Source organism: Acetobacteraceae bacterium, from assembly GCA_004843345.1.
GTDB lineage: Bacteria > Pseudomonadota > Alphaproteobacteria > Acetobacterales > Acetobacteraceae.
On sequence record CP039460.1, the window covers coordinates 288,358 to 345,297 of the forward strand.

The window sequence follows — 56,940 nt, forward strand, 5'->3', positions numbered from 1 at the left end:
CATACTCAGTCTGCTTAACTGTTCCGTTGACGACTTCACCGATACGGTCTTTAAACTCATCATACTGACGCTGACGCTCAAATTCACGAACACGTTGAATAATCACCTGCTTTGCGGTCTGGGCAGCAATACGGTCAAATTCAATTGGCGGCAGCGGATCAACAATAAATTCCCCAGCCTTAATCTCCGGACGGAATTTTTGAGCTTCGACAAGCGGAATCTGCGTCTCTTCCCGATCAACGGTCTCAACCACTTCTGTATAACGGCTTAAACGGACTTCACCCGTCTTACGGTCAATGTGGGCACGAATATCTTTATCATGGCCGTATTTAGCACGCCCTGCTTTTTGAATGGCCTGCTCCATCGCATCAAGAACCTGATCCCGGTCAATACTCTTTTCCCGGCAAACAGCGTCCGCTACCAACAATAATTCTGGACGAAATACTGAACTCTCCGTCACCATTTACCTCTCCCACTTCAAAAATATTTTGAAAAACCTTTTCAAAAATCAACTATACGCAAAAAACTTATCAAAGACTAATGCCGAAGACCTGGCGCAACTTTGCCACGCCCTCCCTTCTCCTTGTGCCCTGTACTTCCAAGAAGCTCATCATTGAGCACAAGCTTTGCCTTGCGAATATTATCAAAAGGAAGAAAGACTTTTTCCCCTTCCTCCAAACGAAGAACGACGCCATCTTCTTTAACTTCATCACCACGTCCTGTAAAACGCTTCTGCCCCTCCATCGGCATAGAAAGCTCCACTTTTGCAAGAAAGCCTTCATAGCGTTTCCAATCTTTTGGACGTGTCAATGGCCGATCAATTCCAGGAGAAGACACCTCAAGCATCCAAGCTCCTGGCAGAGGATCATCAACGTCTAAAATTGCACCAACAGCGTGATTGATCTGCGTGCAGTCACTCACTGTAACGCAAGAGCCATCTTCGCGTTCTGCCATAATTTGGACAATCGGCGGTGTCTGCGTTTGAACATTGACACGGATAAGGTCAAACCCCATTTCCTGCAGTGCAGGAGAAATCTTAGAGGCAATTCGCTCTTCTAAGCTTTCGGGCACTACAGGCGCAGTCAAAAAATCATCTGATGTATGTGTCATTTAAATAAAAAAGGCGACCTAAAATTGGTCACCATCCTAATAAGATTAAGAATTGTGTTAGTCTTAACAGACATAATAAGATTTACATCTTTACGCAAGGGAAAGAACTTGCCTAAATTGTTTTTTGCTTCTCTATAATCATTAAGAGAAACGCATGTATCCCCTCAAAAACAAGCTAAAAGCTTTTTATTTCCATCTGATTTAAAAACTTCTTTTCTTTGACTGTTCAAAAAAAATAATTATACACTTTAATTCTTATGCTCAAATCATCGACAAATTCCCATCTTAGCCGTGCCATGCCTCTCATTATCTTGGCTTGCCTTGGGTTACTGCTTCTGCAAGTCATTTTAATTTTTGTCGTTTTTGCGCCTTATTGCCAAAAAATTTTAATTCAAATCTATCTTCTTCTTTCTTGGGCACGCCCTAGCTATCTTCCTTTCTCTGCTCTTTTTCTTTCCATGGCAATTTGGGGAGCTATTTTTGATCTTTGGGCATCGCATCTTTCACAAAAAGGCCTTTTTCTACGCAATGGTTTTATAACCAGCATTCTCAGAAAATTCACAAATCGAGAAAAACTTGATGAAATGCTCTCTTACCAGCAAAGAGAAGCCCGTTTGGATGCCGTAGAATTCTCAGCCATTCTGCGTGCAAAAATTATTGGGCAAGATAATGTCTGCGATACGCTTTCTCATCAGCTACGGCGCCGATTAACCCTACGCTCTCCTAAACGCCCGATTGCTGTTTTTCTTTTTGCTGGCCCGAAAGGAACGGGGAAAAAGTCCTTAGCGGCACAACTCTCTGCACAAACCCTTCGCCCCCTCTTCCAGTTTGATTTGAGCCAAATCTCTGGAGAACAAACCACAAATCTTCTCTTTAACTCCCACCATCTTGACGGATTAGCGGCTTTCCTACTGAATAATCAAAATGCAATTGTCCTTCTTAATGAAATCCAAAATGTGCCTTCAGATATTTTAAAGCGTTTCTTAACAGCTTGGAATGAAGGTTATCTCCTTGACAATGCAACTGGGAATAAAATTTTACTCAATGACGCTCTCTTTATCCTTACGGCGAATCTTGAGCCCTCAAATCAAAACCAAGAAATGCAAACGCTTGAACAAGCAGGGCTGCCTCCTGAGTTACTTGCACGCACCGATAGCGTCTTTACCTTCAGGCCTCTAGATCCTCAAACCCTTGCACAAATAACTGCACTGGAAGTTGAAAAATTAATTGCAAGCTATGGGCTTCAAGTCGAAAAAGAAAGCGTTGATCCAGAACTTATTTTTCAAACCCTTTCAAAAGAACCCCATTTTGATAACACTTCAAGCCCTCGGGATTTGGCACGTTTAGTAGAGGATATGATTGGCGAGAGCCTCATTCTTGCACGCCAAACAGGCGCACGCAAAATCAGATTGGAACAAGGCACAGAGGGTATCATTGCAACAGCTTCTTTTAGAGGTGATTTTTGAAATTATCTGACTATTCCCATAATCTTTGGAAGCGTGCCCCTCTATGGCGTTGGAGCCTTATTGGAAGCGTCTCTTTTCTTTTGATGACAACCATTTTTCCGTCTGAAGGATTGCAAAAACTTCTTCCTTTTCTCAAAGGCCATTATCCAACAGAAGAAAAAACGGATCAGACCAACAATCCCTCTCCTGCTGGACCTCAAGCCTTTTCTTTTCATATTTCGCCACTAAATAGCGACAAAACCGTTTTCGGAAAAATAACCATTGCGGGGCGTGACTTCCCATTGCCTCAAGGCGCTTGGCATCCTATTTTAGCTGCCTCTTCTCAAAATGACCTTTCGCTGACCTCTTTCTTGAGAGAAAAAGACGGAAAAGTAACTGGATTTTTAACGATCCTTTCAACCCTTCGCCCCATTCCTTCCTTTATGATTCCACATATCGAGGAAGTTAAAGAAAAATGTCACGATGACCGTATAGCCGCACATTGGAACGCACCAAGTTACCATGATACGAAAATAAATTGCGCCTTTCTTGAACCCGTTTCCCCTATGAATGACCGTTCTATCATGAATGATCCTTTCTTAGATGCAAGCCTCTCAAGAATTGTCAATGACCTCGCCTTTGAGCTTCCTTCTATTATGATTTCCAGAGAATGGCTGAAGCTTAAAAAAATCCCAGGAAGAGGCCGAGTTTTTGAAAATGTTGAATTTTGGGAGGTGCCTGCCTCTAATCAGATCAGCCCGCAATCTATGGGATGGAATCAGTTTTTTACAAAACTCTCACAAGAACTTCCTGCTTGGGCAAAGCGTTTAAGTGATGCCTTTGACGCAGATCTAACCGACCTTCCAGAAAACACTACGGAAGGGAATGCTCCAAATAAAACGCCAGCAGAAAAGCTCCCCCCTCAACCGCCTGCTCTTTCAACAAAACAACAAGCAGTTCAGGCATAAAAAAAGGCGCTTTAAAAGCGCCTTTTTTTAAAGTTTTAATGATGGCCTCCCCCTTGAACCATCGCTTTGCCAATACGTCGCTCTGCATAATTAGCAAGCCGAACAAAAGGAAGCCCCAACAACAAATAAGCAATTGCCACCATAAGACCAGGACCAATATAATCATAATAAGTGGCAGAAAGGCGGACATAAACTTGTGTTAAATCTGTTAGCGTAATCACTGAGACAAGAGAGCTGTCTTTCAAAAGCGAAATAAAATCATTCACCATAACTGGCAAAACGCTACGAAAAGCCTGTGGCGTAATCACATATCTCAATGCCTGAAAGCGGGTTAAATTGAGAGCCTGTGCCGCTTCCATTTGCCCTTTTGGAACACTCGCCAAGCCAGCACGGTAATTCTCAGCCTCATAAGCGGCATAATTCAAACCTAACGCCCCAACACCTGCCCAAAAAGGACTCAATGTAATCCCGCCAGCTGGCAAAGCATAAAAAATGAATAAAATTTGAATTAAAAGCGGTGTTCCACGAACAGTCTCAATATAAAGAACCGCTAAACCCCGTAAAATAGGATGCCCATATTGCCGTGTTAAAGCCAACAAAACACCGAACGAAACCGCAATCACCATTCCTAAAACAGAAACCGCCACTGTCATAACAGCCCCGCGGCCAATCGCAGGAAGAAATGTTAAATCTCTTAACAAAATAGATTTAAAGCTTGTTCCTGTCATCGCATCCATCTCACGATGATAGTCATCCCAAGCATCTGGTGCTTGTGTGGTTTCAGAATGGTCTCCACTATATGCCGCCATCGTTGGTGTCCAAAGATTCCAACGGGCTAAAATACGGTGTAAATCGCCATTCTGCATCACTTTCGTAAGCGCATTGTTCAATTCATTACGAAGTTTCGGATTATTCTTCGCAATCGCTATGCCGTAGCTCACTTTTCCAAAAGAAGCATCCGAAATCAAAAGACCAGAGGTCAAATAATAACGTGCAATGGGCTCATCGATCAGGATAGCATCTAAACGGCGGCTTCTTAAATCTGCGAAAAGATCCGTTTCCTCATCATATCCTAAAAAGGTTCCTCCAGCCGTCTCAATCATGCGTGCCGCTGGCGTATTCTTAATAGAACCAACCTTCAATCCCTCCAAAGCATCTAAGGAGGTGATATGCTGACGCGCCTCATTTTCTTTACGAACAATCAGTTTTTCTGCCGTAATATAATAAGGACGCGTAAATAAAACAGCTTTCTCATGTTCTGGCGTAATCTCCAGCCCGTCAATCACAGCCTGATAAAGATTTCTGGAGAGGCCTGGAATCAAACCATCCCAACCATTTTGAACGAAAGTGGACTTCACGCCCATTTGCTCACTCATTTTTGCCATTAGCTCATATTCAAAGCCAATAATATGATTCGTATCTAATGGATCATGAAAAACATAAGGCACATTCGCCTCGCCATCGGACGCCCAACGAAATTCTTCATTTGGGAAAAGATCTGCCTGAACAGAAGTTGCTTTTTCTTGCTTTTCTTCTGCCTGAACTACGGTATGGAAAGAAAGACATGCGACAAGAAGATACAAAAGTCCAAAAAATCTTTTCATCCTAAAACAGTCCTTAAAAAACGCCGTGTCCGTTCATGCACTGGATTTGCAAACATAATATCTGGATCGCCAATCTCAACGATTTCACCATGTTCAATAAAAATCACGTAATCTGAGGCGTTTTTGGCAAAGCGCATATCATGCGTCACAACCAGCTGTGTCATGCCCTCTCTGTCTAAATTACGCAAAACCGTTCTCACCTCTTCTGAGCGTTCAGGGTCAAGGGCCGATGTTGGCTCATCGTAAAACATCACATCTGGACTATTAGCCATCGCACGTGCGATCGCCACACGCTGTTTTTGTCCGCCAGAAAGGGACGCAGGATGCCTCTTTCCCATCTCTGCCAGGCCCACTTTTTCTAATAAGATTTCGGCCTGCTCGGTCGCTTCTATCTTGGATCGACCGTGCACATGGACAGGCGCAAGAATAATATTGTCTAAAACCGTTAAATGCGGAAAAAGATTAAAACTTTGGAAAACCATGCCTGTTTTGGAACGAAGCGCATGAGACTTTTTTTCTTTTTCACGCCCCCATTCACCAGAACATTCGACAGAAAGCTCATTGATGCAAATCTCTCCAGCATCTGGCGGTTCCAAAAAATTCAGGCAACGTAATAAAGTTGTTTTGCCACACCCTGAAGGTCCAATCAGCGAAACAAGCATTCCCTTCCCAATATCAAAAGAAATATTTTTTAACACCTGATGATTGGCGAAGCTCTTGGATAATCCACGAACACTTAAAGCTGCTTTTTCTTTTGGGAGAAAAAGTTTCGTTTCTTCATTCATTCCGCCCACCTTTCTCAAATGCTTTAATCAATCTCGGTTTATTCCTCTTCCCACTTCAATGTTTTACACTTCAAACTATGACTGCTTCTGATCTCTTATTAAGACTCGATAATATCCTTGTTTTTCGGGGTACTTTTCCGATTTTCCGAGACTTCTCCTTGTCTCTGAAAAAAGGTCAAATCATACGCTTACACGGTAAAAATGGAAGTGGAAAATCAACCCTTTTACGTGTCTGTGCAGGTTTAAAACAAATTGAAACTGGAAATATTTATCAAGCGGCCCTTCCTGCGTGGCTTGGTCACAATAATGGCTTAAAACCCAGCCTAACCCTTTTTGAAAATCTTTCCTTTCCGCCTATAAAGGATTCTCAAAAAATTGAGCATATCCTTTCAACGTTAGCGCTTTCTACACTGCAAAACAAAACAGTAGCGACATTCTCCTCTGGACAAAAAAGAAGGGCTGCCTTCGCCAAAATACTTTTGCAAAATTCCCCTCTTTGGCTTTTAGACGAACCAGAGACAGGACTTGATAACGCATCTCAAAAAATTTTAGAAAATGAAATTAAACAGCATGCCCAAAAAGGTGGTGCTGTGATAATCGCAACACATTTTCAAAAAGAAATCCTAGATAAAAATGAATATCTTTTACAGTTATAGGTCATAAAGAAAATATGATTTTTTGGAAATGTTATTTTTTGAGACAACTCAAACTGGCCTATCTGGAAGGCGGAAACTGCCTTTCTGGTGCTATCCAAACGTTATTATGCGGCATTCTCTTTCCGTTGGCTCTCTCGGCCTCTCCTGAACTGCTAACAAGATTAAGCTCTGGCATTATCTGGTCTTGTGCCCTTCTGGGGTGCCTTGTTCTAATTGACGGTATTTTCGCTGAAGATCTCAAAGACGGATCCCTCGATTATCTTGCCAGCCGAAAAACTTCACTCTCCTTGGCAGCCTTTTTTAAAATTATTGCTATTTGGAGCGTACGGGGAATTCCTATTTTACTGGCCTGTCTCTTGCTGGCCGTTTTTTTTAACTATCCTATTGAAAAATTCCCAGCCTTAACCTTTAATCTTGCCATTGGGACGCTTCTTTTTTGCCTTCTTGGCGGCATGTCCTCAAGCTTTATCCCTTATGGTGAAAAAGGAAACAGCCTGTTAGCACTGCTTTTACTGCCCCTTTGTATTCCTGTTCTTATTTTTGGATCATTCTCAAGCAATCTTGTCGGTAGCACGCCTGCCTTGATTCAAATTTCTTTTGAGATGCTGTTAGCGCTACTCTTTTTAGCCCTTCCCCTTTGCCCCCTCTTATGTGGCATAGCCTTGAGGGAACAAATCTCCCAATACTAAATTGCCTTACAAAGAAAGACAAAAGCCTCCTTAAGAGGAGGCTTTTGAGTGACGCTCAACAAATTCTTCAAGCGTATGAATTGTATATTCTCCGCTCTGAAATTCTTCTGAAGCCAAAATCTTTCGATGAAGCGGAATAAGCGTATCAACCCCCTCAATAACACATTCATGCAAAGCTCTTTGCATACGTGCAATCGCCTGCTGACGGGTAGGAGCATGCACAATGAGCTTGCCAATCATGCTGTCATAATAAGGCGGAATTTTATAACCTGCATAAATAGCACTATCAACACGCACACCTGGACCACCTGGCGCATGAAAAATTTTAATTGTTCCTGGAGACGGTGCAAAATTTTCTGAATTTTCCGCATTAATACGGCATTCAATCGCATGTCCTGTCACACGAATTTCTTTTTGCGTACGACTCATTTTTTGACCCGCAGCAACTAAAATCTGCTCTCTGACCAAATCAATGTCGCAAATCATTTCCGTCACAGGATGCTCGACCTGCAAACGTGTATTCATTTCAATAAAACAGAACTGCTTATCCTGATACAAAAACTCAATCGTACCAGCGCCCGAATACTTCATTTTTCCAAGAGCTTTGGTAACAATATGCCCAATCTCATCGCGTTCTTCTGGCGTGACAGCTGGAGAGCCTGCCTCCTCAAGCACCTTTTGATGACGGCGTTGCAAAGAGCAGTCTCTATCCCCATAAAAGACGACCTCTCCTTTGCCATCTCCCATAACTTGAATTTCAACATGGCGAGGTTTATCAAGATATTTCTCAATATAAACAGCATCATTGCCAAATGCAGACCGCGCTTCCGCACGCGCCATCTGCCACGCATCCTCAATTTCACTTTCGTTCTGCGCAACCTTCATGCCACGGCCACCACCGCCGGCAGCGGCTTTAATCAAAACAGGATAGCAAATTTTTGCAGCAACCTCTTTAGCCGTCTCGACATCTTCTACAGCCCCATCAGATCCAGGAACCAAGGGCACGCCAAGCATTTGCATTGTCGTTTTTGCGGAGATTTTATCTCCCATTGTCCGCATATGTTCTGGGCTTGGACCAATAAAGGTCATGCCATGCGCTTCAACGGTTTCAGCAAAATCGGCATTTTCCGCTAAAAAACCGTAGCCAGGATGGATGGCTTCAGCGCCTGTTAAAGTGGCTGCGGAAAGAATTGCTGGAATGTTAAGATAAGAATCTTTGGAGCTTGGCGGGCCAATGCAAATTGCCTCATCTGCAAGCCGAACATGCATAGCATCGGCATCTGCTGTGGAATGAACAGCAACCGTACGAATGCCCATCTCACGACAAGCTCTTAGAATTCTAAGAGCAATTTCGCCACGGTTGGCAATCAAAATTTTTGAAAACATGATGTATCCTGCGTTAGAGTTTACGGTTCGCTAAAAACTACTCAATGATAGCGAGAGGCGCACCAAACTCGACAGGCTCACCTGATTCAACACAATATTTTACCAAAGTCCCAGATTTCGCAGCCTTAATCTGGTTAAAGGTCTTCATAGCTTCGATGAGAAGAAGTGTATCTCCCGCCTTAACCTTATCCCCTTCTTTAAAATAAGGTGGAGAGGCAGGATCTGGCGTAAGGTATGCAACCCCGACAATCGGACTTTTTACAGCCCCTGGGTGGGATGCATCATCCTGAACCGGTGCTGGTGCCGCAGCGGCCTGAGGCGCACTCGCAACAGAAGGTGCAGCCGCCACCTGGGCAGGAGCAATCGCTAATTGACGTGCCACACGAATATGCTGGTCACCTTTTGCGATCTCAATTTCGCTTAATCCTGTTTCGTGGAGCACATCCGCCAAATCACGAATTGCCTCTTTATCCACTTTCATTGCGCCCATCCTGTTTTCCTGAATCTACTGGGAAGACCCCAAATTTTCACTAAAAATGAAATCGAACATTATTATTATCAATAATTGGCTACAATCTCATCTCATTGGCAAAGAAAAGCCCCCCCCCCGTTCATACATCCTTAACGAAGTTAGGGAAAGTCTCTACCACTTTGTTTCCTTTTCAAATCTTTTCTATACAGAAAAAACTTTCTTTTTTCAAAAATCTCTATTGAAAAAATTTAAATAGCGCCTTGCTCCCCACTTTGTAACTGAGCAAGCTCCTTCAAACGGGCATTTTCACGAATCTCTGCATTTAAAACTGCCCCAAATAAAGCAGCGTAAGTACTAACGAAAAACCACATCATAATCGTTGCAACCGTTCCAAAAGGCCCATAGACGCTATTAAAATTATCAAAATGCGCCAAATACGATGAAAATAAGAAAGTTGCAGCAATCCAAACAATGGTCGCCATAAAAGCACCTGGCAGAATCCAGCGGAAAGAAGGCTGTGTAATCCAACAAGGCGCAAAGCGGTAAAGAAAAGTTAAGACAAGAAAAACAAATGTAATTAAGCAAACAGGCGCAACCCAATGCGCCAATGTCGGCGTAAAGTTTTTTACCATATCCAAAACATCTGGCGGCATATAATCAGGCTTATCTAGATATTGTGGCAAATTATCAACCACCGCTGGCAAAGCAATCATCAAAGAAATCGTCAGAATTGTACCGATAATCCCAAGTAAGGTGACTAAAAACCCCAAAGATTGGAAGGCAATGATCGAACGGTTTTCTTTGAAACCATAAGCAATATTCGTTGCAGATAAAATCGCCTTACTTCCCGCCGAGGCTGACCACATTGCAAGAATTAACGCAATAATCAAACTTAAGGTCATCGATGCAGAAGATTTTGAAGCCAATAAATTGACGCAATGAAGAATAAGCTCGTAAGCTTCTGGCGGCAGCATTTCCTGCAAGACCTCCAGCTGAGAACCGATTGTCTCAGGATCAAAGGCCAAGCCATAAAGCGGTATCAATGCGCTTAACGCAGGGAAAAGAGATAAAGTTGCAAAAAAAGCACACCCAGCAGCAGATAATCCTGTTTGACTATTGGCGGCATGCAACATAACGCCGCGCCAAAATGGCATATATTTTTTTCCGCACATACTTAACTCAGCTCTTCCCCTGTTTTTCTAGGCTCTCTATCTTTTAGTATGATAAAGTCTCTTTGAATATAAGATTTTTATAAAACCTCTCATAAAAACCTCTTCAAACAAAATGCTTTCCCTTAAGGATGTGCTTTTCATGTCAAAACCCATGACACAAAAAAAAATTGCTCTAAAATCAGACAAAACTACAAAAAATACCGTTGTGCCCGCAATGTCTCCAGAAGAAATTGAGAACTTTCTTTTAGGACTAGAAAAGCACTTTCCCAATGCCGAAAGTGAACTTCATTACACGAACCATTACGAATTGCTTGTTAGCGTTGTCCTTTCCGCTCAAAGCACAGACAAATCTGTCAATCTTGTAACGCCTGCCCTTTTTAAGGCAGCCCCCAATGCAAAAGCACTCTCCGAACTTGGAGAGGCAAAAATTGGAAATCTCATCAAAACACTTGGGCTCTGGCGGAATAAAGCTAAAAATTTAGCCGCTCTTGGGCATAATCTCTCTGAAAAACATCAAGGTATTGTCCCTGATAACAGAAAAGACCTCGAAGCCTTACCAGGTGTTGGCCGCAAAACGGCCAATGTCGTTTTAAACGTAGCTTTTGGACAGGATACGATGGCGGTTGATACCCATATTTTCCGCCTTGGCAACAGAACAGGATTGGCTGAAGGTAATAATGTCAGAGAGGTAGAAAACGCTCTTCTCAAAAGAATTCCAAAGAATCTTCTACGCCCTTCACATCATTGGCTTATCCTTTTAGGACGCTATATTTGCAAAGCTCGAAAACCCGAGTGCCCTCAATGCCCTGTTAGCAAATTTTGCCACTATCCTGAGAAAACAACGCTCTAAAATTAAGGAATATGAATATACTCTACTCACTTCCTGCAAGAGGAATATTCGGAAATCCTTAGGAGGCTGGTTCATAAACCCATGGACGTTTTCCTCGATTGTCCCGATCGGAATAAAGAGAGAAACGTCCCTTCGGCGAATGATAAACCAAAATGCCTCCTTCATTCCAAGAAAGCAAAGGGCTAATGACGAAAGTTTTGGGACATTTTCGAAGCGCATATCCAAAAGAAATCCAAATATCCGCTTGAGAACACAGCGCCTCCACCTCTTTTTTTTCCCTGGAGAGATACGCTTTGGCCGCGATCCAACCAATCTGCTGGCCTGAAAATTCCCGAATACAAACTGGATTTTCCGAATCACATAAGAATTTTTCTGAACTCCCCGCTGTTAGCCCCAAACTTTTTTCCCAAGCCTCCTCTAAAAAACGATTTCTGTTTTTTGTTTGATCTTTTTCTAACGTGTAAAATTCCAAATGGCCTTTTTGAAAAACAGCACCATCGCGCCCCAAAGCCGAAAAAAGTAAAAATGGTTTTGGCTGCAATAAAATCAAAGACATTCCCAAGGGAAATAATAAAATCCCTGCATATTTTTGCTTTCCAACGGCTAAACAAAGTAACGAAAGTCCATAAATAGAAAGCGCCAAAACCCACCCTACCATAACAGGCATTCTGATACTGGCTGCTGGCAAGTGTGCGCTAAAGTCCGCGCAGGCAATAATGAGCGCCACCCCTTTTCCCATGAGCCACAAAAAGGGCGCATCACAGCCAAACAACATACTCACAAAACTGCAAACAGCCATTGGCATCACAAAAAGTCCCATTAAAAGAACAGCGATAAGATTTGCCAAAATAAACCAAGGTTGAACAACACCAAAACGTGCCAGCACAGGAGGCATCACAGAAAGCCCTGCAATCAAAGACGTCATAAAAAGCGTAAAAAGAGGCAGCAGAAAATACGATCCTATTTTGCCCCGCTTGCGAATCCAAGAAGTTATAGGCGCCAAAGCTCTATAGCCAGCACCCAAAGCCATAATGGCACAAAACGACATTTGAAAACCTGCTTGCAGAACAATCGCAGGCGACAAGCATTCAAAGCCTAACGCCACCAATGCCAAAGATCGCAACGAAAACGGTGTTCGTCTAAACTGCCAAGCAATTAACGCTAAAAAAGCGACACCCAGCGCTCTTACACCTGGAATATGTGCGCCTGTAAAAAAAATATAAGCAGCACCTGCTAAAAGCCCTATAAGAGCAGCCAGTCTTTTAACGGAAACCCTTAATAAAAACCATTCTATCCGACTAAAAATTAAATAAGCGATAAAACCAACAAACCTACTCACCATTCCAAGATGCAATCCTGCGACCGCCAAAATATGCGCAAGCCCCGATGCCGAGAAATTATCCCGAAGCGATTGCGGAAGATCCCCTTCTTTTCCACAAATTAAAATTTCCACAACAGAGGCGACATCTGGATCTTTAATCTTTTTCTTTATTTCCAATCCTGTCTTTGTGCGCCAATTCTCCCACTGATAAGAAAAAGCCTTTAACACCCCTTCTTTTGGAGATTGCAAAATAATAGGTGTATCTAAGGCCCTGCCTCGCGCGCCAATGCCTGAAAAATAAGCATATCTTTGCGAATCATAGCCGCCTGGGAAAACAGGCGGAGACGGCAAATGCAACAAAGCTCTTACCTTTATTTGACTGCCAATTTCAGGTGGCGACTCATTGCTTTTCCACGAAAGATCTATCGTACGCCTCAAGGGCTTCATCCCCTGATCCAAATCTCTTTCAAAAAGAGCATGCCCAATTTTTAAATGCCATAAAGGAAGGGAATCTTCTCCTGTAAAACGGGCTTCTGCAGAAACCAATTCTCCTGAAACAAAAACAGCATTGCTCGGAACATTGGGAAATGGCGCTTGCAAATGGGTTTGTATGGCCGCACCGATAAAGCCAACCAAGAAAAAAAGAGCAATCTTTATATAAAAGAAACATTCCTCTTTCACTTTTTCTAAAAAAGGCGAAAGTAAAAAAAATAAGATTGAAGCAGAAAAATTCCAGCAAGCAGAAGAGCTGATAGGAGAACTAAACTCCCTATTTGGAAAAAAGTTGGTTCTGTTTTAAGAAAAAAATAAAAAGCACTTCCAAAGCCGAAAAAAAGCGCTCCCCAACAGATAAAAAGTTGCGATTTTAAGTCTTTGAATTCTTTTTTCTGCTTTCTCCTCTTTACATTAGAGTCAGCATTTATATTTTCTAAAAGCAGAAGAGAGGCTCCTTAATAAAATTAATTTATGCTGCTTTGTTTCCTTATTGTGATTAGGCTTCATTTATCTTTATATCGCCAAGGTTTCTTTCTGCCATACTCATTTCACTCTAAGCCAGTGGTAAGCTCGTAAAATATGACTATTCGCACCCGTTTCGCCCCTTCTCCAACAGGATTGCTTCATATTGGCAACGCCAGAGCAGCCCTCTTTAACTATCTTTTTTCACGCCATCATGGTGGAGAATTTTTTCTCCGTATCGAAGATACCGACAAAGAAAGATCGACGCAGGAAGCCGTTGATGTCATCTTTCGTGGCTTAAAATGGATGGGACTTGATTACGACAATAAAGGCGAAGTCCGCTTTCAGGCGAGCTATCAGCCTCGCCATGCAGAAATTGCAAAACAACTTTTAGCAGAAGGAAAAGCTTACCGTTGCTACGCCACGCAAGAAGAGCTTGAACAAATGCGTGAGGAAGCAAGAGCTGCTGGAAAACCGCCACGTTATAATGGACTCTGGCGGGATCGTAATCCTTCAGAAGCTCCTGAGGGACAGCCTTTTACCGTTCGCCTCAAAGCGCCAAAAGAAGGAAAACAGGTACTGAATGACCTTATCCAAGGAACGGTCGAAGTCGCCAATGCGGAAATGGATGATTTAATTCTTTTAAGATCTGATGGCACGCCAACCTATCTCCTTGCCGTTGTTGTCGATGACCATGATATGGAAATCACCCATGTGATGCGTGGAGATGACCACCTCACAAACACATTCCGTCAGATGCTAATCTATCAAGCCATGGGATGGGACTGCCCAAAATTTGCGCATCTTCCCCTCATTCATGGCCCTGATGGCGGAAAACTATCTAAACGCCATGGCGCACAATCTGTCATTGAATTCCGTGAACAAGGTATCCTGCCAGAAGCGCTTTGCAACTACCTGCTCCGTCTCGGCTGGGGGCATGGCGACGAAGAAATTCTCACACGCCAAGAGCAAATCAAACTTTTTGATTTAGATGGCGTTGGAAAATCCCCTTCCCGAATGGATTATGCAAAACTCAATCATTTAAATGGCGTTTGGCTTAGAAAAGCGACCGATGAGCGCCTCATTAAAGAGATCCTTTCAAGATTAAAAGATGAAATTTCAGAGGAAGCGCTTCCTGTCTTTCAAAAACGGCTTGAAATTTTAATGCCATCCTTGAAAGAGCGTGCTGCGAATCTTGTTGAGCTTGCGGACAATGCACGTTTTGCGCTTCCAGGGCCAATCCCTGCCTTCAATGATAAAGCGCTAAAAATCCTCTCTAATGAAGGAATTGCTGTTGCGCAAAAAACAGCCAATATGCTCGAAAAATTAGAAGATTTTTCAGCAGAGCCTATTCACACAGCCCTTAAAGAATTTGCAGAGACAGAGAATCTTAAACTTGGAAAAGTGGCCCAGCCTCTCCGTGCTTCTGTTACAGGAACAACAGCATCCCCTGGCATTGATGTCACTTTAGCAGCGCTTGGAAAAGAAGAAGTTATTCGCCGCATTCGGGCAACTAAAAATCTTATAAAGTCAGAAGGAGCAGCCTAAATGAATACGGCAGCCTCTTTCCCTCATCATCTAACGCAAATCAAAGGTCTTTCTGCGCAAGAAATCGAAACACTCTTAAACCGTGCTGATTTTTTTGCAGAATGTGCCAAGAATAAAAAAGCGTTTCCTCAGTCTCTCGAACAAGAAACTTTAGCGACGCTTTTCTTTGAGAACAGCACCAGAACACGTGCCAGCTTTGAACTCGCGGCCAAGCGCCTCGGCGCAACGGTTCTCAATCTGGATATTTCCACCAGTTCGACGAGCAAAGGTGAAACACTGCTCGATACCCTCCAAACACTTGAGGCGATGGATGTTTCCCTTTTTGTTGTCCGCCACAAAGAATCTGGCACGGCGAATTTCTTAGCTGAAAATGCCCATTCTGGTATTATCAATGCGGGAGATGGCAACCACGCACATCCAACGCAAGCTTTACTAGATGCCTTGACGCTCCGCCGTCATTTTGGGGATTTAAAGGGACGTATTGTTACAATTTGCGGCGACATTTCGCATAGCCGTGTTGCCAGCTCTGATATTGAAATCTTTACGCTTTTAGGAATGAAAATTCGTCTCGCTGGCCCAAAAGCACTCGTGCCTCAAACCTTTGCGGAGGCTGACAATATTAAAATTTTTGAAAATATGGATGAGGCGCTAAAAAGTACAGACGCTGTTATCTGCCTGCGTGTCCAACGGGAACGTATGCAAGCCGGACTTGTCGCAGATGGCGAAGAATATGCCGAGCTTTGGGGGCTAAATGAAGAACGTTTAAAATTGCTCCCTGCGCATGCCGTTGTGATGCATCCTGGCCCCGCCAATAGAGGTGTTGAAATTACGTCTGCCGTTGCAGATGGCAACCGGAGTCTTATTCGTGAACAAGTTCGCCTAGGTGTTGCCGCACGCATGGCCGTTCTTGAGCATATCGCCACTGCACGTCGCCCTCATTAAGAAAGCGATTTCATGTTTTATTCCCTTGGGCTTCTTTCACTTGTCATTATTTCAAGTTACCTGTGCGGCTCTATCCCATTTGGCCTTTTACTGACAAAATTTTCAGGATCTGGCGATATTCGGAAAGTTGGCTCTGGCAATATCGGCGCAACAAATGTTTTGCGCACGGGTAATAAGAAACTAGCAGCAGCGACTTTCTTCTGTGATGCGCTCAAAGGAGCGCTTCCTGCGCTTTGTATTTATTTTTTTGCGCCACCGGCTGAAATGCCTCTTTTAAGTGCTGTTGCTTGTTTTACCGCTGTTTTGGGCCATTGCTATCCTATCTGGCTCGGCTTTAAGGGTGGAAAGGGAATTGCGACGGGGGTTGGCGCCATGTTGGCGCTCTCATGGCCTGCTGCCTTAACAGGCTTTTCGCTCTGGCTCATCATTGTTCTACTTACACGCTATTCCTCCTTAGGCGGATTGCTTGCTTGTATTGCCATGATCTTTCTCGTCCCCTTGTTAGGGCACTACCCTTTTCTTTCCCCGGCACCACTTGCAACAGATGCGATTTCACTTTTGATTTTCTGGCGTCATAGAGGAAATCTTTCTCGCCTTTGGTCTGGAACAGAAAGTAAAGTCTCCATGAATCAAGAGAAGCCTGCAAAAAAATGAGTACCCCATGGACAACGGAAAGGAAAAGCCGTTTCCAGCTTGCAAGAACAGCTGGGATAGGACCTCTTCGCTTTTCACAAGCGCTTGAGCGTTTCCAAACAGCGGAAAAAGCGCTGCGCATTTTAACAGATGCAGGAAAAATTTCTCCCCCTTCCATTTCTCAAATAGAAGACGAAATTGCCAGAACTGAAAAGCTGGGGGCGCAAACACTTCTTTATGGAGATGCAAATTATCCAGCCTCTCTTGCAGCGATTCCTGATTTTCCGCCTATTTTGCATGTTAAAGGGAAGCTCTCTCTCCTGCATCAAAAAAGTATCGCCATTGTCGGTGCTCGCAATGCCTCGAGCGCAGGGCTCGCGATTGCAAGTCAGCTGGCAAAAAAATTAGCAGAAAAAAAGATTACCATCGTTTCCGGGCTTGCCTCTGGCATTGACGGCCAAGCGCATCGAAGCGCTCTCACAGAAACAGGCAGCACCGTTGCGGCCTTGCCGGGGGGACTCGATATTATCTATCCCCGAGAACACCTGTCTTTATATGAAGAAATTGCAGAATCGGGCTGTGTCATTACAGAAGCTCCTCCGGGGGCAAGTATCCTCGCCCGGCATTTTCCAAAAAGAAATCGCTTTATCGCTGGGCTTTCTCTTGGTACTGTGATTATCGAGGCGGCCCGAAAATCAGGCACATTGATTACAGCAAATTTTTCCCTTGATTACGATCGCCTCGTTTTTGCTGTGCCCGGCTCTCCTCTTGACCCTCGTTCTGCTGGTGGCAATCATCTCATTAAAGAAGGCGCTATTTTAGTCGAAAACGCAGAAGATATTCTGATCCATCTGCCACAAGAAGCGGAGCCTTCTTTTTCTAAAAACGCACCGAAATCACAAAAGCTGCCCCCAAAAGAAGAAACCACACCTTCTCTTTTTACAAAAAACGACTTACAAAGCCCCGATATAGAGAGTGAAAAAGAGGATCTTCCGCCACATGCACAAAAAATTCTTTGCCTTCTTTCCCCTGTCCCCATAACAATTGAAGCGCTCATTCTTCAATCAAAGCTTTCAGCTCAAGAAGTTCTGACCACAATTAGCCTTTTAAATCTGCTGGAACGCGTCTCCCTTCACCCAAGTGATACTATTTCTCTTGCGCCTCAAAAATAGAACTATTGGTAAAAAATTATGGTAAAATTAGTCGTCGTAGAAAGTCCTGCAAAAGCAAAAACCATCAATCGTTACCTTGGTTCTGATTATAAGGTGATTGCCTCTTTTGGGCATGTCCGTGACCTCCCTTCTAAAGATGGAAGTGTCTTGCCTGATAAAAATTTCGCCATGAAATGGGAAATTGACAAACGTGGCGCTCGTCAAATGGGAGATATTGAAAAAGCTCTCAAAGGCGCTTCCAGACTCATTCTCGCAACTGACCCTGATAGAGAAGGAGAAGCTATTTCTTGGCATATCAAAGAAATTCTCCAAGAAAAGAAAAAAATTAAAGATATCCCTGTCGAGCGTGTCACCTTTAATGAAATTACTAAAAATGCCATCAAAACAGCGATGGAATCTCCCAGAGGCCTTGATCAGCCTTTAATTGACGCTTATTTGGCCCGGCGTGCGCTTGATTACCTTGTCGGCTTTAACCTTTCCCCTGTTCTTTGGCGAAAACTCCCCGGTAGTCGCAGTGCTGGACGGGTGCAATCGGTTGCACTGCGCCTCATTTGTGAACGTGAATCTGAAATTGAAGTTTTCAACCCACGGGAATATTGGAGTGTTATCAGTCTCTGCCAAACTGAAGCTTCTAAAAATTTTGAAGCACGCCTAACGCATTTTGAAGGTAAAAAACTAGATGTTTATGACATCGAAAATGAAACGCAGGCTTTAAAAGCCGTCGAAGCCATTAAGGCCACCAGCCTTTCGGTTGCATCTGTTGAAAAAAAACGCATCAAACGCAACCCACCACCTCCCTTCACAACCTCAACGATGCAGCAGGATGCCTCCAGAAAACTTGGAATGGCACCACAGCATGCGATGAGAATTGCACAGCAACTTTATGAGGGAATCACCTATAAGGGCGAACAAACAGGGCTCATTACCTATATGAGAACAGACGGCGTTACGATGTCCAAAGAGGCTGTTTTTGCAATCAGAGATCATATCAAAAGCGATCTTGGAGAAAAATATCTCCCCAATTCTCCCCGTATGTACAAGACAAAAACCAAAAATGCCCAAGAAGCGCATGAAGCGATCCGCCCAACAGACATCACCCATACGCCTCAAGAGGTCGCCCCCTATTTAGATCATGATCAGGCCAGACTTTACGAACTTATTTGGAAAAGAGCGACAGCCTCTCAAATGGCTTCGGCTGAAATTGATCAAACAACCGCCACGATACAAAATCGACAAAAAGACCTTGAAATTCGGGCAACTGGCTCGGTCATCGCCTTTGACGGTTTTATGAAAATCACAGGCGTTCCAAACGCCAAAAAAGAAGAAAATAGCGAAGATACGATTTTACCAGAAATGAAGGAAGGCGAAACCATCCAAGCACTGGAGGTTACCCCCAACCAACATTTCACACAGCCTCCTCCACGCTATTCCGAAGCGTCACTTGTCAAAAAAATGGAAGAAATTGGCATTGGACGCCCTTCCACTTACGCTTCTATTTTGGCCGTCTTAAAAGACCGCGAATATGTCCGTTTAGAATCACGCCGTTTTTTCCCAGAAGATCGAGGACGTCTGGTAACGGCCTTTTTAGTGTCTTTCTTTAATCAATATGTTGAAACGGATTTCACAGCGAATCTTGAGGAAGAGCTTGATAATATTTCAGATGGCCGCTTAGAATGGCACAAAGTGATGGAAAATTTCTGGACTGGTTTTTCAGATGCGGTCGGAAAAACAGAAAATCTTAAAATTTCAGACGTCATTGATGCACTTGATGAAGATTTAGGCCCTCACTTTTTTCCACAAGATGAAAATCATCCAGAGCCTCGTAAGTGCCCTATTTGTGAAAAAGAAAAGCGTGAGGAAGGCCGTCTTGGTTTACGGCTTGGCAGGCATGGCGCATTTATTGGCTGTTCAAACTATCCTGAATGCGCTTACACACGCCCCCTTATTTCGGGAGAAGATATTCCTGCAGATATGGCAGGCAATGGACGCATTCTAGGCAAAAATCCAGAAACGAAGGCTGAAATCACTCTTAAAAAAGGACCTTATGGATTTTACGTTCAAGAGGGCGAAGTCGATGAAACTGACAAAAAGAAAAAACCTAAGCGCTCCTCTCTTCCCAAAGCAATGGATCCAGAAACATTAACACTTGAAACGGCCTTAGATCTTTTAGCCTTGCCACGCTTCCTCGGAAATCATCCGGATACGGGTGAAAAAATCGAGGTTAATCTCGGACGTTTTGGACCTTATGTTAAAATGGGATCTATCTTTGGAACACTTACAAAAGAAGATGATCTCCTTTCTATTCAACTTCCACGGGCGCTAGAAATTTTAGCCGCTAAGCTGGCCTCAATCCGAAATTTAGGCCCGCATCCCAAAGATGGTGAAGCCGTTCTTGCCAAAAAAGGACGTTTTGGCCCTTATGCGCAACATGCAAAAATGATGGCGCCTCTTCCAAAAGGAACAGAACTTGACGATGTCACATTAGACATGGCTTTAGAGGCGCTAGCCGAAAAAGGGAAACCTGTGCGAGGGACCAAAAAAGCCACGGCCAAGAAAGCGTCTGCAAAAAAATCGACGACCGATAAATCAGCGACAAAGGCGACGAAAAAAATACCTGCAAAAAAAGCTTCCGTCAAAAAAACGACAGCAAAGAAAACCACGGTAAAAAAAGCATCTACAACGAAAAAGAAAACACCGAAAAAAGAAGAATAACCGCAAAGGGATAATTTCCCTTTGCACTTCTATTTGCCTTTCAATGTTATTTAGGCGAAAAGAAGAATAATGTATAAAAGTTCGAACCTTTTTCAATGACCTCTATTTTCCTAGAAAAATATTTTTTCTATCAACGTCAATGGGTTCTCCTAGCGCTATTTGTGACTGGGATGTTTTTGCTTACCTCCATTTCCAGCCTCCAAGCACAGCCCGTGCGCGGCGTTTATGTTGCTGGCGGTGGCGGTGTTTCATTCAACCAAGGCCAGCAAATCAATCCTAAAGTTCGGCTAGATTTTCCAGGAAAATATGGGCCGCCCGGAAGTCCAACAAACGATCAAGTTATTTCCGGCGGAAAGCTTCTCTATAATCCGGGATATGACGTCCAAGCCTCTGTGGGGTACGGATTAGGTAATGGTTTTCGTGTCGAAATTGAAGGTATGATGGCCAAAAATGAATTTAACGGCCTTAAAAACGGTGCTTTTCCGAATGATGGCAGTGGACATCAGATGGTTTACGGAGGGTTTGCAAATGCCTTTTTCGATATGGATATCGGCCTCAGCTGGATTTATCCTTATATCGGTTTTGGCGTTGGGTATGAGTGGCAAAACGATAATATGACACTGATTAACACGGCGCAGTCCTCAAATCCTTATACCGAGCATATCGGTGGCACAACAGGCGCTTTCGCCTATCAAGCGATGGGAGGGGCATCCTTTCCAATTCCTTGGATGCTAGGACTGTCAGGAACGCTCGAATACCGTTTCAATACGATGATTGGCGGACATGGGCACTCTGCCTCTGTGACTGGGACACCTGTAACAGATCAAACAAACGGTGCAAAATTAGGACCGACAAACTCCACTTTTGGCACGAAAACCTATTTTAATGATTCCATTCTTTTAGGTTTGCGTTACGAGTTTAATCCCATACCGCCAAATGTCATTGAACGCCCTGTCATCATGCCTCCTGCGCCGCCGCCGGCAGCACAGCGCACCTATATGGTCTTTTTCGACTGGAATTCCACAGCGCTTACGCCAAGAGCCCGTGAAATTATTGGTTTAGCCGCACGCAACTCAACAAATGTCCAATATACAAAGATCCTCGTCAAAGGTTATTCGGATACCTCTGGCGAAACGATTAAAGGCGGCCCCGCCTATAACGATAACCTCTCTTATAAGAGAGCCGATAACGTCAAAGCCGAACTTGTGCATGATGGTGTTGCCGCAGGCTTAGTGTCGGTGAAGGGGTTGGGCGCAACCAATCTCTTAATGCCAACAGGTCCGGGCGTTCGGGATTCTCAAAACAGACGTGTGGAAATTAACTTTAATTAAGCTCATCTTTTTCAGGCTGTATCTTTTCTAAGGTCGGTTTAACCTTTTTCTGATAAGGCGCACTGACATCCACCCTCACCTCAATATTTCGGCGCGGCCTATCCAGTCCTTGTATAAAGAAAACCCGAAAATGATCTTCTCCCTCAAAGCCTTTTTCAGCCTGATAAGCAACATAAGTCACGCCATCTTCGCCATCATAAATATAGGCTTTTCCATGTTCAGGCGAAACAGGCACGCCAAATGTTTTATACTCTCCTGCATCATCACGCCCCATTTCTAAAGCGCACCATTTTCCGTCTGAAACCATCCGCATCCCAATAGAAAGCACACTATTCTCGACCACAGAAATATCTCCAGGCTTACATGAAGCGGAAAATTCTCCGGGTGCAAACTGATCTGAAGGGGGAGCTGTTTCTTTATTTTCACTCTGTTTTTTTAAAAAAGGCAGATGAATTGTATTGCAAGCCCCTAAAATAAAACAAGAAAGTAAAAAAAGACTTCCCCTCTTCCCATTCTTCATAAATTGCGGAATTTCTGGCATAATCTTTTCTCATTCGGAACGTGCTAAAACAAAATCACTTTAGCGCATTCTCTCCTTGCTTTTCGATGCTAAAAAATATCATTATCCTAGAATGATGCTGATCAGAACTGGAAAAAAATGAATCTCCCTAAAAATAAGCTGATTTTTCTTCATTATCTTTTCTTAGGGACAGCTCTTTCCTTCCTTCCAGCTGCGGGTCCTTCCACAAATAATTTACCCTTTCAAAAAATCCCCTCTGAGCCGAACATCTCTGCTGAAAATTTAAACTCTGCGCAAAAGCAAGAAACGGCCTCCGATCCCATAAAGAACAATAGCCAGCCAGTCTCCGCCGATATTGATGAGATCCCTGAGGAAAATTCTCAACAAAAAATGCCGAAAAACTTTGGAAAACAATTTCCAAATTTGCCTCTGCCAGATAGCCAGCAGCAAGCCTCAGACGATTTCACACCTGCCCCCACAGAACAATCAGCTGAAAAGCCAAAAGAACCCATTGTTGGGCCAACCATGTCGCCTGAACTTCGGCGAATGCTAAATATTTCAGCACTTAAATCAGAGCTTATGCTGATTGCCCTTACTTGTAATCAACATAAAGAATATAACTCTTTCGTCACAAAGTTTCAGAATATCCTTCAAGAGAACTATCAATCTCTCAAAAATTCTTTTACGAAGCTCTATGCCGCTAGAGGAGAGATGCGTTTAGATCAATATATGACAGACTTGGCGGACGCAGCTTCCTTGAAAGCCGCCCGTGAAGGAGGAAATTTCTGCAAAACCCATAATAATATGTTTCATGAAGCCGAATATTTTCAATCTGCCGAGGATCTTTCTGCCTATGCCGAGGGCAAAAATTTAGCTGTTCCCCTTCCAAAATCCCCAACAGGAAAACGGGATACAAGCCCTGTTACCGCTGGTGAAACAGCTCCTTTTGTCAGTTTTGCGCAGCCAAACCCAAGCACAGGAACAACAAAAGCCCAATTCCATCAACAGGAAAAAACGAATAAATTCGTCCCTATTAAGAAAAAACCTATTCGCCCGCCTCTCGATGAACCTAAAGAAAAACCTAAAACAACACCTACCCCAGAACCAGAGACACAGGAAAATCCTGCGGATATTACCTTTCCTGCATCCCCCGCTTCCAAAAAAATGGAAGCACCGCAAGAACCTGTTCTTCCACCACAGCCCTATCCAGACGTTTCACAAAACCATTAATTATCAGAATTGTTAGCCGGAGCTTCCATTGAATAAAGATTTAAAAGACAGCCTCTTTAATGTGCCTTTAGATGCGAATGCGGACACGCCACGCAAAAGAGGAAAAAGTGCAAAAAAGAAAGAATATGATGCTTCTGCTATTCAAGTTCTTGAAGGGCTTGAGGCCGTCAGAAAACGGCCTGGCATGTATATCGGGGGAACGGATCAGCAAGCCTTTCATCATTTAGCAACCGAAATTCTTGATAATGCCATGGATGAAGCGCTGGCCGGTCATGCCAACCGCATTAAATTTTTCTTAAAATCCGCACATGAAATTTCAATTTCTGACAATGGACGTGGCATTCCTGTTGACCCCCATCCAAGCAATCCTGAAAAATCCGCCTTAGAAGTTATTTTCACGACATTACATGCCGGCGGAAAATTTTCTGACAGTGCTTACGCTGTTTCAGGGGGCTTAAATGGGGTCGGAAGCTCTGTTGTGAACGCCCTTTCAGAAAGACTGGAAGTTACAGTCCTCCGAAAAGGCTATCGCTATACGCAAAGCTTTGAGCGGGGCAAAGCGGTTTCAACCCTCTCAAAAAAACGCCTTCCTCCTGAAGAAAAATATGAAACTGGCACGATCGTCACTTTCAAACCAGACCCTGAAATTTTTGGGAATGTTCAAGCCTTTGACCCTGCACGTCTTTTCACGCTTTGCCGCCATAAAGCCGCCCTTTTTGCAGGCGTTATCATAGAATGGCATTGCGCTCCTGAACTTCTCTCCTCTGAAAAAACTAACGCTACGGAAAAACACTCCGAAGAAGAGACTCCTCTGGAAGAAAATGACAGACAAGCAGATAATGCAAATGAACAAGAGGAAAATGAAGAAGACGAGGAAGAGGACAATAAAGCCAGCCTCTCTGGTCAAAAGAAGATTGCCCTCACCGCTGAAGCTGTTTTTTGTTTCCCAAATGGTCTAAGTGATCTTCTCCAAGCAGATTTATCAGAGAGAACTGAACTTCTCGCCCCTATTTGGAGCAATCCGAAAAAAAATATTGATGAGGAAACTGGTGAAAAAGTGGATTGGGCAATCGCTTTCACAGATGATGGCAATGGCGATACAGAATCTTATTGTAATGCCATTCCAACCCCTGATGGCGGAACGCATGTTAATGGATTAAGGGCTGTTCTTTCCAAAGGTTTCCGCCAATGGGGGCAGCAACGTAAAATTCGTAACTCAGGGCAAATCACGCCAGATGATATTTTTAAATATAGTCAGGTTCGCCTCTCAATTTTCTTAAAAGAACCTCAATTTAAAAGCCAAACAAAAGAAAGTCTCTCAAATCCGGAAGCTACCCGACTAACAGAACATGCCCTGCGGGATCCTCTAGATCATTGGCTGGCGGGCAACCCTGCGCAAGCTGACAAGCTGACAGAATTTTTTGTTGAACGTGCCGAAGAAAGAAAACGTCAAAAAGCCGCCCGAAAAATTGATCGAAAAAGTGCCACAAAAAGACTTCGTCTGCCAGGAAAGCTCACTGATTGCACTAATCATAAAACCAGTGAAAGTGAAATCTTCCTTGTGGAAGGGGAATCTGCTGGCGGATCTGCAAGACAAGCGAGAGACCGAAAAAGCCAAGCGATTCTTCCCTTGCGTGGTAAAATTCTAAATGTTGCCTCTGCAACAAAAGAAAAATCGCGTGCAAACGCAGAGCTTAGTGATCTAACGGAGGCGCTTGGATGTGGGATTGGAAAATATTTTAATCTTGAAAAACTGCGCTATGGCCGTATCATTATTATGACAGATGCAGACGTGGACGGTGCCCATATAGCCTCTCTTCTTATGACTTTTTTCTATAAAGAAATGCCGGAACTGATTAAAAAGGGACATCTTTATTTAGCACAGCCCCCTCTTTATCGCCTTTCCTATAAAGGAAAGACAGTTTACGCTATGAATGATGCAGACTTAGAGAAAAAAGTAAAAAAGGAATTTAAAGCTGGAACAAAAGTTGAAATTTCACGCTTTAAAGGGTTGGGGGAAATGCCTGTCAGTGATCTCAAAAATACGACCATGAGTCCCGCACATAGAACACTTTTACGGATCAACCTGCCACCTGAAGAGTTTAAAATGACCGATACAAGAGTCAATGAACTCATGGGACGTCAGGCTGAACCAAGATTTCGTTTCATTACAGAAAATGCCTCTCTTATCAAAGATGAGGATGTTGATATCTAACATTTTACACGTGAGAGCATTTTGAAAAATGCTCTCTTTTTCATAGGATGTAAAAAGATGAAAATACGCTCTCTTTTATATGGCATGGGTCTTACCTGTCTTCTCTGTGCCGCCGATCCTTTTGCTGAGCCGAATGCGTCCCTGCCAGATGGTCTCCCGATTGGCCCGACCACCCCAGAGAGCGATAATAAAGATTTACCTTCTGCATTTTCAGGGCAAGAAGCCGGCTATGAAAAAGAGCAGGGAGCACCCGATATTCAACAAAATGGCAACATGCAGCTGCAGCCTCTCAACATTCAAAATTCTGGCTTTTCTCTAACGTGCAGAGACGGCGACAGCAACCTGATGACCAAAACCTCTGTCTCAACAACAGAAGTCGATAAAAGCTGGCAGGTTTATGTTAACCCAGATACAAACCAAGGTGGCACACTCGTAACGCCCATTCGCCGTGGCATGAATCCTTTACTTCCCAAAAAAGCACCTGTTCCACCCGGCGCACCAGATCCAAACTTGCCGTCTAATGAAACAACAACAGCCTCTAATGGACAAACGTTCCGCTTTGCAATGGATCTCAAAACCATGCCAGCCGTTTACAGCAATACAGTAAAAGTTCAAGGATCTGTTTGGTGTGGCCCCGCACCAGATCCAATGGAAACAATCCAGAAAAGCATTTCGTTTGATTTAGACCGAACAACAGGGAAACTCCTCAACCCTAACATGGTGTCCTTGCCAGATGGGTGGACGATTCAATGGTCACAACCATAATCATTTCATTGCATGCATTAGCGGTCAGATTCTAGAAAGAGAATAGTCCCAACAATGAGTAAAAATACCAGCCAAATGCAGATCCATGGCCAATCCATTACCCATCCAAGCCATGGTGTCTGTGCCTCTGCGGGAGTGATATGCATGATTATCAAAAAACCTTTAATGTAGAATGCGAAATTGTGCCTGAATATCTCAGCTTAAAACAAATTTGCTAAAAGATAGCCGATATAAGCGCCTACTAAAATGACCCAAACAGGAATTAAAGCCCTGCTTCCAACAATCCTTAGAAAAAATTTCACATTTCCTCACCGCTCGTTAGTTCTGTGAGTTCATTTATAAAAACATCCTCTGCCGATTCAGCTGAGAACTCCTCAAAAAGATCCGTAGCGGGCTCAAGAGATTGGAAAATTTCTGTTTTTCGCATAGGCTGAATCGAATATTCAGCATAAAGCGCTAAATGCATTAGACTATCTATCCTCTCAAAATCTGACGGATTAGAATCATCCATTTCATCGAGCAGATCATAAGCAACCTCAACCGCTGCCGAAAGATTTTCTGCCATCTCAAGAATCTCTGGTTCTGTTAACGAAAGAGGATAATAATTAAAAGCAGAGGCGTAATTAGCAAGCTTTGCCCAATCTTTTGCGAGTGCCTCCAGCTGACGTGTCATAAAGCGCAATCCAGCTTTCGATTGTGGATTTTTTTTCTGATTTTCTGACAAATCTTCAAAGGGGGACATCTTAAAACTTCTTCTGCAAAACTCAGTTTAATAAAAATATTTCTATTTTTCTAAAAATAGCCGTTTCATGCAGATTAAGCATGATTTTTTTTATCTATATTTGCCTTTTTACAATAAAATGCCTAAAGATAACGCAGGAACTATCATAGTTCTTATTCTAGGGAGTGGGATAAGAATTTGAACTGTTTTCCTTTTATTTCAAAGCAGATTTCAATCATTACATTTCTTATGTCGCATTATTATTTAGATAACATTTTTTAGGAATCTTGCATGTTCAAGCAGACCGCTTTTTTCGTTGATGCTGGATATTTTTTGGAATCCTCCGGGCATTTACTTTATGGATCTGGACGTGGCTCTCTTTTTCTGAACACAAATGCGATTGCCAGTGAGCTTGCTGCTTCTATCGCTCCCATCACCGAAGGAAATACACAAAAAGCAGAAGAACAAAGCCGTCTGTTAAGGATTTACTGGTATGATGCAGGTGATGCACGCCATGGTCTTTTTTCTTCTTTAGCTCAGTGTTCCTCTATAAAATTACGTTTAGGACGTTTAAATCAAAACGGTGTTCAAAAAGGTGTCGATGCTCTCCTTGCTCTAGATCTTGTTACCCTTGCTTCCGAGCGTGCTATTTCTGATGCGATTATTCTCTCAGGAGACGAGGATCTTGTCCCTGCCGTTGAAATGATTCAAAGAAAAGGGGTTCGTGTTCATATTTTAGGCATTCAACCCGCAATGGAAGGCGCAAGAAATGTCTCTCAAAAGCTTCGCCATGAATCTGACAGCTTCACAGAATGGGGGCGCGAAAAATTAGAGCCGCTTTTCTTTAAAAAAACGCCCAGTGAATACGCTGATTCAGATCCAGCTTTTTTAAATTCTGTTGATCCCTACTTTCCTCAGGCGACTATCGGACGATCCTCTGGAGCTTCAAACTTTAACACACATGAAAATGCTCATCCTGGTTTTTATGTCGAAGACCCTGATTCTTCTGAAGCAAATTTAAGAGAACGCATCGCACAATTTGTTGATTCTCTTGATGAAGAGACACGCCTCTATTATGAAAATGGTGTCACAGAGGCTGCTGAAATTGGCCAACCTTTCCCTATTAAGCCAGAACATGACGCACCTCTCCTGAAAATTGGCTGCCAAGTCCTAGGCGTTCCAAGGATTGATCCTGATTGGAGACGTTTTGTCAGATCTGCCTTCTTAGAGAATTTTAATCTAAATGCGACTTAAAACATCTATCTTTTGATACGATAAAAAGGGCTTCTTAATTTTAAAGCCCTTTTTCTTTATCTGCTTTAAATTTTTGAAGGCAAATTCACAATACCAGCATCCCAAACCAGACTGCCGCATTTAATGCGCCATTTACCATTTTGACGATAAGGCGTTTGGCAGTTGGCTGCGGCCAAAAGTAAACCGCTATTCAATCCTTGAGAAAGATACCTATCCACAATCACCTGACGCACTTTTGAATAAGCTTCTAACATTTTTGAAGCCCCTGCGGCCTTTGTAATCTCCCCACTGTCAACGGCTCTTGGCACTTCATCATTCGCAATCAGAATAGGCTCCATTTCAATTTCTGAAACATGCATATCTTTTCCCCATACACGCCAAGAACGGTTATAACAGGCAGACTCATCTTCCGTTGGCAATCCCGTTTCCGTACAGTTATTCAAATGCTCTTCTAAAATGCTGAAAGCTTTTGTCACATCTGCCAAGGCAGACTGCGAAAGGTACAATCCCCCAGGGGTACTCTCATACTCATCCATTCCAAGAACCAAATGCTGCACCGTATGATGGCATGCAGGTAAAAACAAAAAACTTCCAACGCTCAAAAGCCCAAGAAGTGACATATTTTTTTTAAGCATTTTGAAAGAAAACGGCATGAAGATTCCTTTTATCTCACAAGAAAGAGCAAAGCGAGAAAACCATCATAAACAAGAGCCCAATGAAAAAACAGACACATAAAATAGCGATATATTCAAAAACAGAAAGTTTATGCGTGATTTCTTGGCGAACTTCCCCATCTTCATAACTTTGAGATAATTCTAAACAAATCAAAAGAAGGGGAAAGAAAAAACATAAAATTCCCCATAAAAGAGGCGATCTTCCTTTACGCTTAGCGCCACTATATCCTCCCATAAACATAAAAAAGAAGAAGAGAAGAATACAAAGCACTGTCTCACAATACTGAATGTCCATTAAAAATATATTTCCTTTTACGTCTCAATACTTTGCACAACTTAAATAAATTTATGACATCCATGAAGGGTCAAAAATTCATACCGCAATACCAGCTCTGTCAAGCCAGAAAATGGCGCAAAGCCAAGTTGTTTTTTAATTCTAAAAGGGTGGATGGATAACAATAAGCAAGCTCATAACTTCGGAAAATATGCACAATAACAGCCTTTTTTTGTGGAATATATACAGCTTCCTAAATATTTCCCAGCAAACGCAAATGCCCTTCAACCGCTTACCATATAGATTTTTCCAAAACGCACAGCCAAATGCCGCCACTCAATTTCTAAATAAAACCAAGGTCTGATATTAAAAAACTCTTTTTTCTCCCAAAGGATCATCGGGGACTGAAATATCCTTTCCATGTTTCTCCCATAAACGATGCTTATCTGGCAATGGCTGATGATATTCCCACTGCGCTTGTGGCACTTGGGTAAAAGTAAAATCCCTTGGATCAATTCTCTTATATTCATTCAAAATGAAGGTAGCCCACTCTTTTTTCGTATTTTTCAAGCAAACTCTTCTTTAAAACGTCCCCTACCCACAATGTCTCTGTTTGTTTCTGGTTATAGCCGACAAAAGAACTTTAAATCTTAACAAAAGACTTCTGTTTTTCATTTTAAAGACATCTCTAAAATCTCTTTACAGTTATAAATTTCTTTGTTCTGATGAAAGCAATACTTAAGAATCTCTTACACTTTCTGAATTTTAGAAACGATTTCTTTAAATTAAACTTCATAAAACTGACTTATAGGGACATCATAACCTCATGACTCTGTCTTTAATGCGTTCTAAACGTCTTATTTTCTGTGCCCTTCTTCCACTTATGGCTGGCTGTACAACTGCCATGCAGACAGGCGTTTTTATTCCAGATGTGGAACGTTATGAAAGTGGAAATAAATGTTACGTCCCCCATGGAATTAAACTTGTTCACTGGGCCAACTTAATTGATGCACAAGAAAAGCAGGATCTTTTCATTCAAGGTATGGGACTCAGTAAAAAGGACGGAAATGCAGTTATCTATAGCAATATTCCAGAAGGAGACATGGTTGAAAAAGACCCTATGAATCCTAAAAATAGTGGCATTCCTTATCTTGGGATGCAAAATCTCATTAGCCTGCCCTATACAGCCATTGCTGCAAGTTTTGAAAGCTCTTCCCTTAAATCAGTCCAAAAAGAATGTGAACAAAAGGACGCAAGTACGATTCAAGATCAACTTGAAAAAGAAGAAACACTTCGTTCTAGACTTAAAGCCGATCATCAACGTGTCGAAAATGTTCGGTATGATCAACTCAGAACAGGAGATTCTCCAGCCTATAATGACGATCAAAAGCCAATAATGTAAAAAATTCTATCCGCAAAAAATGAAATCCACTGAAATCTTTTAGGTGGATTTTTTAATATTCCAAAATCTATATTTGGAAATAAATTCTAAAAACTTGACAGAATTAATTTATAAAATTTAAGAAGAATGGTGAACCGGGTGGGTAGCGCTATTCTAGAGAATTCTACGATTTTTTTAGTAAAACAGCAACTTTTTCTTAACGGTAAACCCTGGGGTTTTTGGCTATATAGTAAAACAGTTTTGGGAAGGATTTTAATGTGCTTTCCTACTACTTTATTCATAAATAAAGGCCTACAATGAAATCAGGTCGGGGGGTGCAGTGAATAAAATACCTTCGGGAAATAGCTGTTGCAGTTGTTACATTCTGTTTTCCACTACCCGGCTTTTTCATTTGACAAAAATCTAAAAAGGATTCATGTTCGCTATTAAGAGGCTTAGTAACCTCATCATAGCGGACAGGCGCTACCGTAAGATCATGCGCCATTTTTATGCCTAATCGAATTCTATCCGGTCGGGTGGGTCAGCAAATACAATACCCAAAAGGGAAATAGCTGTCGCAGTTCCTATGTGCTGTTACTAACCTCCCGACTAGCCCAATTTTGGACTGGTTAATTTAGTAAAAATAATAGGAGGCCAATATAAATCAAGGAATTTCAACAAGACAAATTCCCTCATCTGCCAGTGAAGAACTTCACAAGGCAGGAATGCTTTTAAAAATGCTCTGGGGAGAGTGCACAGGGTTTGCGCGCGGACATAACCCTTTTGAGCCAACGTCCGAGAGAGATTTTAAAATCAATTTTTAGAGCATTTCATTCTAAATTTGTGATAAAGTTTTATTGAAAACTTAGCTATCAAAAATGATAAAGTCACGGCCATAAACATATCTATAAATGCAATAAAACGACCTTCAAAAACGGAATAATGATGCCTCTCACAAAAACCATTCGAAATACCGCAATTATCATATAATTTATCTGTCAAAACGATAAAAAATATAAAAATTATCGTGCTAAGAAAATTCATTATTAAAACAAATAAAAGTTTTCTAAAAACACCTATTTCTTTAGGCAATAATTCAAATTTTGCCTTACATTTTTTATATAAAAAAACTATTAAAAAAATTATAAAAAAGAATATCGTTGGATAAACAATAATCGGATTCAAAAAAACTAAAATCTCCATCCATGCAGGATATGGAGGTCTATAACCAAAAATATTTATAGGATCACAATCTTCTGGAAGAACATTCTCTAACGTCCAAGCAAACAACAAAAATGTTGAAATAAAAATTACTAAAACGACAAAAAATTCTTTAAAGAATTTCATCATTTAATGCTCAACTTGAATTGTTCCATAAGCAAAAACTCCAACATCTGAATAATACATCTTACCTTTCTCTCGAAGAGCTTTAGCAAGTTTTTGAATGCGCACAATTCACAAGATTAATTTTTATTTCTAAGAAAAATGCTCTTTCAACTGTATAAGTGAATCTTTTTCTTCAAATTTTTCACTGAAGATCAATGAAGAGGATTGCTTTCTAACACGATCTGAAACCGTAATTCCTCCTCTATACCTACCTTTACGTTGATCTAAATATCGAAATTGTAAATTTTTTAATATCTGTCCAAAATGCTCTCTAACTTCTAATCCTCGATCTTGCACATGAATATTTTTAACATCGGAACAATAAACCCTAGCGGCAATCGGAAATAAAATTCCAGAACATATCAAATCACATATCTGTAAACCTGCCGAGTTTTCGGCGTGCATAAAAGATGGAATATCTATAATATTTTGAAATGCAGGATCCTTCCTTCGAAACTTCTCAGTAAACAAAGAATGGGCTACATGAGAATTTTTTGTTTTGTTTCTACTATCACAAAAACAAACACCAAAATCCTTTTTTTCTTTTAAATAAAAATCAAAGCTTTTAAACAAAGCGGCTATTGCAGAACCATAAACATGGTGTTCTTTAAACTCTATTCCTGATTTTTTAATAAAAATACGAGCATTAAAACGGACGCCATATATTTGAAGAAGTCCAAAAATATCCTTCATAAACATTTGAGCACGTCTTCTTTTATCTCGCGTTTGCCTCGTCAAATGTTCACGAATCGTTGATCCTTTTACTTCCTTTAAAATCCAATCCAGAGGATGTTCGTCCTTCGGCAAAAGGTTCGGATTGTACTTACGTTTAATAAATGCAAAATCATGCGTTAAAGCATACAAATGACGACTATCTACGAGCAATCCACCTATAACTAAAAGTGGTTGATCGTTTGACCTTGGAGGATTTGCTAAGCCACCAACATCTCCAGCCTCATCCACATATAGAATTGAAGACAATTAAACACTCCAAAAACACTGACGCCACCTTTTCAGGTGGCGACCAGGAGACGATGGCCCTGACGGGATCCACCTAATATAAACCCTTTGTAAACGGGTTTCGTATATTAAATGATGATTAAGCATGCTTCTGTCAACAGAAAATGAGCCAGAAATAATAAATTCTCTTTAGTAGTTTTTCTGAGATACACGTTCCTTTGCAATGATGAGCGCTTCCATTCTGCGCTCATCATATTCTTTTAAACGTTGCGTTTCTTCTTCATTCATTCCATAGCTATTATAGTATGTGATAACGCCTTGTTGATTTGTCATAAATGACATATTGCCATTCCCTGACGTTCTGGCATTAGTACATTGGCATAAAACAACGACAACAAAAATGAGAAGTAACACCCGCATATCAACCGTTTGTTTTACTAATGCCCGACTGAGCGACACTAGCTGGCTGATTTGCAGAAGGTGCACCACCGAGAACACCAACTGGAATTTGATTGCCATTCGCATCAACACCTTGGCGGTTTGAAAAGGTACTGGTATTTCCAGAACCAGAAACATCTGAACTTGTCGTACAAGCTCCCAAACTCAAACACAGTGCAGCCACAGGAATAGAAAACAATGAGATCGCACGCTTCATTTTTAAAATTGAAGAAAATATTTTCATTTTGATTTTCCTATAAAAAAAGCCTGTAAAAAATTCTTACAGGCTCATTTCAACTCTCCGGAAATTCCGGATTGTTCATTTATTAAGATTTAGGCAGCTTTTTTAAATGCGGCCTTCAGAGTGAAAAAACCCTGTTCTTGCAACAGCACCCCTTTTTCAATGTCAGAAATGCCATTCAAAAGCCCCTGAACATCAAATTTTCCACCAACGACACCTAGAAGGCTAGAAACGATAGCAGAAGAAACGCTGCCATAAAGTTTAATCCTTGCTTTCTGTGCATCAGACAATTTTTCTCCCTCAGCCTCATAAATGGCTTCTTCAAGCTGATTGAAGACATCCGCGACAGAAGCATTGGATGGGTTCGTTTCCTCTTGAGCAACATTATCTGTTACTTCAAGCAAATCAGTGTTTTCTGTATTTTTATCTTCCATGATCTTTTCCTTTTTAAAAGTTTGGTCTGGCTCTCTGAACTTTTCAGGCTGGCCAGTGCAGCTATTAAAAAAGACGCTTAAAGCGTCCTTCTTAAAATTCTTCTTATTTTTCCAATCACCTATTTTAGGATGAGAGGCTTTTAAAATTGCGTGATTTCCAATTTGGTGAACCAAGATGGGTGCGATAAAATTCACAACCTTTCTTGCCATTGGCCAGTTTTCAGGAATAAGCATTCCAAGAGAAAATGTTATAAGAACGCCTGCTGCACCTTCATCTAAAACGCCTAGATAAACACCGGAAAAAGACAGACAAATAAAGATTAAACCAAGCCATGTTGTCCGCTGACAGAGGTAATGTACAAACCGACTAAGCATTGATTGCAGCGCGAAAAAGTGGTGTATTTTTTTGAGGATCCGCTTTTCCCGAAATATTGTAATGAGACCTGTGGTAATGGGCCATCGCAATCGCATCATCTGCCACAGGCAATCTCTGAGAAGTTCTCATATATTCAATACGACACATGGCACTGGCATAAGCTAAATGGCCAATCATCATTCGGGCATCTGGCTGCAATGAATTGACCATTCCTTGAAGATTTGCTTTTAGCTTTAACTTATTTGGTAAGAAATTCTTCCAAATATCATCATGCGTTTTACTCTCCATCTGAAATAGTCCCAAGGCTGGACCGTCATCCATTTGCGTTAAATAAACCAACCCACTCTCAGCAAGTGCTGTCCCTGTAACAAGATTAACAGCAGCCAAGCCACCGATTTTCAGACTTTCCAAAGCTGGACGAACCACAAGATTTTTAAACTGATGTAAATTTAATCCAGTCATAAAATCTCCATAAAAAAAGCCCTCAAAATGAGAGCGAAAAATTAACACGTTATTAAAACTGCGATTAAACTGCGTTCAAAACATGATCCAAGAACTTAATAATCTGAGGCACATAAGCAAAAAATGATCCACCGATCGTACCTGCCAGAGCGCCAGCATACATAATGAAGCGCTTTAAGCCTTTTCCAAGCCCCAGAAGCTCATCCACCTTTTGTTCAAATCGGCGTTGATTTTCACAAACACGGTCAATACGTTCACTTGTTTCTTGTCTGTTCGCTTCCATTTGTGCTCTCAGAATTGCAATTTCGTCTGCAGACATTTTTTCTCTCCTTCTTAAACCCACCAACCCGAACTAAAATCATTCAGTAAATTCAATGAAAATGGTGGTTTTGGCAAAGTTACTTCGTTAGCAACTGGGGGGCTTTCTGATTTCGTTTCAGAGCTTGTAGTCGCTAGAACAAAAGCCTCAGTTGTTTTTTGGACTGGAGGATTGATAATATTCTGCAAATCTTTTGCGTAAGAAACAGCTTCTGGTGACGGTGATGCACCAACAGGTAAGCCATTTACGGCGCTCTCTTTGAGTTGCATATAAATAACTTTTGCTTGCTCCTGCGCATTTGGCTTCGGCGGTGCATAGCCATATTGCAAAGCACCATCTTTATCAAAATAAGGCGCTTTATTCATAAAGGCTTGCAGCTCATCCTGATTGCTCACAGGAATAGGTTTATAAGTATCAGGAACTGAAACAGGATTGCCGTTTTTATCCTTAACCATCTTGCACCAAGGCAGCAGAAAAGAACTTCCAGCGGTATCTGTATTTATAGGTTCTGCAAAATATTTGTACTCACTCAAATCTGGAATAACCGTTACTTTTGGCGATGAATTAGCTTGCTTTTGTGCATTCTCAGTCATTTATTGATCTCCTATTGCAATCCAGTTAAAGGATTTAGAGGCATTAGCACTGTCAATATAAAATCCAGCGGTCGTTATACCCCAAATATTCAGTGTCCCCGTGGGATCACTTGTATTATTTAATTCCGTTGCCACGACGATAGGAGCGCTTCCAAAGGCTTGGGAAAAGGCAATCCATGTTCCCCCATTTGCGCCAACACTCTTCGGACTGTTTCCAGACTCTATCCGCTTATTTTTAATACCATCAGCAAGTTTTGCGTACGAAGATAAATCATCAAAAGACGGAATAGTTTCAACTAAATTTCCAGAACCACTTCCACCAGCGGCGAGAAGGTTTGTTTTCCCATTTACGGTATGGAAACCAAACCAGCCCAATCCTAAATTTCCGCTTTCATCAGCAGGCGCATCAGGAGGATTTGTGGGAACATAATTACCTGCAGGCTGATAGTTGCTTAGATCTTTAAAAGAAGGAAAGGCATAAGTTTTATTGCCATCACCACTGCCTGTATTAACGACAAGTTGCGGATTTTCTTTGTTTGTATTTAGACAAATAAGCGTTAAGCCAAGATTACCGCTTTTATCTGCAGCAAGACTTGGGTCAAGTGTTGGCGGATAGTTCCCTTTTTGCTGGTAATTATCCAAATCCTCAACACTAGCAGCAGTGTAGGTATCTCCTGCACCATCTTTTGCTAAAAGCCTGACAATTTTCTCTTTTTTGTTTATTCCAAACCAGCGTGCACCAACGCTGCCGTTTTGATCTGGCTGAAGAGAAGGATCGTATGTACCGACATAAAAACCCTTCAGCTGATAATTATTTAAATCAACTAAGCTTGCCGCAACAATCACATCACCAGCATCATCCGTTGCAAGAAGACGAGCACCTGCACCATTCTTACTTAATCCAAACCAACCAGCGCCTACATTTCCATTTTTATCTGGTTTTGTTAGATCCGCGTTAGTTTTTACATAACTTCCTTTTTCTTGGTAATTCCCTAAATCCTCAACACTAGCTGCAGTGTAGGTATCTCCTGCACCATCTTTTGCTAAAAGTCTAACGATAGAATCTTTTTTATTTATTCCAAACCAGCCTGCACCAACACTGCCGTTTTGATCAGGCTGAAGAGAAGGATCATATGTCCCGACATAAAAACCTTTTTCCTGATAGTCTTTTAAATCATCAAATGATGGAAGAATAAAAACTGCCTTATTAGCACCCGCTCCTGCCTTAACAACAACGTGAAGAACACCGTTGTATATGCGCAAACCAAGCCAATCAACACCCGTATTTCCCGTCTCATCTGCAGGTTTCGAAGGATCGTTGGTATACGGATAAAATCCCTTTGATTGAGCATAATCGCTAATATATTTTTTAATAGCTGTTACAGCCTGGTCATTCCTTTCGGGATCCAACTGATCTCCCATTATGGTAACAATGTTACAAAGCTCTTCTTGGACGCTATTCAACCAAGCTGCTGTAACATCTGTTGCATCTAATCCGCCATTTCCTGCGTAAGGATTACCATTTGTAAAATATCCTGGCTTTCCATTATCTGGCTCATTTGGCAGTGTTGCAACACTACCTTGCGATGAAATTCTCTGCATAAAAAATTCCCATAAAAAAAGCCGCTTTAAAGCGGCAAAAAATCATTCTTTTTACTGGTTTTATATTTCTCTAAAAATGAGAATAGTGTTCACTGGAACAATTGAACTGAGAAGACAAGGCAATGCACTTAACTGCCATGTCCTAATAGGGTCTCCTGATTTAGATGTCCCAGCTTTAAAATACTGGTATGAAATCTTGGAAATTGTAATACGCCATACATTATTCCAAATCTTCCCCCAACAAGGCTTCCCTGCCTTTAAACGTCCCGCTTTTGCAGATGAAAATTCTTCAATAGAAATCTCAAAACCTAAACTTTTTGCTAAATCCGTATAATATTGGACAGATGAACCACCATTATTTGTAAGCCTTGAAATAACAGAAGCTCTCCTTTGTTGAAGCGATTGTTTGTCTCCAAAACACTTATTCGGTAGGCCAAGCGTTTTTTCCCATTCTGGTAAAAGAAAAACAGATGATGATGGAAACGCATCTCTTAATAGGTCAAAAGCATCATTCGCATTCTTGCTAAAAGAGATTGCTAAAATAAAGTGCAATTTATAAAGAAAAGATCCCTTGCTTCTATTCCAAATAGGCCCTGATGGGAAAAGCGCCATGATCGCTTTTATAAAATCTTCGGCTGTATAATTCATTATTGAAAGCTCACATTCCCAAGATCTGGCATAAAGGCAGATCCATTTGCCAAAATAGGTGCCGTTGGCGAAATAACAAAAACATCTGGTATATTTAAAGACAAAAGATTGGCTTGCCACGCAGCAGGAGAAATTGTTCCCCCTGGTTCTGAAACCTGAACAAACATATCCTGCAAAACATCTTTTATTTTTTGCTGATTTTCAGGCGTATTATTTTTTCCTAGCCCCCCAATGACAAAATCTATTGGCTGTTTATTTGGTGAAGAGCAGCAAACCAATGCAGTGACAGGACGCCTTGTATAAATATATTCAGCTACCCTTAGCTGATCCCCAGATGCAGTATCATAACGATTTTCTTCTGTGGCTGAGCCATTTGTGCCAATAGGATACCCACCGTTAGAAGCATTTGCTTGATCACACATAAACAAAACCATGACCATGTTCCCGTCCATATAATTTGAACGGTAACACCAGGCTCTTGTTACACCAGAAACAGAAAGAGCCCATTTTTCATAATCTTCTTCACGTCCATTCTCTCCACCTTCTTGAAAAGCTTGAAGCATCCTTTCTCTGAGAGAGGCATCATCTTCTAAATCAGCTCCCCCCACAAAAGGCTCACTCACGACACCTGTCATTTGAATTCCAGCTATTGGGCTTGAAAGATCTCCCAAAGTGCCAATAGGAACATTTTGATCTTTTCCAGTCACTTGAGAAACAGCTGGAACAATAATCTGCCCATTTACCTCTTGCACATCTTCTGTACTCTCAACTGAAATACCACCTGATAAAATAATTAAAGTCTTTGCAGGAATGGACGCTCTCGAAATCCCTTGAAATGTCACCATTCCAGAAGATTGTGTCGCTGTTTTCCGATTGACATTTTTAAAAGAAGCCCAAGCTTCCAAATACACACCTGTTGCAGTCCAGGGAACAGACTGCTTTGCAATCCAACTTAAAAAGCCATATTGCAGATGAAACATTCCTGCCCACACATTGGCAAAAACCCAAACGACAGATTTAAACATCACATTTAAAAAGGCGGGAATATTTCCCGCCTGAATATTAGAAACAATCTGATCTCGGATTTGGACTAAAGTCGGTCTTTGGTAAGGCATTACAAATTATTCCAGGCTAATTGAAACGTAAAATTATCGGCTCCTGAAGTCCGAGGCTGTTCTATAGAAACAGAAAAAGAAACAGCATCAGTATTTCCAGCCACCCAACCCGCAACAACATTAATGCTCTGCGCAACGCCTTTATCAATCATCCACATCAACGCTTCATAAACAACGGCCTGCACTTCAAGCAGAACAGAAGATTTATTGGCCTTTAAAATTCTCTGAAGTTGCCAAAGGCGCGATCCAATTTGATCTGTTCCTAAACTATCTGCCCACCAACCTTTTCGTGGCTTTTGGAAGGCATTCGCCGCATTTCCAGATGGTGAAATTCCAATGCTTTTTTCTGCAGAATTTAAAATATCTGGAGCAATACGGTCAGAAAAAAGAGAAACCATGACACAAGAAAGAAGCGGATTTTCTAAAAGGAAATCCCTATTCAACAAATCCGTTGAAATATCCCCTGACATTGAGGCATTCGACCATGTGATCGCCAAATCTTTTGGAACAGGTAAAAGCGAACTGCTCATACGGGCTCTCCTGTCGGTGCCCCAGGCGCACTTGTTGGATGCTTATGTTTTGAAAGGGAGACGCTCCCAACCACAACATCTTCCTCTGAACTTATTTTGCCCTTTGATTGAATTTCTTTTTCAGCGGTGACGTTCCCTTTCACGTCCATTTCTTTATCTGCTGTAAATTTCCCTGTGCATTCTGTCTCACCATCCAAAATAATTTTTTGACCATTTTTTGGCTTTATGCGCATATCTCCGTTTTCCTGAAGATAAACTCTAGATTTTGTTTGAGGATGATAAAGACAAACTTCCCCTGGTTTAATATCATTTGGCACATTTCGCTGATCTTGCGTTGCAATCCCAACGGCAGAAGAGTGATTCCCACCAAGAAATAAAACAATAATATCTGACCCAGCGACAGGCCTTGAAGCAAATCCATATTGTTGAACCAGCTGAATGCCTTCTCTAACAAGAACGCCATTTCCTTGATTCTGAAATACAGCTTGAATTTTCTGAGTTGTTCCTGAAAAATCGCTATCATTTGTTAGACGTGCGACCCCAATCGACATTAAAAAACGTCGTCCTAATCGTGTGATAGCATCTAATGGCATTTTATTTTTCCATAAAAAAACCGCTCCATTCAAAGAAAAGAGCGGTCTTGATATAAATGTCTTATGATAGAAAAAATCTATTAAAAAGTTGGTATTTTGTCAAACGAATAAAAGCCGTTTTACATCAAAGCTTGCGTTAATTTTGAATTATAAAGCGGATTAATCATAGGCTGCGGAATAAAAGCTTCTTTCGGCATAAGTGTTAAATTAGCTCTTGTTCCTTGGAGATCTTTCGTAAATTCCACTTCCACAATTAAATACTCTTCTGTTGAAATTTTCGTTTGTAAAGCCACCAACTTATTTGGAAGCCATGGACTTCCAAAATCATCTAACCAGCTATCAACAGTGACAGTTGACGCACAGGAACGACCAAACCTCCTTGATATTTCCCAATCAACTCTTTTCTGCGTAACTTTAAAATCTGGATCATTCGTTTCAACTGGAACAAGCAATTTACGCGTCGCTGGCACTCCCTCATCTATTGCTGGCGTACACAAAGTTAAACTCTCAATTTGAGAGACATAATTTTTGTTCTCAGAGGGAGGCACGTTTAAAATAACTTCATTATTCACAATGGCACGTATTTCATGATAACGCCCTGAAATAGAGCGTTTGCGACGCAATTTTTCAACATTACCACCTAAAACTAAAGATGATCCCATTTTCTCTTGGCCCACATTTGTCAAAAGAACATTTCCCTCCGGTGTATCCACAAAGAGAATACCAGCTAACCTGCAAAGTTTATCCATAATCTGAAACGGCGTTTCTGTGAGAACAGATGAATAAGCTTGAATATCAAGACTGGGTAATGCCTCCCCTTTTAAAACTTGAATATTGAAATTCTCACAAATCTGTTTAGAAATTTGATACAGATCCGTTGAGTTCATTTGATTTTTTGGAATTTCCGCTGAGCAATCTGTTAAATCTAAGGTTTTACTGGCGATTTCAAATGTAAAAACATGTTGCTCACTGGAAATTTCTTCTTCAATTTGAAGCAATCTGCCTGTAATCAGCACTGATCCATTCACAAGCAAGACAGCATCATCTCCTTCATAAATCTCTGGAAAATCCTGTTCGTATCCTAATAAATCAGGGAAACTAATCTGCAGGCTTGCTGCCCAAGGCATCAAATCAATCCCAAGGTGGATACTGGCCTGTTCCCATCCAGAAATCTGCTTTCCAGAAACGAATAACACGATATTTACAGGTAACTTCATTGTGCTTTTACCGTTAAATTAGAAGGCATAAAGGCAGGATGTACTGTTTGATTTTCAGCTTCAATTTCACTTGATCGGCTACCATCGCCATATAAAATTTGAGCTAAAGCCAAAGAAGGCAAAGAAGATGGTGCATCCACTTCAATCATATCAGACAAAGAGGTGGCTTGGTTTAAAAGATAATTGACCGTTTGAGCTCTCAAATTAAAGAGATTTTCAGAAAGACCCTCCCAACTATCCGGTGCTAAAATCACAAGTGTTTCAAAAATAACTTTTAGTTTTTGAAGAAGCCCCAAAGCATCCAATGAATTATCTGGCTTATATTGAGAAATGACTTCACATAGCGGCCCTATGGATAAAAATCCTCCCAGATAAGAAGCCATTGAAGAAAGCATTCGTTTTTTGCCAGAAATGGTTACAGGAAGATTATCTGACATCGTTTCATCTGCAGCATCCAAAATATTAAATAATGGAAAAAGCATTTGCATCTTATCTGAAACCGAAAAATCGGATCCAGTAATAACGCTTGGTAAAGAGGACATCGCAGAAGCAATTTCCTCCACATTTAAAGCACTCCCCATTTCTGAAAGAATATCATTTAAAGACACTCTAAAATCAGAAATGGACTGAGAGCTTTGAGCTTTTGAAACAAATGTTGGTGATTTTGAAAAATTAACCAAAGGTGCAGCCCAAGCAGTACCCGTTGCCGTAGCGGCAGAAATAACCGCATCAGATCCGCCGGCTAAAGGATTTGCTGAAGCTATAAAACCATTGGAAGAAATTAAAGAAGTGGAAGCGCTCAGTGTTCCAATTGTGGCATGAGCCGCTGTTGTCTGAATAACATTAAACAAATTGCTTTGTTCAACAAACTCCATTTCGAGATCAATGACATTAAAAACGCCTTCTCTCTCTGACCATTGCAAACCATTTACACAAACCGCTTGGATAGCGCCTAAGGACGGATGAACTAGCAATCCCGGTCCTGGTATCTCACACGCTCTGGATAATAAATCACGCTGACTATATCCAAGCGCTCCGACCATAAATCCAGAAATCCGGAATTGTCTTCCTTTTCTTCCCAGATCCTCAACCCAAACGCCATCTTTCATAGGATATTCATGAACGGCCGTTTTTCGACCATTCGTACCAGAGCCTTTTGTCACGGCAAATGGAATGCCACGGAAAGAACATTCAAGAAATTGGCCAGGAAGACCATCAACGAGTGAAACTGGAAAAGACATACTATTTCCTAATTTTTATTTTGAATAAAAATGCCATTATGGCATTCTATAATAGAGAAAAATAAAAAGGATGATGTTTAATGAAAAACTCAATAACACCTGAAATGTTAGAAGAAAAACGAAAAAGTGCTGGTTTTAAATCACGTGCATCTGCTGCTAAAAATATGGGCATAGGTCTAAGAACCTACCAACGCTGGCTCTCAAATGAACAAGAAATTCCAACACTTCCCTATAAATATCTGTCTCTCCTATCTGAGATAAATCAAATAAAAGAAAAATATCTATAATTTTATCTTGATTTAATGCCAAAATGGCATAATCTAAACCTATAATGAAATTTTCTTAGGTCATTTAGGAACCTTGAAATTATGAAAAAAATTATTTTTCTTCTCGTCGCATCTTTTTCCTTTTCTCTTTCTCACAATGCCTGGGCTGAAATTTGCAATGGTGTGGCCGTCAAGGATTTTAAAGATGAGAGTGGAAGCTTGGTAAAAAAAGGAACTCTCATAGAGCAACTGCATATGGGCGATTTTAACTCTAAAGGAGATCCAGTCACTTATGAAGTTCACGGTGGCTATGTCTGGCCAGCTAAAATGATAAAATTAAAAAACTGCCATATTGTAAAAACACAAAAAAATGGCAGCATATCCTCCGATATTATTTTAGACGATACGCCAGAAAATCAGTATCAAATAAAGTTTCAAAGAACAGAGAAATTTCTAAGTGATAATGCGAATTTAACTGGAATTTTGGGACAAGGTATTACTGAAGAGGCGCTTGCTAAACCTGATTCAAAATTAGGAAAAGCCGTAACTTCTTTCATTGAAAATCGGAAGAAAGATAAAAACTTTCCAGCTCCAGATGTAAAATATTGGGAAGCTCTTATAAATGACTAAAAATCCTTCTTAAAGCATTCCCTCCATTTTTAAGTGTACATATTTGACCCATCCATGGCACTGATTTAGGACTTTCTCATGATGAAAAAGCTATTTTTTCTTTCTCTATCATTTTTTCTTTGCGCAGCTTCTCCTGCTATTTCATTTAATTATGAAGAATTACAGACAGATCAATTGGAGAAAAAAGCCTTAGATTTAGCCTCAGACTGCATTGTTGCTATTCAATCAGAAAAGCCTACAAAACATGATAAAAAAGCCTGCAAAGAATTTGATAAAATCAATGCGATTTTAAAAGAACAACGTAGCGTTTGCTGGGGACCAAACGACGTGATCAATGCGGAAAAACACTGGTTACCATGTTCAGATCCGAAAAGTGAAAATTTTCAATGGTAGCTAAACGACATCCGTACCAGGAGCCATTGCCTGTAATTGTTTAATACTCGAAATTTTTAAAGATGAAGAAACTGGCTTTACAGAAAGCACTGGCTCACCCGATTTGTTATGATTCACATCGATAATGAGTTTTACCTCTTGAGGTTGATCCCTAGCCGCATTTAACCAATCCTCCCCTGTCATAGACCGTGTATTCGCTTCTTTTGGATCATCCCAATTACTATCAGGGCGTTCAAATCTTCTTGGAAACAAATACGCAGCTTCTTTTGCAGTCTTAGCTTCGCGAAGCTGTTTTAATCCTAAATATGGATGATGTTTCAATTCATAATCTGCAAAATCCACCTGCTCTTCAATAGGTGCGTCAACAATTTTTTTATGATGTAAAGATTCAAACTCTTTCTGTCTCGCTTTATTCCACTGAAAGATACCCTGCATTCCAGATGAATTTACTATCTTAGGATTAAAATTACTTTCAGCACTAGATGACGACATCATACCGGCAGTCTCAATATCAGAATATCCATGAGACTTTAAAGAATTCCACACCTTAACTGCATTTGGATTCCTAAATCCAATCTGAGCATTTTTCTGTTGATTTTTAAAATGTGACGGAAAAATATCAACATCTGATCTATATGGGGTTTCGTCAATTTGATTTTGCTTTTCTCCTCTATCTAATAATTTTTTAAAATTTTCCTGTGGAGTTTTATATTTATTCGTCTCCTCTGCATTACTGACTTTATTTTCATAAAGAGTTTTCTCAGCTGGAAAACTTTGAACTAATCCTATCGCTTGCTGAGATGCTTTCTTTACACCTTTTTTAATTTCAAAATGAGAAGATTTACTTTTTCTGTCTTTTTGAACAGCTTTTTCCCCTTGATCTAACTCTGTTCTTTTCTGTTCTAAAGAATTCCCTTTTTTTCCCTGAATAGTCGCAGCTTCCGCAGAACCAGCCAACAAAGAAGTTCCTTCATTCCAAAGCCACGCACCGGCTTTTGGAATAAATCCAGATTTAATATCATTCCATGGATTAACAGTACTCTCCTGTTTTCCTTTTTCTTCCTGAATACGATTACGTTTTCTGGCATCTATAATCGCAGAAGTTACGGATTTTGGCAGATAAGAAGCACCTAAAACATGCTCATCATTCTTATCTGTAAAAGCACGAGAACTGGCCTTTTCAAGCTTAGACATCCAATCCAAAGCAGTTTTAAGGCCTGGTGCTGCCCATGTTGCCATTTGAAGCCCAATAGCCTTTGTTTGTGCACTAAGTTGATCCGCCGTATCTGCAAGATCCGTTAGAGTATCCTGCTGTCCTTTTGTCAGCTCAAAGTTTTTCTCTGAAGCTTGAACAGCTTTATCGTAAAAATCTTGGGATTTCTGAAGAGTTGGCAGAAGCCCCTGAGCGGCTCCACCAAAAACAATTTGACTTGCTGTCGCTTGCTTACTCTCATCTTTAATATCTCTAAGACGTGCCGAGATTTTTTCAAAAATCTCATCTGGCCGTTTGGTTTTTAATTCATCTATACCAATCCCAAACTGCTTAAACATTAAAGTAGCTTCAGGATTTAAACCATGAATTGCATCAAACTGTTTATTGGAAATATCCGAAATAGCAGACTTAACACTATCACCAGATCCTCCCATCGTTTCAGCAGCTTCTGATAAGGCGTTTAATCTGTTCAAAGGAACGCCAAGCGCCTTACTTTGAACAGACATCTGACGAATATTCTTCCCCCACTCTAAAGTGGAAGCTGACATTTCTTTAATACTTAGAGCTGCCCCTAAAGGTGCTAAAGCAGGTGCAAAACGTGTGAGCATTCCCAAGGAGCTTTTTGCTAAACCTTGGAACTTGGACAAAGAATTCCCTGCACCTAAAAAAGAGCCTTTCAGCTTTTGAGAGAAGTTATTCGTCTCTCTTGACTGCTTTGAAAGGCCCTTTTGATATTTAGCAATGACATCTGAAAATTTATCTTGTGCCGTGATCGCAACCGAGATTGATTTATCGACCATTTTTTCTACCCTTTAAAACTCTCTCAGCCTCATGGCAGAAAAAGATCTGCTGTGAGCCCGTTAAATTTTCAAAATCATTTAAAGTCCAATGGAAAACTTGGCTCAGGAGAGCTGTTAAATGCTCCCAGTCTCCTGACCAAGCTGAAAAAAAGCCACGAGATAATTCACAGCCTCCCAAAACTTAGAAATTGGAATTTCTCTCACAACTTCCAAAGGCCAACCAGAAACATCCATCACGAGAGACTGACAACCTTCAAGATAACTTTCAGGTGTACTTTCATCACCCAAAGCAGCTTTTTGCCGTCTTCGCTCACGAACTGTTGGTTCTCTCAATTTGAGTTCCTGAAAATCATTCCCTTCTGAAGACGCAATGGGGCTATCAAGCGTTATGACTTCCACCGATTTTGGATTACGAACGATTTTGCTTTCTTCAAAAGATTTCAAAAATTTCATTCCTTCATCAAATTTCGATGTTGGAAGTTTTTCGACATCTTCTTTTGAAAGACCTGAAGCTAAAGAGAAAAGAAGAATATCCCCTTTATATGCCCCTTCTTCTGTTCGGTCTGAACCGATCTCTCTTGCCATTTGCATCACCGCATGAAAAGTCGGCTCAGAAAGATTAATTTCGGACTTACCTCCGATAGGTTTATCTAAAGAAATCTTCATCTGTTTTTCACCGGTTTTTCCGTGACATTTCCACTTTCGACTTTAAATTCAAAAGTGCCTTCCTGCGTAGAAACGTTAATGACCTCAACATGCCATCCATTTTTACAGGTCACAATTTTTCCACTTGCTAATTCAGCAACCACAGTTAAATCATTCTGTCCTTGCAGATCTGAAACTTTCTTGTCAGATCGATCTCGCAATTGGACAGAAACAAATCCTTCCTGTGGCATTTGTGAGAAACCTTCAACAGCACTTTGCCCTTTTAAAGTTTCATTAACATAGCCAGAAGGCTGATATGTAAGCTCACTAACGGCATTCCACACTTCACCGTTAATTGTAATCGTTGCTCTGCCTGCGAGAGCACCCCGATATGGTCCTGCCATTTTAATTTTCCTTTAATTTAAGAAGCTGCAATAAACTGACAATTTCCAGCGATAACCCAAAGCTGGTCTGCAAATTGGTAAGGCAGTTCAGTACGAACAACGCCTTCACCTGCGTATTCAACGACCAATCCATCTTCAAAATCTTCCAAATTTTGAGCCCAGCATTGATCACATTGATAAGAATAACGTGCGACAATATAAGATTTGATAATGTCTGGTGTTGTCGCAGGAACACCCACAGGAATTTTTGAACCGTTTTGAAGTAAAATCACTCTTGAAAAAAGAGAAGAAAGATAATCTCGCAAATCCTGCAAACAGACCTGTGCGGTCAAAAGCCGTTCAATATCCAAATAGCTGTTATCTGGAGAACCATCCGCATTCTTTGTATAGTTTGTAATGATGCGTTCAATAAGAACGCTCCCATCATCTCCCACTTTGAACGTTGACAATCCGCTATAAAGAAGCTGATTTTTTTCTGTTAAATCATCAAAAACGCCCAAGCTTGAAGGGGGCAATGCTGGAATAACCAAATCTTTGATTGGAAGCGCTGGATTTTCTTTCATCGAAACAGAAGCCTGAGCTACCAAATATCCAATCCACTTAATAGGATCTGTCGGACTATCCGAAATCGGCATAATAGACATATGTGGATCATTTTTAATCGGAAGCGCTAAAACTTGTCCAAATGTCCCAGCAACCGCTGTAATAACTTGGCCATATAATTGTTTCTGAGGCATCCAACGGCCTGAAATATTATTGAGCCACTGCTCAAATGCAGAAAGACTTGTTTCATCCGTCCAAGGCTGACCAATTAAATCATAAGTCCTAGAACCAGCTCCAATCAATACATTGTCCAAAATAGGATTTTGTGTTCCACCAGACATTTTTGAGATCGTGATCTCAATGCCATTTGGAATGCTTTCTCCGTTAGCCGTACCAAGCAGTGCAACATTTAAGGCAATATCATTTCCACAAAGACCACTGTTCAAAGCCGTAAAATGAACCGTCACAGAACCATCTTGAGAAGCAGCATCAACGGAAGCACTCACTGGAAGATTTTTATTTTGGCCAATCGCTGCCAGAAGATTATTAGCAATCACTGAAGCCGTATCATTCAAAGAAACACCAACAGGCACAACACTATCTCCAATATAAATTGGTAATGTCCCTGCATTAGACGCCGTTCCTTGAATTTTAATCGTTCCAGTAGCAGCCTGTGCGCCTGAAGCGTCAGGAACAGCTAAAATCCATGCTTCTCCTTGAGGATCAATGGCACGATAGGCTTGAAGCATTCTAACAATTTGGCTTCCCTGCCCATAAGCAGAAGCCGCATCTGAAATGCTGGTTGCCAAAACAGACTGCGGAAAACCAGAAGATTGTGCTTTCTCTTTTTGAATAGATTGCCCAATTAAAAGAACCCGTCGCGTAGCTGTTGCTGTATTGGCTCTGGAATTATCCAAGGCAAAGAAAAACCCCGGAACTCTGTTCGCGGGGTTATATCCTGGAATAACAATAGATGAGGTCATTTCTTTAGTTCCTCTTTATGTTCAATTTGTGGAGATGCTTTTAGAAGAATGTTTTCGACCTTTTCAACATCTCCGACGGCAATACGTTTTCGCCAAAAATTTGTTAGACAGCCTATTTCTTCACCTTCTTTCGAAAGTTCCCGATTAGAACCTGGAAGGAGAACCTTTCTCCCCTGTGCTGGTTTAAGTTTCATTTTATTTTTCCGTTACTCCAAAAGTTTGAATGACATCTGTTCCATTTAATGGGAAGGTTTCTTGGTATGCCAAGCCAATCACGATACGTCCTTCTGCAATATAAGGTGCCGCATCTGCCGTTAATCGGTTTTCTTCCTGCATAAATTCGACTTCAGAAACCGCCGCTAAAAGATCATGATCTGTCATAAGTGTTTGCTCTATCTGACCAATCAAATAATCAACATGCTTTTGTGCAGCATCTGGCACTTCTTCAGAAACCTGGACTTTCATGACAATAGAAGCTGTTCTATTAAAATCAGGAGGTCCAGCGCCATTGGATTTTGCTTGATCTGCTGGAGACGTGATCCAAATAGCAGGAAGAACCTTAGTCTCTAAAGGCCAATTAAAGGCTGTAAAAACATTTTTTAAACCTTTATTGCGTAATGCCTTTGCAACCAACTCTCGTAGTTCCACACGGTACAGTACATAAGGTTTTTCTTGATCTATATCTCCCAAGGTTTTTCCTCCTTTGCCGATAATGTCGGTTTTTCCATTGGGGCATCTCCCTCATTTAGAACCAAATGCACCCAACCATGACTGTCATTCCTGACTTCCTGGCAGACATATTTTTTAGCTCTAATAATGAAAACATCACCTTGAGCTGGATAGCCTAGCGGGAATTGAAGCAATCGACATCCTAGAATTGGCAAGCTTGCTGTGAGGTGATTTGGAGAGATTCCATCTTCACCACCCAAGAAATCAACTTTCATATAAGCATCATCAAAAATGCCTATAATTATTTCTTGGAACGACCCATCTTGCGACTTCCATTCTATTGATTGCTTCTTCTCTCCAAACGTATCAGAGCAAGGCTTATGAACGAGATCGTCCAATATCTCATTCCAATCCTCGTCCATTGGAATTAAACGACAATCACTTCAGATACACGTGACACAGGCAATGTTGGATAATCATCCACATCATCTGCATTTTCTGGATCCGGAAGCTTTACACCAGGCTGCAACGTTACAAGATTTAAAGAGGTCCACAGTCTCGCTGTTTCTGCAACGACATTTAAGACTTCACCAGGCTTATGCGGTGGTGCACCTGCTTTATCATAAATGGGACATCTCAGCTTCACAGCATAGGTTTGTTCTGCTGCTGGAGGTGTCCCGCTTGTTTCACTACTTCCAGAACTCGAACCTGTTGCTGGCGGTGTGCTTGCATCTTCTGCCATAACGATATTTTCAACATCTTCTTTTGTTTTAGCCATTTGCTTTTCCTAAAGAAAAAGCCTCTAATTAAGAGGCTTATTTACGAACAATTGTGTCTGAAGTGAGCCTTGAGCGCTCAATTGCAGAAATATTTGGATTGGTTACGCTATTTCCAGGATCAATCACCGAAGCAGACATTGATCCATTTGGTAGACCAAGATATGGCAGTGGAGCTGACTGCATCATCAAATTAATTTGAGCAGGATCATTTTCCATCCAAATTTTTGGTGCAAATTTAAGTGCCTGGTAATTAAACTGAGGATCTTTAATAAGGCCATAAACCGTGGTTCCACGCATATATTTTGAAGTCAAAACGATTGAGCCTTCAGGAATAAGTGGAAGCTCAACCTCAGAATTTCCAATCTTATGCACGGCATAATCAAGATAAATCCAAAGTTTAAACTGCCCCCATCGGCCCATGTAAACACCGCCTTTTTTGACGATACCACCAAGCTCAATGAGATCCTCTAATTTTGCGCCTGTCACACCTGCAGAAACAATGGCCTGTTGCGTTACTTGCAATGTAACCGCTGGATCATTTTTAAAGCAGTCAAAAGCTTTCGTTCCGCCAAAGACAATTTCAGTTGGCCATGTACCAGATTTTTTGAAGACCTGTTTTGCCCATTGTGTAATACATGCAGATGGACTTGAACCTTTATTATCCCATGTTGCTGTTCCAGTTAATCCAACAGACAAAGATACATCTCGGTTAAAATCAATATTCAACGCATCACAGTCATAACCTTGGCCATTAACAGAAATCCCACCTGTCAGAAGTGCCTGAGCTTGCATCCATTCAATACGACGATTTACAAGATCAATCTGGTCATTTAGCTCATAATTTAAATTTTCTTCCAGACGACTTCCATTGTCCAAATCTCCGGCAATCCGTTCCCCAATTTGACGACGAACAGGCTTTAAAAGATCTGGAACACGTTTGTCTTTAATATAAGAAGGTTTAAAAATCGCTGTCTGGAATTTTCGACTTTCAACAAAAATACCTTCAACAAGGGGTGAGCAAAACGGCGCCATACGACGTTTACCAACGTCAATATCAACAGCAACTTCTTCTGTTACAGGCAAAACCTCTCTATCAAAATAGCTTCCCAAGAAAGTTGAGGGCGTTTTGAAATTTTCAATCGTATCAATCAGCTCAATTGTGCCGTAAGGAAGGCTGTTTGCATTATTCCCTTGGCTTCGCTGAATTTGTTGACCATTTGGTGTAAAAGCCATTTTAGTATCCTTCCCCAACTAGAATTTCATTTGACAGGCTATCTTTGAGATAAATATTTCCTGGGCCAGACAAGAAAGCTGCTTTTAAGCTTTGCGTGTCCCAACTATCGTCTGCAGACACATATCCAGCGTTAATTTCTGCCTGAACATAAAGTTGCGCAGTAACATCTCCAGCAGAGACATCAATTTTATCTGCAGTAATGCCGCATGGTGTTTGAGAGCCATCCGTTGCCGTTTTAACGCAAATCACAAGCTTATTCGTTGCCGTGACGCGCCCAACAACAGTTCCACGAGGCAGAATAATATCTTCAGCTTCTGCAAAAATCTCAGGCTGTGAAACAATTTTAAGATTTCCAGCAATAAGCTGGTCAGGCGTAAAGGTTTCAATCCGGCATCCTGGTGTGCCAAAATAACTGTTAATCTGGTTTGTATTTTGTAACATTTCCTAATCCTTTTCAGGCAAGACCTTGTTTTCTGGCGACCGCTAGCAAGCGGTTTTCTCTTTTGTTTCCATTTTCTGCATTTGGAGATGCCGGACGAACAGCCTCACTTCTTTGCCGGCTACGCAAGCCTTGAGTTTGACTATTTCCAGAATAAGCCTGACGCTTTGCTGTACGTTTCTCACTACGAGACATGCCTTGAACAGAAGCTTCCAAAAGCGCAACGGCTTCTTTACGAGAAAGGTTTGTACCAAACGCTAAATGTGCCGCCATAGAAGGATTTAAAGCCGAAGCTTTTCGACGAAAAATGGCAGCGCAACGATCTTTTTCGCGCTCAGATGCGTCTAAGCGATCTGAGGTTTCATCATCATCGGCTTCCGCAAGAACTTTATCATCATCCTCATCTGCCTTTTCATCTTCCTCATCCATTGCAGCTTCAGGGTCATCTTCACCCGTATCTCCGGCATCATCACCATCATCAACGGCTTCGACAGGTTTGGATGGCGCAGAAGGATCATCGTCAGTTCCTTCTTCTCCCTCGCAAGGCCTGCCGTCATCGGAAGCATTTTCTTCACTCTCATCACCATCCAACATTCTTGCACGGGACGAAGCCAAATGAGCGTAAGGGTTTCTAGAACTTTTTCTTTTTACAATCGCAAGTTTTTTCATATTTTTTCTCAAAAAGTCATAAAAAAAACTGCCCAAAAGCAGCTTAATAAAATCATTTAATTTTTATTGAAAAATCCTATTTAAGGTCCCTCTCTAGGGGACTTATTCCATCTTCGGAGTTTTTTAATTTGCATTAATCTTCTCCATTCACGAATTCTAAAAGATTAGACAATGCTTTATGCGGATCAGACACCATGTCCGCCAATCCCATAGCAACAGCCTCTGCTCCCATAAAAGTTCCAGCTTCAAAGCCTTTTACTTTTTCAATTTCAATATTTCTATTTTTTGAAACACGGCTAAAAAAGATCTCTGCTAATTTATCAACACTTTCCTGAGCACGCTGCTTTGCGCCATCCGTTACAGGAACACTATCTGCTAAATCAGCTTTTTGTTCGCCTGATTTAAAGATCAACGTTTCAATGCCATTTTCTTCCAACATTTTGGAAAAGTTCGTTGAAATCATAATCACACCAATAGATCCAGCATCTCCTGTTTCTGGAATAGAAATAGATCTTGCTGAACACGCAAGCGCATAAGCGGCGCTTGCTGCCATTGGTGATAAAATCGCATGAACAGGTTTTAGTGCATCGACCTCTTTTATATAGTCTGATAAATCAAAACATCCGCTCACCATGCCGCCTGGGCTATCAATCCAAAGACATATCGCTTTAATTCTATCATTTGATGCCGCTTCATCTAAGCACTGGCGGATATCCTCATAAAAAGTGGCAAAAGGACCTGACCAGCCTCCCTGACCATCCAATAAGATGCCAGAAATATAGATAATCATCACATTATCCATCACTGTCATAGGAAGATACCAATCGCCAAAACTTTCTTCTAAAAACATTTTAGCGCCTGAAATAGCCATATCATGACGCAAGCACTCTACTTTAGAAGTTGTTAAAGCCAGTGGTTTATTCAAAAAAGAAGATAATCTAACAAATGATTTCTGATTATTCATCGTCTTTATCCTCTACTTCTTTCTTTTCTTCGCTGACTTCTTCTTTTTCATCCTGCTTTTCATAAGGAGATATCAAACCAAGCTCCTTATAACGTCGATTTTCTTTAGCCTGTTGATCAGCAATTGCCTGCCAGCTTTCACCCTCTTGGTCAGCACACTCAGAAGCCAACGTTCCCATACCATTTTGAAGTCCAAGAACAATGCCTTGTTTTTCTTTAACTGGGTCAACCCAACCTTGTGCTGGACCTAGCCATTTTGCTGCAGAATAAAAATCTTTCCCCTCATCAAAAGAGACTAATCTTCCACCCGCAGGAAATGGTAAATCCCCTGCATCCATTGCCTCTTCAAGCCATGCTTGAAAAATTGGATGGGCAAAACCAACTTCAAAATCCTTACGTCTTTTCAGCATCGTTTTCTGCGCTTCTAAAATTGCAGCACGTGCCGACGAATAATTTACGTCACCATAATCACCAGAGACTTGCTGAGGGGATAACCCAACTGCCTGTGCAACTTGCCGTATCAGTCGCTTAGAAAATTTATCGAAATCCACCTGCGTAACAGAAGGTGAAACCGTCACAATATCTTCACCCATGTTTAAAATCGGCAATCTTGCGTTTTGGAAAGAGATATTTCGACCTTCTCTATTATTAATAAACTGTTGATGATGCTCAGAATTTCCAAACGGATCTCCCCAGCCTTTTTCTGTTCCTAAAGCCTCCGCCATCATCATCGGATCATTTGGTGTTTTGATATAGGCACTGAGAACAGTCTGAAGAATTGCACTGTCTAAACTTGCTTCATCTAACCTAAAAATCTGCTTTAATTTAATGATGACAGGTGCAAAAATTCCGGCTCCCCCTCTATGCTGACCAATACGATCCGCCATAAATAAATGAACGACATTCGGCCGGCCAAAAGATGTTTCCTTTGGATACCTTTCCCATTCATTCGCTCTTCCTAGAGCCCACCAATCTGCGTAATGCCCTTGCCTAATCCAATAAGCAATAGGTTCCCCCGTTTCAGGGTTAATCTCAACACCGTTTCTATATTGCTGCTCATCAATCATTAAATTTGGATTGGAAAGTCTATCTGTATCAATTAACTGGACTGCGGTGGCCCATTTAGCGCCACCACGGAACATTCTTTCTTCCATCCACGGCAAAAGTGCTAAACAATCTCCATCAATAATGAGAGATTTAAAAGCGAGATACATTTGTTGGCCGAACGTTCTTTGGCGTTCAACATCATTCCAATGCCCACCACTATTCGCCCAAGATTTAAACAATGAGTCTGTTGCTTCTGCAAATTCTTGTGCCCACACCTCATCGTAAGAAGTATTTCCAGAAATAAAACGCAATGCACGCCAGTCTGGACGTGATAAAGGACGAAAATTAATGCCAATCGTATTGTCAGATGAACGTGTGACAATTCCCTGCGAGATCGCATCATTCCGAACAAGATCACGTGCTCTTGCAACCAGTGTATCTCTCTGATAACCGACAGTCGTATCGCCAGAATAATTATTCGCAAACCAGGTTTGTGTATGTTGGTTAAAATAATCTGCGCCATCATAAGGTAAGCCAGTTGGACTTGTTAGTCCCATGAATTTTTGCTTATCAATTTCACTATTTTTCTGGCGTTGAGGCAAAGCTGGTGGCGTTAAGATTGCTCTATCGCGCAAACCAATAATGGGTGCAGTTTTAGTTTTTCCACCAAACGCACTTTTTAGGTTGCTAAGAAATCCCATTTTAAAAAACCGGTCTTAAAGCAGCACGACGTGCACCAGGAATTCCTAATTGACGCTGCAGCTGCTGTATTAGAGCTTGAAGTTGCTGAATGTTGGTTTGTGTGTATGAGACAGAACGCCCACCATCTCCCTGCGAATAAGAAATAGAAACAACCTTTTTTCCGGTGCTTAAATCAATATAAGCTTTTTGGGCTTTGGATAGAGCATTCTTTAAATCATCCTTAGACATGCCCGCAAAAATGGACTGATTTGGATTATATTTCGGTGTCATGGGATTTAAAGGAAATGTCATTTTAAAACTCCGAAATAAAAAGAGGCTTCTTAGTTGACGCTAAGAAGCCTCTTGATACCACATTCACCGTCCTGCGTTTTCAAAAATAAACAAAGCGAAACGCAAGGCATAAACACAAACTTTTAAGAAGGGGTATCCCCCTTAAAAGGAAATGACCCAATGAGCCATATATAAAAATCATAACGGACGCGTTTGAAGACTCTCGGAAAGTGTCAGCAAAACGAAAAACTCCATAAAAAAACCGCCCTTTATAGAGACTAAAAGGCGGTTTCTTATACGTATTCGTTATGATAGTAAAAATCTATTAAAAAGTTGGTATTTTGTCAAATCTATTTTCCCAATTTTTTTAGAAAGAAAGCTCTTTCCTCAATTCTATCTAAATACTCATGTAACGGCTGATTTAATAATCCATACAAGACTCTGATACCTAAGCAATAAAGAGAAAGTCCGTCTTGCGAAACATCCTTACTGAAACTACACACACTGTAATTCATTTCTTTTATGAGAAATAAAGTATGAGTGTCACAATTCAACGTTTCTTTCCATTTCTGTTTTTCTTTTGAAGAGAAGTCTAAAAGCTTCTCTTTAAGTTCTAATAAGTAATCAGAAGATTTTTCTCTTTTCCCCATCCATGCAATCATAAAATTTTCTAAAAACATTATTTTGCCCTACTCTTTGCTTTCTCAATTTCTACCAAACAAATCCGTTCGAAATTTTTTTCAACATAATCATCAATTAGATCAGGAACCGGAAAAGTCTTCTGATAAGTCGGCTTCTTATTCACAAATTGGATCAAGAATTTCAGTCTCTCTTTTTTTGTTCCCTTTTTCTTTCCAGTGTATTTGTAAATACCGTAAGGGCTTCCATCCTTATCCCTTGCAACGAAATATTCATTTTCTTGTCCACGCGCATTTTTACGCCGCTGTCGCATTTTTATAGATTTATCTGAGTTAGGATTAAAATTTACCTTATAACCAGACGTATTAAATAATTTTAGTCTGGATAAAATCTTGATAATTTCTCCTCTGGAAACTTTTCCCTGGGCATTTTTAGGCATATCTGGACCTGGAACCCAATATTTTCCACCGCTAATAGCCATCATCAGCTTTTCAGACCCTTTCATCGGTCGAATACCGCCTTGGATTTCTGGCATCAAATAATCTCGTGCGGCGTTTCCCTTTCCTGCCCATTCACGGTCTCCAATCCAAGCTGTTGGATCTCCTGACCTTGCTGGTTTAACGTAAAACATATTCAAAGTGAAAGAAGTTGGATTTTTAAAAAGACTTTCCATTTCTCCTCTCAAATTCTTTCGGGCGCCATTCGCCATA

At 41.2% G+C, this 56,940-nt stretch carries 62 protein-coding genes (2 of these 62 cut by a window edge); 19 read left to right on the forward strand and 43 right to left on the reverse strand.

Going from position 1 to position 56,940, the window contains the following annotated elements; genetic code table 11:
* Both nusA and rimP read right to left on the reverse strand, forming a co-directional pair.
* Positions 1–463, reverse strand: partial view of a transcription termination/antitermination protein NusA gene (nusA, locus tag FAI40_01400; GenBank protein ID QCE34096.1) — the 5' portion only. The gene continues 1,079 nt to the left of window position 1, outside the view; only the first 463 of its 1,542 coding nucleotides appear in the window; it begins with the start codon at positions 461–463; its stop codon lies off the left edge, out of view.
* A gap of 74 nt (positions 464–537) precedes the next feature.
* Positions 538–1,110 carry a ribosome maturation factor RimP gene (rimP, locus tag FAI40_01405; protein QCE34097.1) on the reverse strand — a complete coding sequence of 191 codons (573 nt, stop codon included), beginning with the start codon at positions 1,108–1,110 and terminating at the stop codon, positions 538–540.
* A gap of 257 nt (positions 1,111–1,367) precedes the next feature.
* On the opposite strand from rimP, the gene FAI40_01410 reads away from it, so the two are divergent.
* Both FAI40_01410 and FAI40_01415 read left to right on the forward strand, forming a co-directional pair.
* Positions 1,368–2,576 carry an ATP-dependent Clp protease ATP-binding subunit gene (locus tag FAI40_01410; GenBank protein ID QCE34098.1) on the forward strand — a complete coding sequence of 403 codons (1,209 nt, stop codon included), beginning with the start codon at positions 1,368–1,370 and terminating at the stop codon, positions 2,574–2,576.
* Positions 2,573–3,523, forward strand: coding sequence for a hypothetical protein (locus tag FAI40_01415; protein ID QCE34099.1), 951 nt, complete (start codon positions 2,573–2,575; stop codon positions 3,521–3,523). The genes FAI40_01410 and FAI40_01415 overlap by 4 nt, the downstream gene beginning before the upstream one ends.
* Before the next feature lie 35 nt (positions 3,524–3,558).
* On the opposite strand, the gene FAI40_01420 is transcribed toward FAI40_01415, so the two are convergent.
* Complete coding sequence (locus FAI40_01420; GenBank protein QCE34100.1) at positions 3,559–5,127, reverse strand: transporter substrate-binding domain-containing protein; 1,569 nt, start codon at positions 5,125–5,127, stop codon at positions 3,559–3,561.
* A complete protein-coding gene (locus tag FAI40_01425) occupies positions 5,124–5,912 on the reverse strand; it encodes an amino acid ABC transporter ATP-binding protein (protein ID QCE34101.1) in 789 nt (262 codons plus the stop codon). Before FAI40_01425 ends, FAI40_01420 begins: the two co-directional genes overlap by 4 nt.
* Positions 5,913–5,989: 77 nt before the next feature.
* On the opposite strand from FAI40_01425, the gene ccmA reads away from it, so the two are divergent.
* Together ccmA and FAI40_01435 are read left to right on the forward strand one after the other, a co-directional pair.
* A complete protein-coding gene (gene ccmA, locus FAI40_01430; protein ID QCE34102.1) occupies positions 5,990–6,568 on the forward strand; it encodes a heme ABC exporter ATP-binding protein CcmA in 579 nt (192 codons plus the stop codon).
* A 14-nt stretch (positions 6,569–6,582) separates the two neighbouring features.
* A complete protein-coding gene (locus FAI40_01435) occupies positions 6,583–7,257 on the forward strand; it encodes a heme exporter protein CcmB (GenBank protein ID QCE34103.1) in 675 nt (224 codons plus the stop codon).
* A 30-nt stretch (positions 7,258–7,287) separates the two neighbouring features.
* On the opposite strand, the gene accC is transcribed toward FAI40_01435, so the two are convergent.
* From accC to FAI40_01450, 3 genes are all read right to left on the reverse strand, one after another.
* Positions 7,288–8,643: an acetyl-CoA carboxylase biotin carboxylase subunit gene (accC, locus tag FAI40_01440; GenBank protein QCE34104.1), complete on the reverse strand. Its 1,356-nt coding sequence runs from the start codon at positions 8,641–8,643 to the stop codon at positions 7,288–7,290.
* A gap of 37 nt (positions 8,644–8,680) precedes the next feature.
* The gene (locus tag FAI40_01445) at positions 8,681–9,133 is read right to left on the reverse strand and encodes an acetyl-CoA carboxylase biotin carboxyl carrier protein (GenBank protein ID QCE34105.1); all 453 of its coding nucleotides are present in this window, start codon (positions 9,131–9,133) and stop codon (positions 8,681–8,683) included.
* Between the two features lie 230 nt (positions 9,134–9,363).
* Entirely contained in the window at positions 9,364–10,287 is a 924-nt protein-coding gene (locus tag FAI40_01450) for a YihY/virulence factor BrkB family protein (protein ID QCE34106.1), read from the reverse strand.
* 214 nt (positions 10,288–10,501) lie between these two features.
* On the opposite strand from FAI40_01450, the gene nth reads away from it, so the two are divergent.
* A complete protein-coding gene (gene nth / locus FAI40_01455; GenBank protein QCE35714.1) occupies positions 10,502–11,137 on the forward strand; it encodes an endonuclease III in 636 nt (211 codons plus the stop codon).
* A gap of 58 nt (positions 11,138–11,195) precedes the next feature.
* Here the strand turns inward: nth and FAI40_01460 are convergent, their stop codons facing one another.
* A complete protein-coding gene (locus tag FAI40_01460) occupies positions 11,196–13,094 on the reverse strand; it encodes a ComEC family competence protein (protein QCE34107.1) in 1,899 nt (632 codons plus the stop codon).
* Positions 13,095–13,532: 438 nt separating this feature from the next.
* On the opposite strand from FAI40_01460, the gene FAI40_01465 reads away from it, so the two are divergent.
* The 6 genes from FAI40_01465 (at position 13,533) to FAI40_01490 (ending at position 21,753) form a co-directional block, all read left to right on the forward strand.
* Positions 13,533–14,963: a glutamate--tRNA ligase gene (locus tag FAI40_01465; protein ID QCE34108.1), complete on the forward strand. Its 1,431-nt coding sequence runs from the start codon at positions 13,533–13,535 to the stop codon at positions 14,961–14,963.
* Positions 14,964–15,905, forward strand: a complete 942-nt coding sequence (locus tag FAI40_01470; GenBank protein ID QCE34109.1) for an aspartate carbamoyltransferase catalytic subunit — start codon at positions 14,964–14,966, stop codon at positions 15,903–15,905.
* A gap of 12 nt (positions 15,906–15,917) precedes the next feature.
* Entirely contained in the window at positions 15,918–16,559 is a 642-nt protein-coding gene (plsY, locus tag FAI40_01475; protein ID QCE34110.1) for a glycerol-3-phosphate 1-O-acyltransferase PlsY, read from the forward strand.
* Positions 16,556–17,710: a DNA-protecting protein DprA gene (dprA, locus tag FAI40_01480; GenBank protein QCE34111.1), complete on the forward strand. Its 1,155-nt coding sequence runs from the start codon at positions 16,556–16,558 to the stop codon at positions 17,708–17,710. The genes plsY and dprA overlap by 4 nt, the downstream gene beginning before the upstream one ends.
* Before the next feature lie 18 nt (positions 17,711–17,728).
* Positions 17,729–20,422, forward strand: a complete 2,694-nt coding sequence (gene topA, locus FAI40_01485; GenBank protein QCE34112.1) for a type I DNA topoisomerase — start codon at positions 17,729–17,731, stop codon at positions 20,420–20,422.
* A gap of 95 nt (positions 20,423–20,517) precedes the next feature.
* Positions 20,518–21,753 (forward strand): OmpA family protein, encoded by a 1,236-nt coding sequence (locus tag FAI40_01490; protein ID QCE34113.1) that lies wholly within the window; start codon positions 20,518–20,520, stop codon positions 21,751–21,753.
* On the opposite strand, the gene FAI40_01495 is transcribed toward FAI40_01490, so the two are convergent.
* Positions 21,746–22,294, reverse strand: a complete 549-nt coding sequence (locus FAI40_01495; GenBank protein QCE34114.1) for a hypothetical protein — start codon at positions 22,292–22,294, stop codon at positions 21,746–21,748. The genes FAI40_01490 and FAI40_01495 overlap by 8 nt on opposite strands.
* A 117-nt stretch (positions 22,295–22,411) precedes the next feature.
* On the opposite strand from FAI40_01495, the gene FAI40_01500 reads away from it, so the two are divergent.
* The 3 genes from FAI40_01500 to FAI40_01510 all read left to right on the forward strand — a co-directional run bounded on the left by FAI40_01500 (position 22,412) and on the right by FAI40_01510 (position 26,483).
* The gene (locus FAI40_01500) at positions 22,412–23,503 is read left to right on the forward strand and encodes a hypothetical protein (GenBank protein ID QCE34115.1); all 1,092 of its coding nucleotides are present in this window, start codon (positions 22,412–22,414) and stop codon (positions 23,501–23,503) included.
* 727 nt (positions 23,504–24,230) lie between these two features.
* Complete coding sequence (locus FAI40_01505) at positions 24,231–25,718, forward strand: hypothetical protein (GenBank protein QCE35715.1); 1,488 nt, start codon at positions 24,231–24,233, stop codon at positions 25,716–25,718.
* Positions 25,719–25,775: 57 nt separating this feature from the next.
* On the forward strand, positions 25,776–26,483 hold the full coding sequence (locus tag FAI40_01510; protein ID QCE34116.1) for a hypothetical protein: 708 nt from the start codon (positions 25,776–25,778) through the stop codon (positions 26,481–26,483).
* A gap of 298 nt (positions 26,484–26,781) precedes the next feature.
* Here the strand turns inward: FAI40_01510 and FAI40_01515 are convergent, their stop codons facing one another.
* On the reverse strand, positions 26,782–27,225 hold the full coding sequence (locus FAI40_01515) for a hypothetical protein (protein ID QCE34117.1): 444 nt from the start codon (positions 27,223–27,225) through the stop codon (positions 26,782–26,784).
* 270 nt (positions 27,226–27,495) lie between these two features.
* Here FAI40_01515 and FAI40_01520 point away from each other — a divergent pair, with 270 nt between their 5' ends.
* Entirely contained in the window at positions 27,496–28,458 is a 963-nt protein-coding gene (locus tag FAI40_01520) for an NYN domain-containing protein (protein ID QCE34118.1), read from the forward strand.
* Between the two features lie 65 nt (positions 28,459–28,523).
* Here FAI40_01520 and FAI40_01525 read toward each other — a convergent pair whose 3' ends face one another.
* Positions 28,524–29,111: a hypothetical protein gene (locus FAI40_01525; GenBank protein QCE34119.1), complete on the reverse strand. Its 588-nt coding sequence runs from the start codon at positions 29,109–29,111 to the stop codon at positions 28,524–28,526.
* A 661-nt stretch (positions 29,112–29,772) separates the two neighbouring features.
* Positions 29,773–29,976 carry a hypothetical protein gene (locus tag FAI40_01530; GenBank protein ID QCE34120.1) on the reverse strand — a complete coding sequence of 68 codons (204 nt, stop codon included), beginning with the start codon at positions 29,974–29,976 and terminating at the stop codon, positions 29,773–29,775.
* Between the two features lie 256 nt (positions 29,977–30,232).
* Here FAI40_01530 and FAI40_01535 point away from each other — a divergent pair, with 256 nt between their 5' ends.
* Positions 30,233–30,808: a hypothetical protein gene (locus tag FAI40_01535; GenBank protein QCE34121.1), complete on the forward strand. Its 576-nt coding sequence runs from the start codon at positions 30,233–30,235 to the stop codon at positions 30,806–30,808.
* A gap of 277 nt (positions 30,809–31,085) precedes the next feature.
* Here FAI40_01535 and FAI40_01540 read toward each other — a convergent pair whose 3' ends face one another.
* The 15 genes from FAI40_01540 to FAI40_01610 form a co-directional block, all read right to left on the reverse strand.
* Entirely contained in the window at positions 31,086–31,292 is a 207-nt protein-coding gene (locus FAI40_01540; GenBank protein ID QCE34122.1) for a hypothetical protein, read from the reverse strand.
* A 308-nt stretch (positions 31,293–31,600) separates the two neighbouring features.
* Entirely contained in the window at positions 31,601–32,137 is a 537-nt protein-coding gene (locus FAI40_01545; GenBank protein ID QCE34123.1) for a hypothetical protein, read from the reverse strand.
* A 126-nt stretch (positions 32,138–32,263) separates the two neighbouring features.
* Positions 32,264–33,154: a DUF3800 domain-containing protein gene (locus tag FAI40_01550; GenBank protein ID QCE34124.1), complete on the reverse strand. Its 891-nt coding sequence runs from the start codon at positions 33,152–33,154 to the stop codon at positions 32,264–32,266.
* Positions 33,155–33,554: 400 nt separating this feature from the next.
* Positions 33,555–33,815 (reverse strand): hypothetical protein, encoded by a 261-nt coding sequence (locus FAI40_01555; GenBank protein QCE34125.1) that lies wholly within the window; start codon positions 33,813–33,815, stop codon positions 33,555–33,557.
* An 89-nt stretch (positions 33,816–33,904) separates the two neighbouring features.
* A complete protein-coding gene (locus tag FAI40_01560) occupies positions 33,905–34,621 on the reverse strand; it encodes a hypothetical protein (protein QCE34126.1) in 717 nt (238 codons plus the stop codon).
* The gene (locus FAI40_01565; protein ID QCE34127.1) at positions 34,614–35,084 is read right to left on the reverse strand and encodes a hypothetical protein; all 471 of its coding nucleotides are present in this window, start codon (positions 35,082–35,084) and stop codon (positions 34,614–34,616) included. Before FAI40_01565 ends, FAI40_01560 begins: the two co-directional genes overlap by 8 nt.
* 64 nt (positions 35,085–35,148) lie before the next feature.
* Positions 35,149–35,403 carry a hypothetical protein gene (locus FAI40_01570; protein ID QCE34128.1) on the reverse strand — a complete coding sequence of 85 codons (255 nt, stop codon included), beginning with the start codon at positions 35,401–35,403 and terminating at the stop codon, positions 35,149–35,151.
* A gap of 14 nt (positions 35,404–35,417) precedes the next feature.
* Positions 35,418–35,996 carry a hypothetical protein gene (locus FAI40_01575; GenBank protein ID QCE34129.1) on the reverse strand — a complete coding sequence of 193 codons (579 nt, stop codon included), beginning with the start codon at positions 35,994–35,996 and terminating at the stop codon, positions 35,418–35,420.
* Entirely contained in the window at positions 35,997–37,598 is a 1,602-nt protein-coding gene (locus FAI40_01580) for a hypothetical protein (GenBank protein ID QCE34130.1), read from the reverse strand.
* 60 nt (positions 37,599–37,658) lie between these two features.
* Positions 37,659–38,246, reverse strand: a complete 588-nt coding sequence (locus tag FAI40_01585; protein QCE34131.1) for a DUF2313 domain-containing protein — start codon at positions 38,244–38,246, stop codon at positions 37,659–37,661.
* Positions 38,246–39,361: a baseplate J/gp47 family protein gene (locus tag FAI40_01590; GenBank protein ID QCE34132.1), complete on the reverse strand. Its 1,116-nt coding sequence runs from the start codon at positions 39,359–39,361 to the stop codon at positions 38,246–38,248. The genes FAI40_01585 and FAI40_01590 overlap by 1 nt, the downstream gene beginning before the upstream one ends.
* Positions 39,361–39,891: a hypothetical protein gene (locus FAI40_01595; GenBank protein ID QCE34133.1), complete on the reverse strand. Its 531-nt coding sequence runs from the start codon at positions 39,889–39,891 to the stop codon at positions 39,361–39,363. The genes FAI40_01590 and FAI40_01595 overlap by 1 nt, the downstream gene beginning before the upstream one ends.
* Entirely contained in the window at positions 39,888–40,484 is a 597-nt protein-coding gene (locus tag FAI40_01600; GenBank protein QCE34134.1) for a hypothetical protein, read from the reverse strand. Before FAI40_01600 ends, FAI40_01595 begins: the two co-directional genes overlap by 4 nt.
* A 119-nt stretch (positions 40,485–40,603) precedes the next feature.
* Positions 40,604–41,701, reverse strand: a complete 1,098-nt coding sequence (locus FAI40_01605; protein ID QCE34135.1) for a hypothetical protein — start codon at positions 41,699–41,701, stop codon at positions 40,604–40,606.
* Positions 41,698–42,942 carry a hypothetical protein gene (locus tag FAI40_01610; protein QCE34136.1) on the reverse strand — a complete coding sequence of 415 codons (1,245 nt, stop codon included), beginning with the start codon at positions 42,940–42,942 and terminating at the stop codon, positions 41,698–41,700. The genes FAI40_01605 and FAI40_01610 overlap by 4 nt, the downstream gene beginning before the upstream one ends.
* 80 nt (positions 42,943–43,022) lie before the next feature.
* Between FAI40_01610 and FAI40_01615 the strand changes: the two genes are divergently transcribed.
* The 3 genes from FAI40_01615 to FAI40_01625 all read left to right on the forward strand — a co-directional run bounded on the left by FAI40_01615 (position 43,023) and on the right by FAI40_01625 (position 44,231).
* Complete coding sequence (locus tag FAI40_01615) at positions 43,023–43,229, forward strand: hypothetical protein (GenBank protein ID QCE34137.1); 207 nt, start codon at positions 43,023–43,025, stop codon at positions 43,227–43,229.
* An 81-nt stretch (positions 43,230–43,310) separates the two neighbouring features.
* The gene (locus FAI40_01620) at positions 43,311–43,838 is read left to right on the forward strand and encodes a hypothetical protein (protein QCE34138.1); all 528 of its coding nucleotides are present in this window, start codon (positions 43,311–43,313) and stop codon (positions 43,836–43,838) included.
* A 78-nt stretch (positions 43,839–43,916) separates the two neighbouring features.
* On the forward strand, positions 43,917–44,231 hold the full coding sequence (locus FAI40_01625) for a hypothetical protein (protein QCE34139.1): 315 nt from the start codon (positions 43,917–43,919) through the stop codon (positions 44,229–44,231).
* Here the strand turns inward: FAI40_01625 and FAI40_01630 are convergent, their stop codons facing one another.
* The 16 genes from FAI40_01630 to FAI40_01705 all read right to left on the reverse strand — a co-directional run.
* Positions 44,232–46,244: a phage tail tape measure protein gene (locus tag FAI40_01630; GenBank protein ID QCE34140.1), complete on the reverse strand. Its 2,013-nt coding sequence runs from the start codon at positions 46,242–46,244 to the stop codon at positions 44,232–44,234.
* 114 nt (positions 46,245–46,358) lie between these two features.
* Positions 46,359–46,910, reverse strand: a complete 552-nt coding sequence (locus FAI40_01635; protein QCE34141.1) for a phage tail assembly protein — start codon at positions 46,908–46,910, stop codon at positions 46,359–46,361.
* Positions 46,907–47,293: a phage tail protein gene (locus tag FAI40_01640; protein ID QCE34142.1), complete on the reverse strand. Its 387-nt coding sequence runs from the start codon at positions 47,291–47,293 to the stop codon at positions 46,907–46,909. Before FAI40_01640 ends, FAI40_01635 begins: the two co-directional genes overlap by 4 nt.
* A 17-nt stretch (positions 47,294–47,310) precedes the next feature.
* Positions 47,311–48,819: a phage tail protein gene (locus tag FAI40_01645; GenBank protein ID QCE34143.1), complete on the reverse strand. Its 1,509-nt coding sequence runs from the start codon at positions 48,817–48,819 to the stop codon at positions 47,311–47,313.
* Positions 48,816–49,013: a DUF2635 domain-containing protein gene (locus tag FAI40_01650; protein ID QCE34144.1), complete on the reverse strand. Its 198-nt coding sequence runs from the start codon at positions 49,011–49,013 to the stop codon at positions 48,816–48,818. Before FAI40_01650 ends, FAI40_01645 begins: the two co-directional genes overlap by 4 nt.
* 1 nt (position 49,014) lies before the next feature.
* Positions 49,015–49,509 (reverse strand): hypothetical protein, encoded by a 495-nt coding sequence (locus FAI40_01655; GenBank protein QCE34145.1) that lies wholly within the window; start codon positions 49,507–49,509, stop codon positions 49,015–49,017.
* Positions 49,497–49,886 carry a hypothetical protein gene (locus tag FAI40_01660; GenBank protein ID QCE34146.1) on the reverse strand — a complete coding sequence of 130 codons (390 nt, stop codon included), beginning with the start codon at positions 49,884–49,886 and terminating at the stop codon, positions 49,497–49,499. Before FAI40_01660 ends, FAI40_01655 begins: the two co-directional genes overlap by 13 nt.
* A gap of 29 nt (positions 49,887–49,915) precedes the next feature.
* Positions 49,916–50,266 carry a hypothetical protein gene (locus FAI40_01665; protein QCE34147.1) on the reverse strand — a complete coding sequence of 117 codons (351 nt, stop codon included), beginning with the start codon at positions 50,264–50,266 and terminating at the stop codon, positions 49,916–49,918.
* A gap of 37 nt (positions 50,267–50,303) precedes the next feature.
* Positions 50,304–51,500 (reverse strand): major capsid protein, encoded by a 1,197-nt coding sequence (locus tag FAI40_01670; protein ID QCE34148.1) that lies wholly within the window; start codon positions 51,498–51,500, stop codon positions 50,304–50,306.
* A gap of 1 nt (position 51,501) precedes the next feature.
* Positions 51,502–51,942, reverse strand: coding sequence for a head decoration protein (locus FAI40_01675; GenBank protein ID QCE34149.1), 441 nt, complete (start codon positions 51,940–51,942; stop codon positions 51,502–51,504).
* A 13-nt stretch (positions 51,943–51,955) separates the two neighbouring features.
* Positions 51,956–52,609 (reverse strand): hypothetical protein, encoded by a 654-nt coding sequence (locus FAI40_01680; GenBank protein QCE34150.1) that lies wholly within the window; start codon positions 52,607–52,609, stop codon positions 51,956–51,958.
* A 133-nt stretch (positions 52,610–52,742) separates the two neighbouring features.
* Positions 52,743–53,573: a S49 family peptidase gene (locus tag FAI40_01685; protein QCE34151.1), complete on the reverse strand. Its 831-nt coding sequence runs from the start codon at positions 53,571–53,573 to the stop codon at positions 52,743–52,745.
* A complete protein-coding gene (locus tag FAI40_01690; protein ID QCE35716.1) occupies positions 53,566–55,176 on the reverse strand; it encodes a phage portal protein in 1,611 nt (536 codons plus the stop codon). Before FAI40_01690 ends, FAI40_01685 begins: the two co-directional genes overlap by 8 nt.
* A gap of 145 nt (positions 55,177–55,321) precedes the next feature.
* Positions 55,322–55,612 (reverse strand): phage head-tail adapter protein, encoded by a 291-nt coding sequence (locus FAI40_01695; protein QCE34152.1) that lies wholly within the window; start codon positions 55,610–55,612, stop codon positions 55,322–55,324.
* 329 nt (positions 55,613–55,941) lie between these two features.
* Positions 55,942–56,271, reverse strand: coding sequence for a hypothetical protein (locus FAI40_01700; GenBank protein ID QCE34153.1), 330 nt, complete (start codon positions 56,269–56,271; stop codon positions 55,942–55,944).
* On the reverse strand, positions 56,271–56,940 hold the 3' portion of the coding sequence (locus FAI40_01705) for a hypothetical protein (GenBank protein ID QCE34154.1). Its footprint extends 116 nt past the window's final position; only the last 670 of its 786 coding nucleotides appear in the window; the start codon falls outside the window, past its right edge — the gene reads right to left on this strand; the stop codon is at positions 56,271–56,273. Before FAI40_01705 ends, FAI40_01700 begins: the two co-directional genes overlap by 1 nt.

What these genes read in the sequence shown, in the direction of transcription:
- rimP (QCE34097.1), bottom strand. Translation starts at nt 1,110, where the DNA reads ATGACACATACATCAGATGATTTTTTGACTGCGCCTGTAGTGCCCGAA.
- FAI40_01410 (QCE34098.1), top strand. Translation starts at nt 1,368, where the DNA reads ATGCTCAAATCATCGACAAATTCCCATCTTAGCCGTGCCATGCCTCTC.
- FAI40_01420 (QCE34100.1), bottom strand. Translation starts at nt 5,127, where the DNA reads ATGAAAAGATTTTTTGGACTTTTGTATCTTCTTGTCGCATGTCTTTCT.
- FAI40_01425 (QCE34101.1), bottom strand. Translation starts at nt 5,912, where the DNA reads ATGAATGAAGAAACGAAACTTTTTCTCCCAAAAGAAAAAGCAGCTTTA.
- ccmA (QCE34102.1), top strand. Translation starts at nt 5,990, where the DNA reads ATGACTGCTTCTGATCTCTTATTAAGACTCGATAATATCCTTGTTTTT.
- FAI40_01435 (QCE34103.1), top strand. Translation starts at nt 6,583, where the DNA reads ATGATTTTTTGGAAATGTTATTTTTTGAGACAACTCAAACTGGCCTAT.
- accC (QCE34104.1), bottom strand. Translation starts at nt 8,643, where the DNA reads ATGTTTTCAAAAATTTTGATTGCCAACCGTGGCGAAATTGCTCTTAGA.
- FAI40_01445 (QCE34105.1), bottom strand. Translation starts at nt 9,133, where the DNA reads ATGGGCGCAATGAAAGTGGATAAAGAGGCAATTCGTGATTTGGCGGAT.
- FAI40_01450 (QCE34106.1), bottom strand. Translation starts at nt 10,287, where the DNA reads ATGTGCGGAAAAAAATATATGCCATTTTGGCGCGGCGTTATGTTGCAT.
- nth (QCE35714.1), top strand. Translation starts at nt 10,502, where the DNA reads ATGTCTCCAGAAGAAATTGAGAACTTTCTTTTAGGACTAGAAAAGCAC.
- FAI40_01465 (QCE34108.1), top strand. Translation starts at nt 13,533, where the DNA reads ATGACTATTCGCACCCGTTTCGCCCCTTCTCCAACAGGATTGCTTCAT.
- FAI40_01470 (QCE34109.1), top strand. Translation starts at nt 14,964, where the DNA reads ATGAATACGGCAGCCTCTTTCCCTCATCATCTAACGCAAATCAAAGGT.
- plsY (QCE34110.1), top strand. Translation starts at nt 15,918, where the DNA reads ATGTTTTATTCCCTTGGGCTTCTTTCACTTGTCATTATTTCAAGTTAC.
- dprA (QCE34111.1), top strand. Translation starts at nt 16,556, where the DNA reads ATGAGTACCCCATGGACAACGGAAAGGAAAAGCCGTTTCCAGCTTGCA.
- topA (QCE34112.1), top strand. Translation starts at nt 17,729, where the DNA reads ATGGTAAAATTAGTCGTCGTAGAAAGTCCTGCAAAAGCAAAAACCATC.
- FAI40_01490 (QCE34113.1), top strand. Translation starts at nt 20,518, where the DNA reads ATGACCTCTATTTTCCTAGAAAAATATTTTTTCTATCAACGTCAATGG.
- FAI40_01495 (QCE34114.1), bottom strand. Translation starts at nt 22,294, where the DNA reads ATGCCAGAAATTCCGCAATTTATGAAGAATGGGAAGAGGGGAAGTCTT.
- FAI40_01500 (QCE34115.1), top strand. Translation starts at nt 22,412, where the DNA reads ATGAATCTCCCTAAAAATAAGCTGATTTTTCTTCATTATCTTTTCTTA.
- FAI40_01510 (QCE34116.1), top strand. Translation starts at nt 25,776, where the DNA reads ATGAAAATACGCTCTCTTTTATATGGCATGGGTCTTACCTGTCTTCTC.
- FAI40_01515 (QCE34117.1), bottom strand. Translation starts at nt 27,225, where the DNA reads ATGTCCCCCTTTGAAGATTTGTCAGAAAATCAGAAAAAAAATCCACAA.
- FAI40_01520 (QCE34118.1), top strand. Translation starts at nt 27,496, where the DNA reads ATGTTCAAGCAGACCGCTTTTTTCGTTGATGCTGGATATTTTTTGGAA.
- FAI40_01525 (QCE34119.1), bottom strand. Translation starts at nt 29,111, where the DNA reads ATGCCGTTTTCTTTCAAAATGCTTAAAAAAAATATGTCACTTCTTGGG.
- FAI40_01535 (QCE34121.1), top strand. Translation starts at nt 30,233, where the DNA reads ATGACTCTGTCTTTAATGCGTTCTAAACGTCTTATTTTCTGTGCCCTT.
- FAI40_01540 (QCE34122.1), bottom strand. Translation starts at nt 31,292, where the DNA reads ATGGCGCATGATCTTACGGTAGCGCCTGTCCGCTATGATGAGGTTACT.
- FAI40_01545 (QCE34123.1), bottom strand. Translation starts at nt 32,137, where the DNA reads ATGATGAAATTCTTTAAAGAATTTTTTGTCGTTTTAGTAATTTTTATT.
- FAI40_01555 (QCE34125.1), bottom strand. Translation starts at nt 33,815, where the DNA reads ATGAAAATATTTTCTTCAATTTTAAAAATGAAGCGTGCGATCTCATTG.
- FAI40_01560 (QCE34126.1), bottom strand. Translation starts at nt 34,621, where the DNA reads ATGCTTAGTCGGTTTGTACATTACCTCTGTCAGCGGACAACATGGCTT.
- FAI40_01565 (QCE34127.1), bottom strand. Translation starts at nt 35,084, where the DNA reads ATGACTGGATTAAATTTACATCAGTTTAAAAATCTTGTGGTTCGTCCA.
- FAI40_01570 (QCE34128.1), bottom strand. Translation starts at nt 35,403, where the DNA reads ATGTCTGCAGACGAAATTGCAATTCTGAGAGCACAAATGGAAGCGAAC.
- FAI40_01575 (QCE34129.1), bottom strand. Translation starts at nt 35,996, where the DNA reads ATGACTGAGAATGCACAAAAGCAAGCTAATTCATCGCCAAAAGTAACG.
- FAI40_01580 (QCE34130.1), bottom strand. Translation starts at nt 37,598, where the DNA reads ATGCAGAGAATTTCATCGCAAGGTAGTGTTGCAACACTGCCAAATGAG.
- FAI40_01585 (QCE34131.1), bottom strand. Translation starts at nt 38,246, where the DNA reads ATGAATTATACAGCCGAAGATTTTATAAAAGCGATCATGGCGCTTTTC.
- FAI40_01590 (QCE34132.1), bottom strand. Translation starts at nt 39,361, where the DNA reads ATGCCTTACCAAAGACCGACTTTAGTCCAAATCCGAGATCAGATTGTT.
- FAI40_01595 (QCE34133.1), bottom strand. Translation starts at nt 39,891, where the DNA reads ATGAGCAGTTCGCTTTTACCTGTTCCAAAAGATTTGGCGATCACATGG.
- FAI40_01600 (QCE34134.1), bottom strand. Translation starts at nt 40,484, where the DNA reads ATGCCATTAGATGCTATCACACGATTAGGACGACGTTTTTTAATGTCG.
- FAI40_01605 (QCE34135.1), bottom strand. Translation starts at nt 41,701, where the DNA reads ATGAAGTTACCTGTAAATATCGTGTTATTCGTTTCTGGAAAGCAGATT.
- FAI40_01610 (QCE34136.1), bottom strand. Translation starts at nt 42,942, where the DNA reads ATGTCTTTTCCAGTTTCACTCGTTGATGGTCTTCCTGGCCAATTTCTT.
- FAI40_01615 (QCE34137.1), top strand. Translation starts at nt 43,023, where the DNA reads ATGAAAAACTCAATAACACCTGAAATGTTAGAAGAAAAACGAAAAAGT.
- FAI40_01620 (QCE34138.1), top strand. Translation starts at nt 43,311, where the DNA reads ATGAAAAAAATTATTTTTCTTCTCGTCGCATCTTTTTCCTTTTCTCTT.
- FAI40_01625 (QCE34139.1), top strand. Translation starts at nt 43,917, where the DNA reads ATGATGAAAAAGCTATTTTTTCTTTCTCTATCATTTTTTCTTTGCGCA.
- FAI40_01630 (QCE34140.1), bottom strand. Translation starts at nt 46,244, where the DNA reads ATGGTCGATAAATCAATCTCGGTTGCGATCACGGCACAAGATAAATTT.
- FAI40_01635 (QCE34141.1), bottom strand. Translation starts at nt 46,910, where the DNA reads ATGAAGATTTCTTTAGATAAACCTATCGGAGGTAAGTCCGAAATTAAT.
- FAI40_01640 (QCE34142.1), bottom strand. Translation starts at nt 47,293, where the DNA reads ATGGCAGGACCATATCGGGGTGCTCTCGCAGGCAGAGCAACGATTACA.
- FAI40_01645 (QCE34143.1), bottom strand. Translation starts at nt 48,819, where the DNA reads ATGACCTCATCTATTGTTATTCCAGGATATAACCCCGCGAACAGAGTT.
- FAI40_01650 (QCE34144.1), bottom strand. Translation starts at nt 49,013, where the DNA reads ATGAAACTTAAACCAGCACAGGGGAGAAAGGTTCTCCTTCCAGGTTCT.
- FAI40_01665 (QCE34147.1), bottom strand. Translation starts at nt 50,266, where the DNA reads ATGGCTAAAACAAAAGAAGATGTTGAAAATATCGTTATGGCAGAAGAT.
- FAI40_01670 (QCE34148.1), bottom strand. Translation starts at nt 51,500, where the DNA reads ATGGCTTTTACACCAAATGGTCAACAAATTCAGCGAAGCCAAGGGAAT.
- FAI40_01675 (QCE34149.1), bottom strand. Translation starts at nt 51,942, where the DNA reads ATGTTACAAAATACAAACCAGATTAACAGTTATTTTGGCACACCAGGA.
- FAI40_01680 (QCE34150.1), bottom strand. Translation starts at nt 52,609, where the DNA reads ATGAAAAAACTTGCGATTGTAAAAAGAAAAAGTTCTAGAAACCCTTAC.
- FAI40_01685 (QCE34151.1), bottom strand. Translation starts at nt 53,573, where the DNA reads ATGAATAATCAGAAATCATTTGTTAGATTATCTTCTTTTTTGAATAAA.
- FAI40_01690 (QCE35716.1), bottom strand. Translation starts at nt 55,176, where the DNA reads ATGGGACTAACAAGTCCAACTGGCTTACCTTATGATGGCGCAGATTAT.
- FAI40_01695 (QCE34152.1), bottom strand. Translation starts at nt 55,612, where the DNA reads ATGACATTTCCTTTAAATCCCATGACACCGAAATATAATCCAAATCAG.
- FAI40_01700 (QCE34153.1), bottom strand. Translation starts at nt 56,271, where the DNA reads ATGTTTTTAGAAAATTTTATGATTGCATGGATGGGGAAAAGAGAAAAA.